The sequence below is a fragment of the Sporichthya brevicatena genome, from assembly GCF_039525035.1.
GTDB lineage: Bacteria > Actinomycetota > Actinomycetes > Sporichthyales > Sporichthyaceae > Sporichthya > Sporichthya brevicatena.
Genome location: NZ_BAAAHE010000049.1, coordinates 17,488 through 72,919 on the forward strand (window position 1 = coordinate 17,488; position 55,432 = coordinate 72,919).

General features: G+C 71.8%; 61 protein-coding genes, 2 tRNA genes and 1 riboswitch (1 of these 64 cut by a window edge). Of the genes, 27 read left to right on the forward strand and 36 right to left on the reverse strand.

Annotated elements, in window-relative coordinates:
* Positions 1-189: 189 nt before the first annotated feature.
* The 3 genes from ABD401_RS22520 to ABD401_RS22530 form a co-directional block, all read right to left on the reverse strand.
* A complete protein-coding gene (locus tag ABD401_RS22520) occupies positions 190-1,113 on the reverse strand; it encodes a hypothetical protein (RefSeq protein WP_344609000.1) in 924 nt (307 codons plus the stop codon).
* Positions 1,114-2,453: 1,340 nt separating this feature from the next.
* Complete coding sequence (locus ABD401_RS22525) at positions 2,454-3,089, reverse strand: PH domain-containing protein (protein WP_344609002.1); 636 nt, start codon at positions 3,087-3,089, stop codon at positions 2,454-2,456.
* Positions 3,090-3,100: 11 nt separating this feature from the next.
* The gene (locus ABD401_RS22530) at positions 3,101-3,277 is read right to left on the reverse strand and encodes a hypothetical protein (protein WP_344609004.1); all 177 of its coding nucleotides are present in this window, start codon (positions 3,275-3,277) and stop codon (positions 3,101-3,103) included.
* Positions 3,278-3,433: 156 nt separating this feature from the next.
* Here ABD401_RS22530 and ABD401_RS22535 point away from each other — a divergent pair, with 156 nt between their 5' ends.
* Together ABD401_RS22535 and ABD401_RS22540 are read left to right on the forward strand one after the other, a co-directional pair.
* Positions 3,434-4,561 carry an NAD(P) transhydrogenase subunit alpha gene (locus tag ABD401_RS22535; protein WP_344609006.1) on the forward strand — a complete coding sequence of 376 codons (1,128 nt, stop codon included), beginning with the start codon at positions 3,434-3,436 and terminating at the stop codon, positions 4,559-4,561.
* Positions 4,558-5,133, forward strand: a complete 576-nt coding sequence (locus ABD401_RS22540; protein ID WP_344609008.1) for an NAD(P)(+) transhydrogenase (Re/Si-specific) subunit beta — start codon at positions 4,558-4,560, stop codon at positions 5,131-5,133. The genes ABD401_RS22535 and ABD401_RS22540 overlap by 4 nt, the downstream gene beginning before the upstream one ends.
* Here ABD401_RS22540 and upp read toward each other — a convergent pair.
* Positions 5,026-5,667, reverse strand: a complete 642-nt coding sequence (upp, locus tag ABD401_RS22545) for a uracil phosphoribosyltransferase (protein ID WP_344609222.1) — start codon at positions 5,665-5,667, stop codon at positions 5,026-5,028. The genes ABD401_RS22540 and upp overlap by 108 nt on opposite strands.
* A 127-nt stretch (positions 5,668-5,794) precedes the next feature.
* Between upp and ABD401_RS22550 the strand changes: the two genes are divergently transcribed.
* From ABD401_RS22550 to ABD401_RS22570, 5 genes are all read left to right on the forward strand, one after another.
* The gene (locus tag ABD401_RS22550) at positions 5,795-6,283 is read left to right on the forward strand and encodes a tRNA adenosine deaminase-associated protein (RefSeq protein WP_344609010.1); all 489 of its coding nucleotides are present in this window, start codon (positions 5,795-5,797) and stop codon (positions 6,281-6,283) included.
* Positions 6,284-6,304: 21 nt separating this feature from the next.
* On the forward strand, positions 6,305-6,841 hold the full coding sequence (locus ABD401_RS22555; protein WP_344609012.1) for a tRNA adenosine deaminase-associated protein: 537 nt from the start codon (positions 6,305-6,307) through the stop codon (positions 6,839-6,841).
* A 29-nt stretch (positions 6,842-6,870) separates the two neighbouring features.
* Positions 6,871-7,353 carry a tRNA adenosine(34) deaminase TadA gene (tadA, locus tag ABD401_RS22560; protein ID WP_344609014.1) on the forward strand — a complete coding sequence of 161 codons (483 nt, stop codon included), beginning with the start codon at positions 6,871-6,873 and terminating at the stop codon, positions 7,351-7,353.
* A complete protein-coding gene (locus tag ABD401_RS22565) occupies positions 7,350-7,706 on the forward strand; it encodes a hypothetical protein (protein WP_344609016.1) in 357 nt (118 codons plus the stop codon). Before tadA ends, ABD401_RS22565 begins: the two co-directional genes overlap by 4 nt.
* Before the next feature lie 25 nt (positions 7,707-7,731).
* Positions 7,732-7,819 (forward strand) — tRNA-Ser (locus ABD401_RS22570).
* A gap of 91 nt (positions 7,820-7,910) precedes the next feature.
* Here ABD401_RS22570 and ABD401_RS22575 read toward each other — a convergent pair.
* The 3 genes from ABD401_RS22575 to mobF form a co-directional block, all read right to left on the reverse strand.
* Positions 7,911-9,113, reverse strand: coding sequence for a tyrosine-type recombinase/integrase (locus tag ABD401_RS22575; protein ID WP_344609018.1), 1,203 nt, complete (start codon positions 9,111-9,113; stop codon positions 7,911-7,913).
* A 99-nt stretch (positions 9,114-9,212) separates the two neighbouring features.
* Complete coding sequence (locus tag ABD401_RS22580; RefSeq protein ID WP_344609020.1) at positions 9,213-9,446, reverse strand: helix-turn-helix domain-containing protein; 234 nt, start codon at positions 9,444-9,446, stop codon at positions 9,213-9,215.
* Between the two features lie 315 nt (positions 9,447-9,761).
* Entirely contained in the window at positions 9,762-13,292 is a 3,531-nt protein-coding gene (gene mobF, locus ABD401_RS22585; protein ID WP_344609022.1) for a MobF family relaxase, read from the reverse strand.
* Between the two features lie 572 nt (positions 13,293-13,864).
* Between mobF and ABD401_RS22590 the strand changes: the two genes are divergently transcribed.
* Both ABD401_RS22590 and ABD401_RS22595 read left to right on the forward strand, forming a co-directional pair.
* Complete coding sequence (locus ABD401_RS22590) at positions 13,865-14,446, forward strand: hypothetical protein (protein WP_344609024.1); 582 nt, start codon at positions 13,865-13,867, stop codon at positions 14,444-14,446.
* Positions 14,447-14,549: 103 nt separating this feature from the next.
* A complete protein-coding gene (locus ABD401_RS22595) occupies positions 14,550-15,446 on the forward strand; it encodes a hypothetical protein (protein WP_344609026.1) in 897 nt (298 codons plus the stop codon).
* Between the two features lie 581 nt (positions 15,447-16,027).
* Here ABD401_RS22595 and ABD401_RS22600 read toward each other — a convergent pair.
* From ABD401_RS22600 to ABD401_RS22625, 6 genes are all read right to left on the reverse strand, one after another.
* Positions 16,028-16,468, reverse strand: coding sequence for a helix-turn-helix domain-containing protein (locus ABD401_RS22600; RefSeq protein WP_344609028.1), 441 nt, complete (start codon positions 16,466-16,468; stop codon positions 16,028-16,030).
* A complete protein-coding gene (locus ABD401_RS22605; RefSeq protein WP_344609030.1) occupies positions 16,465-16,899 on the reverse strand; it encodes a DUF6932 family protein in 435 nt (144 codons plus the stop codon). The genes ABD401_RS22600 and ABD401_RS22605 overlap by 4 nt, the downstream gene beginning before the upstream one ends.
* A 638-nt stretch (positions 16,900-17,537) precedes the next feature.
* The gene (locus ABD401_RS22610) at positions 17,538-17,879 is read right to left on the reverse strand and encodes a type II toxin-antitoxin system RelE/ParE family toxin (protein ID WP_344609032.1); all 342 of its coding nucleotides are present in this window, start codon (positions 17,877-17,879) and stop codon (positions 17,538-17,540) included.
* A complete protein-coding gene (locus ABD401_RS22615; protein WP_344609034.1) occupies positions 17,876-18,121 on the reverse strand; it encodes an addiction module protein in 246 nt (81 codons plus the stop codon). The genes ABD401_RS22610 and ABD401_RS22615 overlap by 4 nt, the downstream gene beginning before the upstream one ends.
* Before the next feature lie 114 nt (positions 18,122-18,235).
* Positions 18,236-19,021: a methylenetetrahydrofolate reductase gene (locus ABD401_RS22620; protein WP_344609036.1), complete on the reverse strand. Its 786-nt coding sequence runs from the start codon at positions 19,019-19,021 to the stop codon at positions 18,236-18,238.
* A gap of 39 nt (positions 19,022-19,060) precedes the next feature.
* Positions 19,061-19,708, reverse strand: coding sequence for a TetR/AcrR family transcriptional regulator (locus ABD401_RS22625; protein WP_344609038.1), 648 nt, complete (start codon positions 19,706-19,708; stop codon positions 19,061-19,063).
* 71 nt (positions 19,709-19,779) lie between these two features.
* Between ABD401_RS22625 and ABD401_RS22630 the strand changes: the two genes are divergently transcribed.
* Complete coding sequence (locus ABD401_RS22630; RefSeq protein ID WP_344609040.1) at positions 19,780-21,384, forward strand: phytoene desaturase family protein; 1,605 nt, start codon at positions 19,780-19,782, stop codon at positions 21,382-21,384.
* Between the two features lie 101 nt (positions 21,385-21,485).
* A complete protein-coding gene (locus tag ABD401_RS22635) occupies positions 21,486-21,791 on the forward strand; it encodes a hypothetical protein (protein WP_344609042.1) in 306 nt (101 codons plus the stop codon).
* Between the two features lie 75 nt (positions 21,792-21,866).
* Here ABD401_RS22635 and ABD401_RS22640 read toward each other — a convergent pair whose 3' ends face one another.
* Positions 21,867-22,208 carry a DnaJ C-terminal domain-containing protein gene (locus ABD401_RS22640; RefSeq protein ID WP_344609044.1) on the reverse strand — a complete coding sequence of 114 codons (342 nt, stop codon included), beginning with the start codon at positions 22,206-22,208 and terminating at the stop codon, positions 21,867-21,869.
* Between the two features lie 281 nt (positions 22,209-22,489).
* On the opposite strand from ABD401_RS22640, the gene ABD401_RS22645 reads away from it, so the two are divergent.
* From ABD401_RS22645 to ABD401_RS22655, 3 genes are read left to right on the forward strand one after another with little or no spacing between them, the layout of a single operon-like run.
* The gene (locus ABD401_RS22645; RefSeq protein ID WP_344609046.1) at positions 22,490-23,437 is read left to right on the forward strand and encodes a branched-chain amino acid ABC transporter permease; all 948 of its coding nucleotides are present in this window, start codon (positions 22,490-22,492) and stop codon (positions 23,435-23,437) included.
* Positions 23,434-25,407: a branched-chain amino acid ABC transporter ATP-binding protein/permease gene (locus ABD401_RS22650; RefSeq protein ID WP_344609048.1), complete on the forward strand. Its 1,974-nt coding sequence runs from the start codon at positions 23,434-23,436 to the stop codon at positions 25,405-25,407. Before ABD401_RS22645 ends, ABD401_RS22650 begins: the two co-directional genes overlap by 4 nt.
* A complete protein-coding gene (locus ABD401_RS22655) occupies positions 25,400-26,071 on the forward strand; it encodes an ABC transporter ATP-binding protein (RefSeq protein WP_344609050.1) in 672 nt (223 codons plus the stop codon). The genes ABD401_RS22650 and ABD401_RS22655 overlap by 8 nt, the downstream gene beginning before the upstream one ends.
* Positions 26,072-26,093: 22 nt before the next feature.
* Here the strand turns inward: ABD401_RS22655 and ABD401_RS22660 are convergent, their stop codons facing one another.
* From ABD401_RS22660 to ABD401_RS22675, 4 genes are all read right to left on the reverse strand, one after another.
* Positions 26,094-26,948 (reverse strand): protein kinase family protein, encoded by an 855-nt coding sequence (locus ABD401_RS22660; RefSeq protein WP_344609052.1) that lies wholly within the window; start codon positions 26,946-26,948, stop codon positions 26,094-26,096.
* The gene (locus ABD401_RS22665) at positions 26,938-27,540 is read right to left on the reverse strand and encodes a hypothetical protein (protein ID WP_344609054.1); all 603 of its coding nucleotides are present in this window, start codon (positions 27,538-27,540) and stop codon (positions 26,938-26,940) included. The genes ABD401_RS22660 and ABD401_RS22665 overlap by 11 nt, the downstream gene beginning before the upstream one ends.
* 197 nt (positions 27,541-27,737) lie before the next feature.
* Positions 27,738-28,829, reverse strand: a complete 1,092-nt coding sequence (locus ABD401_RS22670) for a serine/threonine-protein kinase (protein ID WP_344609056.1) — start codon at positions 28,827-28,829, stop codon at positions 27,738-27,740.
* Positions 28,826-29,377: a hypothetical protein gene (locus ABD401_RS22675; RefSeq protein ID WP_344609058.1), complete on the reverse strand. Its 552-nt coding sequence runs from the start codon at positions 29,375-29,377 to the stop codon at positions 28,826-28,828. The genes ABD401_RS22670 and ABD401_RS22675 overlap by 4 nt, the downstream gene beginning before the upstream one ends.
* 170 nt (positions 29,378-29,547) lie before the next feature.
* Here ABD401_RS22675 and ABD401_RS22680 point away from each other — a divergent pair, with 170 nt between their 5' ends.
* The 3 genes from ABD401_RS22680 to ABD401_RS22690 are packed head-to-tail and all read left to right on the forward strand — an operon-like array spanning position 29,548 to position 33,147.
* A complete protein-coding gene (locus ABD401_RS22680; protein WP_344609060.1) occupies positions 29,548-29,820 on the forward strand; it encodes a DUF2277 domain-containing protein in 273 nt (90 codons plus the stop codon).
* Positions 29,817-31,916, forward strand: a complete 2,100-nt coding sequence (locus tag ABD401_RS22685; RefSeq protein ID WP_344609062.1) for a RecQ family ATP-dependent DNA helicase — start codon at positions 29,817-29,819, stop codon at positions 31,914-31,916. The genes ABD401_RS22680 and ABD401_RS22685 overlap by 4 nt, the downstream gene beginning before the upstream one ends.
* Positions 31,917-31,962: 46 nt before the next feature.
* The gene (locus ABD401_RS22690) at positions 31,963-33,147 is read left to right on the forward strand and encodes a GNAT family N-acetyltransferase (protein WP_344609064.1); all 1,185 of its coding nucleotides are present in this window, start codon (positions 31,963-31,965) and stop codon (positions 33,145-33,147) included.
* Positions 33,148-33,187: 40 nt separating this feature from the next.
* Here ABD401_RS22690 and ABD401_RS22695 read toward each other — a convergent pair whose 3' ends face one another.
* Positions 33,188-34,282 carry a hypothetical protein gene (locus ABD401_RS22695; RefSeq protein ID WP_344609066.1) on the reverse strand — a complete coding sequence of 365 codons (1,095 nt, stop codon included), beginning with the start codon at positions 34,280-34,282 and terminating at the stop codon, positions 33,188-33,190.
* Between the two features lie 95 nt (positions 34,283-34,377).
* Positions 34,378-35,730, reverse strand: a complete 1,353-nt coding sequence (locus ABD401_RS22700; protein WP_344609068.1) for an FAD-binding oxidoreductase — start codon at positions 35,728-35,730, stop codon at positions 34,378-34,380.
* A 149-nt stretch (positions 35,731-35,879) separates the two neighbouring features.
* Between ABD401_RS22700 and ABD401_RS22705 the strand changes: the two genes are divergently transcribed.
* Both ABD401_RS22705 and ABD401_RS22710 read left to right on the forward strand, forming a co-directional pair.
* Positions 35,880-36,791 carry a hypothetical protein gene (locus ABD401_RS22705; protein ID WP_344609070.1) on the forward strand — a complete coding sequence of 304 codons (912 nt, stop codon included), beginning with the start codon at positions 35,880-35,882 and terminating at the stop codon, positions 36,789-36,791.
* Positions 36,792-36,905: 114 nt separating this feature from the next.
* Positions 36,906-37,046 carry a hypothetical protein gene (locus ABD401_RS22710; RefSeq protein WP_344609072.1) on the forward strand — a complete coding sequence of 47 codons (141 nt, stop codon included), beginning with the start codon at positions 36,906-36,908 and terminating at the stop codon, positions 37,044-37,046.
* A gap of 41 nt (positions 37,047-37,087) precedes the next feature.
* On the opposite strand, the gene ABD401_RS22715 is transcribed toward ABD401_RS22710, so the two are convergent.
* On the reverse strand, positions 37,088-37,981 hold the full coding sequence (locus ABD401_RS22715) for an alpha/beta hydrolase (RefSeq protein ID WP_344609074.1): 894 nt from the start codon (positions 37,979-37,981) through the stop codon (positions 37,088-37,090).
* A 27-nt stretch (positions 37,982-38,008) separates the two neighbouring features.
* Positions 38,009-38,124: riboswitch (cobalamin riboswitch) on the forward strand.
* A gap of 32 nt (positions 38,125-38,156) precedes the next feature.
* On the opposite strand from ABD401_RS22715, the gene ABD401_RS22720 reads away from it, so the two are divergent.
* Together ABD401_RS22720 and ABD401_RS22725 are read left to right on the forward strand one after the other, a co-directional pair.
* Positions 38,157-38,378: a CbtB domain-containing protein gene (locus tag ABD401_RS22720; protein WP_425566235.1), complete on the forward strand. Its 222-nt coding sequence runs from the start codon at positions 38,157-38,159 to the stop codon at positions 38,376-38,378.
* A gap of 31 nt (positions 38,379-38,409) precedes the next feature.
* Complete coding sequence (locus ABD401_RS22725) at positions 38,410-39,279, forward strand: CbtA family protein (protein ID WP_344609076.1); 870 nt, start codon at positions 38,410-38,412, stop codon at positions 39,277-39,279.
* Here ABD401_RS22725 and ABD401_RS22730 read toward each other — a convergent pair.
* Positions 39,231-40,016, reverse strand: coding sequence for a (2Fe-2S)-binding protein (locus ABD401_RS22730; RefSeq protein ID WP_344609078.1), 786 nt, complete (start codon positions 40,014-40,016; stop codon positions 39,231-39,233). The two genes, ABD401_RS22725 and ABD401_RS22730, sit on opposite strands and share 49 nt — an antisense overlap.
* Positions 40,006-40,512, reverse strand: a complete 507-nt coding sequence (locus ABD401_RS22735) for a mycothiol transferase (RefSeq protein ID WP_344609080.1) — start codon at positions 40,510-40,512, stop codon at positions 40,006-40,008. The genes ABD401_RS22730 and ABD401_RS22735 overlap by 11 nt, the downstream gene beginning before the upstream one ends.
* An 82-nt stretch (positions 40,513-40,594) precedes the next feature.
* Here ABD401_RS22735 and ABD401_RS22740 point away from each other — a divergent pair, with 82 nt between their 5' ends.
* Both ABD401_RS22740 and ABD401_RS22745 read left to right on the forward strand, forming a co-directional pair.
* Positions 40,595-41,179: a TetR/AcrR family transcriptional regulator gene (locus ABD401_RS22740; RefSeq protein WP_344609082.1), complete on the forward strand. Its 585-nt coding sequence runs from the start codon at positions 40,595-40,597 to the stop codon at positions 41,177-41,179.
* On the forward strand, positions 41,176-41,604 hold the full coding sequence (locus ABD401_RS22745) for a MarR family winged helix-turn-helix transcriptional regulator (protein ID WP_344609084.1): 429 nt from the start codon (positions 41,176-41,178) through the stop codon (positions 41,602-41,604). The genes ABD401_RS22740 and ABD401_RS22745 overlap by 4 nt, the downstream gene beginning before the upstream one ends.
* Here the strand turns inward: ABD401_RS22745 and ABD401_RS22750 are convergent.
* Positions 41,587-42,285, reverse strand: coding sequence for a TetR/AcrR family transcriptional regulator (locus ABD401_RS22750; protein ID WP_344609086.1), 699 nt, complete (start codon positions 42,283-42,285; stop codon positions 41,587-41,589). The genes ABD401_RS22745 and ABD401_RS22750 overlap by 18 nt on opposite strands.
* A 90-nt stretch (positions 42,286-42,375) precedes the next feature.
* Here ABD401_RS22750 and ABD401_RS22755 point away from each other — a divergent pair, with 90 nt between their 5' ends.
* From ABD401_RS22755 to ABD401_RS22765, 3 genes are all read left to right on the forward strand, one after another.
* The gene (locus tag ABD401_RS22755) at positions 42,376-43,293 is read left to right on the forward strand and encodes an AurF N-oxygenase family protein (RefSeq protein ID WP_344609088.1); all 918 of its coding nucleotides are present in this window, start codon (positions 42,376-42,378) and stop codon (positions 43,291-43,293) included.
* A 27-nt stretch (positions 43,294-43,320) separates the two neighbouring features.
* Entirely contained in the window at positions 43,321-43,752 is a 432-nt protein-coding gene (locus ABD401_RS22760; RefSeq protein ID WP_344609090.1) for a hypothetical protein, read from the forward strand.
* A gap of 185 nt (positions 43,753-43,937) precedes the next feature.
* The gene (locus ABD401_RS22765; protein WP_344609092.1) at positions 43,938-44,510 is read left to right on the forward strand and encodes a hypothetical protein; all 573 of its coding nucleotides are present in this window, start codon (positions 43,938-43,940) and stop codon (positions 44,508-44,510) included.
* On the opposite strand, the gene ABD401_RS22770 is transcribed toward ABD401_RS22765, so the two are convergent.
* Entirely contained in the window at positions 44,486-45,418 is a 933-nt protein-coding gene (locus ABD401_RS22770; RefSeq protein ID WP_344609093.1) for a hypothetical protein, read from the reverse strand. The genes ABD401_RS22765 and ABD401_RS22770 overlap by 25 nt on opposite strands.
* A gap of 47 nt (positions 45,419-45,465) precedes the next feature.
* Positions 45,466-46,059 (reverse strand): hypothetical protein, encoded by a 594-nt coding sequence (locus ABD401_RS22775; RefSeq protein ID WP_344609095.1) that lies wholly within the window; start codon positions 46,057-46,059, stop codon positions 45,466-45,468.
* 182 nt (positions 46,060-46,241) lie between these two features.
* On the opposite strand from ABD401_RS22775, the gene ABD401_RS22780 reads away from it, so the two are divergent.
* Entirely contained in the window at positions 46,242-46,796 is a 555-nt protein-coding gene (locus ABD401_RS22780; protein ID WP_344609097.1) for a pyridoxamine 5'-phosphate oxidase family protein, read from the forward strand.
* An 11-nt stretch (positions 46,797-46,807) separates the two neighbouring features.
* Here ABD401_RS22780 and ABD401_RS22785 read toward each other — a convergent pair.
* From ABD401_RS22785 to ABD401_RS22830, 10 genes are all read right to left on the reverse strand, one after another.
* Positions 46,808-46,896: transfer RNA gene (locus ABD401_RS22785), tRNA-Ser, on the reverse strand.
* 89 nt (positions 46,897-46,985) lie between these two features.
* A complete protein-coding gene (locus ABD401_RS22790; protein ID WP_344609099.1) occupies positions 46,986-47,681 on the reverse strand; it encodes an ABC transporter ATP-binding protein in 696 nt (231 codons plus the stop codon).
* Positions 47,674-48,477 carry an ABC transporter ATP-binding protein gene (locus tag ABD401_RS22795; RefSeq protein ID WP_344609101.1) on the reverse strand — a complete coding sequence of 268 codons (804 nt, stop codon included), beginning with the start codon at positions 48,475-48,477 and terminating at the stop codon, positions 47,674-47,676. The genes ABD401_RS22790 and ABD401_RS22795 overlap by 8 nt, the downstream gene beginning before the upstream one ends.
* Complete coding sequence (locus ABD401_RS22800) at positions 48,474-50,000, reverse strand: ABC transporter substrate-binding protein (protein WP_344609103.1); 1,527 nt, start codon at positions 49,998-50,000, stop codon at positions 48,474-48,476. Before ABD401_RS22800 ends, ABD401_RS22795 begins: the two co-directional genes overlap by 4 nt.
* Before the next feature lie 65 nt (positions 50,001-50,065).
* Complete coding sequence (locus ABD401_RS22805; RefSeq protein WP_344609105.1) at positions 50,066-52,072, reverse strand: branched-chain amino acid ABC transporter permease; 2,007 nt, start codon at positions 52,070-52,072, stop codon at positions 50,066-50,068.
* On the reverse strand, positions 52,069-52,536 hold the full coding sequence (locus ABD401_RS22810) for a hypothetical protein (RefSeq protein ID WP_344609107.1): 468 nt from the start codon (positions 52,534-52,536) through the stop codon (positions 52,069-52,071). The genes ABD401_RS22805 and ABD401_RS22810 overlap by 4 nt, the downstream gene beginning before the upstream one ends.
* Positions 52,536-52,889: a DUF2207 domain-containing protein gene (locus tag ABD401_RS22815; RefSeq protein ID WP_344609109.1), complete on the reverse strand. Its 354-nt coding sequence runs from the start codon at positions 52,887-52,889 to the stop codon at positions 52,536-52,538. Before ABD401_RS22815 ends, ABD401_RS22810 begins: the two co-directional genes overlap by 1 nt.
* 5 nt (positions 52,890-52,894) lie before the next feature.
* A complete protein-coding gene (locus tag ABD401_RS22820) occupies positions 52,895-54,247 on the reverse strand; it encodes a hypothetical protein (RefSeq protein WP_344609111.1) in 1,353 nt (450 codons plus the stop codon).
* A gap of 10 nt (positions 54,248-54,257) precedes the next feature.
* On the reverse strand, positions 54,258-54,428 hold the full coding sequence (locus ABD401_RS22825; RefSeq protein ID WP_344609113.1) for a hypothetical protein: 171 nt from the start codon (positions 54,426-54,428) through the stop codon (positions 54,258-54,260).
* On the reverse strand, positions 54,425-55,432 hold the 3' portion of the coding sequence (locus tag ABD401_RS22830; RefSeq protein ID WP_344609115.1) for a Rieske 2Fe-2S domain-containing protein. The gene runs 177 nt beyond the window's last position; the window shows 1,008 of its 1,185 coding nt (coding positions 178-1,185); its start codon lies off the right edge, out of view; the stop codon is at positions 54,425-54,427. The genes ABD401_RS22825 and ABD401_RS22830 overlap by 4 nt, the downstream gene beginning before the upstream one ends.

A 55,432-nucleotide genomic window follows, 5' to 3' on the forward strand; every position in this document is an offset into this window, starting at 1 on the left:
GTCCGGGCCCTTAACGACCCGGAGCCCGGATCGGGCGTTTCCGCCGTCTCCGGGCCCGGGCCCAGGGTCACCGCTTCCGGTGCCTCACATCAGATCCACCTCTGCCAGGTCTTCCCGGACAGGCCGGGGGGGTGCCCGCCCGGGAAGAGTGTTCCCGGCGTGAGCGGATCTGAGCTTGTTCCGTCGGTGTCAGCTCTCCGAGCCGACGCGGCGACGCAGGGCGACGCCACCGGCCACGAGGGCCATGCCGAACGGGATGAGCGCGAGGCCGGCCGCACCGGTGTGCGGGAGGGTCGCGCCGCGGACGGCGGAGGGACGGTCCGTGCTCACGCCGAGAACGTCACCGTCGCCGTTGGTGTTGGTCGCCTCGACCTCGCAGGTCGCGTCCGCGTCGCCGAGGACGGCCAGGCCGCAGACGGTGACCGGAACGTTGGCGTCCAGGCCGTTCAGCAGGTTCAGGCCGGAGACCAGACCGCTGTTCCCGTCCGAGCTGCTGTCGCCGCTCGAGCCGAGCAGGTCGCTGTCGTCGTCGTCGCTGTCGCCGCTGCCGGAGTTCGCCGCACGGACGTCGGCCTCGCAGTCGGCGTTGCCGAGGACGCCCAGGCCGCAGACCGTCACGGGGACGTTCAGCTGCGCGTTGTTCAGCGCGTTCGCGCCGGCAACCAGGCCCTCGTTGTCGTCGGCCGAGGAGGTGCCCCCGCCGCCGCCGCTGTTCGAGGAGCGAACCTCGCAGTCACCCTCGCCACGGGCGAGCAGGGCGCCCACGCCGCAGACGGTGACCGGCACGTTGGCCTGGAGGTTGTTGCCGACGTTGGCGCCCGAGACCAGGCCGCTGTTGTCGTCGGCGGAGGACTTGCCGCTGGAGCCGGAGCCCGAGCCACTGCCCTCGTTCGTGGTCTTCACGGTGTTCTTGCCCTCGCCGACGCCGAGGACGCCCGCGCCACCGACGGTGACCGGAACGTTCAGCTGAACGTCGTTGAGCAGGTTGAGGCCGGAGACCAGGCCGTTGTTGCCGTCCGCCTTGGAATCGGCGTGGACGGTGGGGGCGCCAAGCACGAGGGCGGCACCCGCGGAAAGGAGCACGGCTCCCTTGACCTTCTTCGAGGCTCGCATTGAAGCCCCTCCTTCGAGTTCACGTTGGGTCGTTATCAGGGTCAGGTGTGGTGCGGTATTGCTCTTCCGGCCCTGCCCCGTGTGCAGGACCGACCGGCCTGGTGGCCGTTCGGACGGTCAGCCCAGGGGGCTACCGTCCTGCCGGCTCGGCGCCGACCGCGGCTCCTGCCGCGCTGACGCGGGGCGACACTCCCGTTGTCAGAACGCCGATCGGGGCAGGTGCCGTCGTCGTCGGGGTCCTGGCGGACCCGTTCAATGACGACACCGGGGGCTCAACCGACGGGGTCGTCGGCTGGAGAAGACCGCCCATCACACCTCGGGCGGGTTCACCGACCTTCCCGGCCGCCGCGTGAGCGGCCCGGACAGCCGATGAGACCGAGTAGCCGGCCACCGCGATGGCGCCCGGAACAACCCGTCCCTCGATTCCATACATGGACATACATTCGCATTCAGGGGTGGGAGCGTTACTGAGGTTGGTTCGGATTTGCACCAACCCGTACCGTTCCCGCCGCCCGGCACGCCCGGACAACCCGTGAACACCGATCTGTGCTCTCCTCCGCCAGGAGTTGAGGTCCTGTGGACCCGCGCCCCTGGCCCGATCGCTGCCGAAACCCCCTGCAGCGACGATCCCTACCGCGCCCCCCGCGGCCTCCCACCGAGCCACCGGAGTCTGGCGGCCGGCCGGAGTAGGACGAGTCGAGCGATTCCCCGCCGCAACCGAGGTTGCGCCGGAGACGACCGCTCGGGTCGGCCCGCACGCGTGCGAGCGCGAAGCGAGGCGCATCTGCCTGCTCTTCGCGTCCATCGTGCGTTCCTCCCCAGTTCCTTCCGCTCGGGTGAGCGGAGGGGTGCCTCCCCGCCCCGTCAGCCCCTTGTGTCGATAGGGATAAAAGGGATTAACGGTGCAAGTGAGGCGATCGGTCTGTTGGAGAGTAGCTGCGCCCAAAAGGGCCTTCCACCCAGCCAACGGAGATGACCGTTCAAAGTCTCCGGAAACGACCAGAGTCCGTTCGGCCATCAGCGATTACGACAAGTAATCAGAACCCCACCCTCAGTCGATCGGACGACCCCTCCCTAGGCCGTTCGACCGGGCATTACTGATCGTGCACCTTCCCCCCCGAATGGCGCAGGGAAACGCGAAAAACTGTGACGTGCCCGTTCCGTCCCAGTACGGGCGTGCCTGTTGTGGTAACTGTGAGTCAAGTGACTCATGTGACCAGGACCACGCGGCGGTGACGGTCGGGGAGCACCGAATCCGAGGGAGATTACGGTGCGTTAGGCAAAGAAGGTTCGGCTTCGTCCGATGCGCCCGGACCGGGCGGGGCCCTCCGGGGCCGCCGTCAGCGCGCTTCGGCGTCCGGGTCCTCGTCCTCGGGGCCGAAGCCGGCCCACGAGACGCGGTAGGCGCCGGGGCCCGCACCGGAGCCGTCGTCCTCGTCGGCCGGGGCGACGGCGATCAGGTCCGGGGTGAACAACATCGCGCAGATCTCCCGGTACAGCCAGTCGGGCTGGGAGATGAACGGCACCCGGGACAGGGCCTGGTCCTTACCGGCGGACTCCATGATGAAGGCGCCGTAGCCGAGCAGCCGGCCGGGCACCGAGCGCTCGTAGCGCATGTCGGTGACCTTGCCCATCGGCATCATGTCGACCTGCCGCAGGATGATGCCGTGGACGAGCATCACCCGCTTGTTGGTGATGACGAACCGGTAGAACCACCAGTCGAGCAGCGCCCAGGCCAGGTAGAAGCAGGTGCCGGACCAGGCCAGCCAGATCAGGTCCCGGGCGCCCGCGGCCGAGGTCGGCAGGGCGATGTCGAGGAACAGCGCCGCGGCGAACCCCCCGAAGAAGACCGCCAGGGGCGTCGCCATCGCCGCGTAGTGGCGGCGCTGCACGATGACCACCCGCTCCGCGGGCAGCAGGTACTTGCCGACGAGGTACGTCCCGGGCGTCCGGGGCGGGGCGACGGTGGCCGTCATGGCGGACGCCGTCAGCTGCTGCCGAGGTTCTCGGTGAACGTGAAGAAGCTGTCGACGAACGAGGTCGTGCCGCCCGAGATCCCGTCCCAGGCGTTCCCGACGGCCTCGGCGGACCGCGCGGGCTGCTGTGTCAGCGCCACCAGGATGAAGACCAGCAGCGCGAACGCGACGACTGGATGCTTACGCAACGCCGACACGTCTTTCCCCCAGCGATCGATGGACGCGGATGATCTTGGTCCGAGCGTACACGGGGCACACTACGACAAGACCTCACATGTCACAATGACCACACGAGTAACACGGTCTGTCCGCGTGGCGCACCGTCGGGGAGCTAGCGTCGGCACGTGTCCAGCCCCTCGTCGGTTGCTGTGGTGGCCGAGTCCCGCCCGGGTGAGCGACGGGTGGCCCTGGTCCCGGAATTGGCCGGCCGGCTGCGAGCGCGGGGCTTCAGGGTCGCGGTCGCAGCCGGGGCCGGCCTGGCAAGATCATCTCCCGACCTCGCGTACACAAACGCCGCCGTTCGGGTGACGCCGGACCCCGTCCCGGGTGCCGACGTTCTGCTCTCGGTGAGGCCGCCACGGCCGGACGACGTCCGCCGGCTCGCCCCCGGCGCGCTCACCATCTCCTTCCTTCCCGTGCGCGAGGAGCGCGCGCTGGTCGAGCTGCTGCGCGACCGCGGCATCACTGCGCTCTCGCTGGACCTGCTGCCGCGTACCTCCGCGGCCCAGCCGATGGACGCGCTCACCTCCCAGGCCCTGGTCACCGGGTATCGGGGAGTCCTGGTGGCCGCCGAGCGACTGCCCCGCTTCTTCCCCGGCTTCGTCACCGCGGCCGGGACGCTGCCCCCGGCGCGGGTGCTCGTCCTCGGCGCCGGGGTGGCGGGCCTCCAGGCGATCGCGACCGCCCGCCGGCTCGGGGCGGAGGTCGCGGCCTACGACGTGCGGGCCTCGGCGCCGGCGGAGGTGGGCAGCCTCGGGGCGGAGTTCCTCGACCTCGGGCTGCCGCCGCTGACCGGCGCCGCCGGGTACGCCCGGGTGATGGACCCCGACCGGGCCGCCCGGCAGGCCGACCTCCTCACCCCGCACGTCGCCGCCGCCGACGCCGTGATCACGACCGCGGCGGTCCCCGGCCACCCCGCCCCCGTCCTCGTCACCCGGGCGATGGTCGCGGCGATGCGGCCCGGTTCGGTCGTCGTCGACCTCGCGGCCGAGTCCGGCGGGAACGTCGAGGGCGTCCGGCCCGGGGTGGAGCAGGTCGTCGGTGACGGCGTCCTCCTCTGGGGCGGGGCGGACGTGCCGAGTCAGCTGCCGGAGGCCGCGAGCCGTCTCTACGCCGCGAACGTCGTCGCCCTGCTCGAGCACCTCGGGCCCGAGGGCGTGCGCTCCCCCGACCTCACCGACGAGATCCTCGCCGCCTGCTGCGTCACCCACGCCGGCGTGATCCGGGGCCCGGCCGCGGAGCTGCTGGCGTGAGTACGGATGCCGCCGTCGACGCTGTCGCGGCCGCGCTCGCCCGCGCCCGCCGAGTCGTCCTCGTCCCCGGCTACGGGCTCGCGGTCGCACAGGCGCAGCACGCCCTCGCGCACCTCGCGGGGACGCTGCGCCGGCGCGGGACGGCGGTCGAGATCGCGCTGCACCCGGTCGCGGGTCGGATGCCGGGACAGCTCAACGTCCTCCTCGACGCCGCCGGAGTTCCGTGGTCGGACCTGCGGGACCTCGACGGAGTCGAGCTCGCCCGCGCCGACTTCGACGGAGTCGACGTCGCCCTGCTCGTCGGTGCCAACGACGTGGTGAACCCGGACCTCGGCATGCCGGTGTTCCCGGTGGGACGGGCGCGCCGGGTCGTCGCGCTGCTGCGCTCGGCCGGGCCCGGGTTCGCCGGGGTCGCGAATCCGGTCCTGGCGCGCGCGAACGTGCTGCTCGGCGACGCGCTCGAACTACTCCGCGAGACCGAACAGGCGGTCGCCCGCGTCGCCCAGCCCGGGGACGATGTAGCCGACGTCGTTGAGCCGTTCGTCGAGGCCGGCGACCACGACCGAGACTGACTTCACGTCAGATCCGAGCGCCTCCTCGACGTGCGCCAGGCCCTCAGGGGCGGCCAGCAGGCACAGGGCGCACACCGACTCGGCCCCGCGCTCCAGGAGGTACTGCGCCGCCATGACGAGCGTGCCGCCGGTCGCCAGCATCGGGTCCAGCACATAGCACTGCCGGCCGGACAGGTCGGTGGGCAACCGCTCGGCGTAGGTGCTCGCCAGGAGCGTCCGCTCGTCGCGGACCAGGCCGAGGAACCCGACCTCGGCGGTCGGGAGGAGCCGCATCATCCCGTCGAGCATGCCGAGCCCGGCCCGCAGGATCGGCACCACGAGCGGCTTCGGCGCCGCCAGGCGAACCCCGGCCGCGGGCGCGAGCGGTGTCTGCACCGTGACCGGTTCGACCCGCACGTCCCGGGTCGCCTCGTACGCCAGCAGGGTCACGAGTTCGTCGCACAGCAGCCGGAACGTGGGGGCCGGGGTCGCGGCGTCGCGGAGCGCCGTGAGCTTGTGCGCGACCAGCGGGTGGTCCACCACGTGGGCGCGCAGGGCGCCCGCCGAGCCCGGGGAATCCGACATGGCCGCAGGCTCTCACGGCGGCCGGAGGTTTGCGCCCCTGCCCGGCGGGGCTCGGATCTGTCAGGATCAGGATCACCCGTCGGGTCAGGAGTCGGTTATGCCGAGCGAAGCGACTGATTTCGCGGTGGTCGTCTATCGCGAGGACGACCGCTGGCAGGCCACCGCGTTGCCTGCCTCGGCCGGCCAGGACCTCGACTCGCTCGTCGAGGCGACGCAGCGTCAGGCGGCCGACGGGGACGCGATCGGGTTCGTCTCGATCGAGGACGACTTCTTCGTCGCGGTGCGGGTCCAGGGCCCGGACGTCTCCCTGTTGTTGTCGGACGTCACAGCGGCCGGTGAGTCGCCGGTCGCCGGCGAGGTCCTCGAGGCGCTCGACCTTCCGTTGCCCGGACCCGACGAGGACGAACGGGTGCAGCCGGCCGGGAATCTCCAGATCTTCGCCGATCTGGGGCTGTCGGCCATGGAGCTCGGCGCGTTGTGCGACGACCTCGACCTGTATCCGGATGAGATGCTCGACAGCATCGCCGCGCGACTCGGCTTCGCGGAGCCGTACCGTCGTGCACTGAATGCCGCGCTGGCCGATTGACGCTTGCTGGGGAGCGAGAACGTGGGGTACTTCGCCGCCGTGCTGACCCGTACCGAGGACGGGTGGGACGCCAACGAGATCGATCTCGACGAGATCGATGACCTGACCGACCTCGCCGACGCGATGCGTGAGTCGTCGGGGGACGCCGATCCGGAGTCGACCTCGCTGCTCTTCTTCGAGCAGGAGGACGCCTGGTTCGCGGTCGTCCGCGTCGACGGGGAGGAGGACCCGCGGGTCTTCGTCTCCGACAGCGACGCCGTCGGCCACTCGGCCTACGCCGAGATGCTGCTCGAGGCCGCGGGGGGCAGCGGGACCGCGCTCGCGGTCGAAGAGCTCGACGTCGAGCCCGAGGAGAGCGCCGACGACGACGACGCGGACGACGAGCCCGAGGACCTCGACGCCGGTCCGGTCGGCGACACCGAGCTGCTCACCGACCTCGGCACCGACGGCGAGACGCTGCTCTCCCTCTGCGCGAAGGAAGGCATGCTCCCGTCGGAGATCCTGACCGCGTTGGCGGAGGCGGCCGGGGCCGGCGAGGCACTGGAGTCCGTGCGCTGAACGTGGTGCGGGCCGCCTGGGAGCCCGCGATGCGCGACGCGCTCGCGGAGGCCCGTGCGGCGGTGGCGACCGGCGACATCCCCGTCGGTGCCGTCGTGCTCGACGCCGACGGCACCGTGATCGGGCGCGGCCGGAACCGGCGCGAGGCCGACGGCGACCCGACCGCCCACGCGGAGGTCCTCGCCCTGCGCGAGGCCGCGGCGGCCCGGGGCGAGTGGCGCCTCGACGGCTGCACCCTCGTCGTCACGCTCGAGCCGTGCACGATGTGCGCCGGCGCGATCGGACTGTCGCGGGTGACGCGCGTCGTCTACGGCGCGACCGACGCGAAGGCCGGGGCCGTGGAGTCGCTCTGGGACGTCCTGCGCGACCGCCGGCTCAACCACCGGCCCGAGGTCGTCACCGGCGTCCTCGACGCCGAGTGCGCCGCCGTGCTGTCGGAGTTCTTCGCCGGACAACGCTTGTCGGGGCCGGGCACCGGTCGAAAGACTGCCGACATGAAGGACGTCTCGTGAGCGGCTGGGGACCACCGCCGGCGGAAGAGTCACCCGCCCCACGGAAGAAGCGGCCCTGGACCGCGGTCCTGCTGGCCGGGATCGGCGGGGTGCTGCTCTCCGTCGCGGCCGCCATCGTGGCCGCCACCGTGCTCGCGCTGCTGGTCTGGCAGCTGCTGGCGAACATCGTCATGGTGATCTTCGTCCAGGAGCTCGAGTGGTACGGCCCGAGCGTCTACACGGCCGGCGGGAACCTGTGGTGGTACATGCTCGGGATCGGCGCCGTGGGGGCGGCAACGTTCTTCGCGGGCATGACGATGCTCGACCGCGCGGGCACTCCCCTGCGCCGTCCCGGACGACGTCGTCCGGCCTGACCCACCGCTTGATATCGTCTCCGGCGGTGGCGTGTCCGAGCGGCCGAAGGAGCACGCCTCGAAAGCGTGTGATGTGCAAGCATCCGTGGGTTCAAATCCCACCGCCACCGCCAACCCCGGCGACGTTTCCGCAGGTGAGAGCCTTGTGGGACGTCGCCGGAGTCGTTAAATCGGCGTTCTGGTCACGAAAGTGGTCACAGAAACTCAGGGCATCTGCGGCAACGCAGGGGCCGCAGCGGGCACGATGAGGGCCGCCACCCGGGCCGCCGCAGCGGCCTGCATGTCGAGATCGACATGCGAGTAGGTGTCGAGGGTGATCGACACGTTGGCATGCCCCAGCCGCTCCTGGACGATGCGCGGGTGCACGCCCGCCTTGAGGGCCAGGGTCGCGTGAGTATGCCTGAGGTCATGAAGGCGAATGCGCGGAAGGCCGGCAGCACGGGCTGCTTTGCCGAACTGGTAGCTGATCGTCTTGGGGTGGATCGGCGTGCCGTCCGCCGCGCACACCACCAGATCCTGGTCGTCGTAGCCCGCGCCGAATCGCAATCGCTCCTCCAGCTGGCGGGTGCGGTGCACGCGGACGGCGGCGACGGTGGCCGGGTCCAGCGCCACCGTTCGACGGCCCTTCGCGGTCTTGGGGGTGCCCCAGGCCATGCCCGGCGATCCTCTGCGCTGCACGTCGGTGGTGATGAGCGTGCGGACTACGCGCAGCGTGCCCGCGTCCAGGTCGAGATCGCTCCACCGCAAGCCGAGGACCTCCCCGCGTCGCATGCCCGTGGTGGCCAGTAGCCACCAGCACACCCGCAGGGGGTCCTCATCCACCGAGTCGAGGAAGGTGCGGAGCTGGGCGGCGGTCCAGGTCGGGAGATCGTTGCGGCGGACGGTGCGCGGCGGGTCGGCCGCGTCGGCGGGATTGCGGACGACCGCCTGCCAGCGCACGGCGTCGCGGAAGGCTCGGTGCAGGATCGCCGCGACGTAGGCGACCGAGCGCGGGCTGAGTGCCCGGTGCTCGTCGTCCCCGGAGAGCAGCGCGCCGTAGAGGGCGTTGAGCTGGGTCGGGTCGACCTCCTGGAGCGGGACCCGGCCAATCGGGCGGCCGGCGATGTGCAGCCGCACGTTGCGGCGATAGGACTCGAACGTCCCTGGCTTCACCGTGTGCTCGACCGTCGGCAGCCAGGTCTGCTGCAGGAACTCGGCCAGCGTTTGGCGGTTCGGGGAGACATAGGTCCGCTGTTCGAGCGAGCCCAGGATGCGGGTGAGCTCGGCCTGCGCGGCCTTCTGCGTCGCGAAGCCCCGCCGGCGGGTCTGTTTGCGCTCGGCACCGGCACCGATGTCGACGACGAGGTACCAGGTTCCGTTGGCCGACTGGCGGACGCTGCCGCGCCGGCCGACGCCAGACGTCGGCATGGATATCTCCCTCCGCTGGATGACGGGCCACGGTCGCGGTCTGCCTGCAGGGCCCGTGCTTGCGGTGATGAGGCAGGGTACGACTGGTTGCCGACGGGATCAGCCGGGCGAGTGGTCGTCGGGGTCGACGCGGCCGGCGGCGACGAAGGCGTCGAGATCGCCGGCGTCGAAGCGGACGTAGCGGCCGACCTTGTAGAAGCGGATGCGGCGTTCGGCGATGAGTCGGCGGACGAAACGCACAGGCGTGCCGAGCCGTTCAGCGGCCTGGGGGACGCTGAGCAGGCCCCCGGGGATCGGGTCCTGCTCGGGTCGGGGGTGCGGGATGGCGGGCATGGTTGGTCCTCTGCAGTCGGGGTCAGTACCGGCCTTGGCCGGGATGCTTCAGATAGGCAGGGTGCCGAGTAGCGATTGCCCGGATGCTTGCCCGCGAGCGCGGGTGGGTTGTCAGGATCCTTGCCATCGGTGGTCCTCCGGTTGTCCGGACCCTTGCCCACACGGCAGCCTGATTGTCCGTCACTCTCCTTTGGCGCCCGTGGCGATCCGAGCAGCTCCGTGCCCGTCCACGGTCACCGATTCTCGGCCTGGCCGGTAGTTGCCGACCTGTTATCCAGGGAGCTGGATAACCCCGTCAGCTCACCGCCGATCCCGCTACCTGCCGACGCCGGGGCCGTCGCCGCGGGTGGGGCCGTGGTCCCAGCCAAGTCCGCGGTCGCGGTGGCGGCGGGCGGAGGCGTCCTGGAGTTCGCTGGCCCGTCGGGTTCGGGTGCCGGGTTCGCGGCGCGTGGTTTCCCGAAGTGCTTCGCGCATGGCTTCGCGCCATTCCTCGCTCGGGGCTGCGGTGAGGGAGCCGTCGGGTCGGTCGCGGCTGGCTCGGCGGGCGGCGATGGCGCGGGCCTGGTTGTCGATGTTGCGTTGACGGGTATCGGCCTCGACCCGGCGGGATAGGACGCTGATTTCGCGGTCCAGGGTGCCCCAGTCCGACCAGGTCTGGTTCACCGCGGCCCGGCCGGTGGTGATGGTCTCGGTCAGGGTGCGCTGGCGGCCGCGGCGCCAGGCCGGGGTGCGGGCCAGTTCGTCCCGGGCCTCGTCCAGGACGTGGCGCTGCCGCTGCTGCGCGCGGGCGAGTTCCTCGCGCTGGGTCTGCTTGTGGGCGAGCAGGTCGGCGCGGGCGGCGTGCTCGGCCGAGGTCACCGGCTGCTCGGCGCGGCGGTCGGCCTCGGCGAACCGGGCGTACTGCTCGCGCAGGGCCAGCTCGCGGGCCCGATCCCGGACAACGCTGGCGGCGTCCTGCCCGCCGGTGCGGGCCAGCGCGGTGGCCAGCACCTCGTGCGCCCGCTGCTCGAGGCGGGCCTCCCGCGCGCCGACGGCGACCGGCGACAGACCACGACCCGGCCCGTGACCAGGGACGTGACCGGGCCCGTGGTGTTCGGGGTCCGTGGTGGGGTCGGGGGTGATGTAGGCGTGGTTGGCCTGCCGGCCGCGGGTCAGCGCGACGTAGAGGTGTTCGCGGTCGATCCCGGGCCTCACCAGCACCAGGCCGACGTCGACGGTGGCGCCCTGGGCGGCGGTGATGGTGGTGGCCCACCCGTACTCGGCGTGCGCGGCCACATAGGCGGCCGGGAGGAACGCCCGCCCACCCCGGTCGAGGTGCTCGACTAGCAACCCCGCGTCGTCGGTGTGCAGGACACGCCAGCGGTCGCCGTTGCGGACATGCCCCCGGGCCTGGGGTCGGTCGTGGTCGTGGTCGCCGGTGACGGGCAGGGTGCGGTCGTTGCGGCGGGTCCGCAGCACGTCGCCGGTCTGCCAGTCCCGCTCCCCGATCCGCACCGCGGGGCCGTGGACTTCCCCACCGGCTTGGGCCGTGGCCCGGGCCAGCGCGTTCAGGGCGTCGACGTCGGCGCGGGTGCGGGCCATCATCAACACCTCCCGCGCCGGGGTCGTGGACGTGTCCGGCGAGGAATGTCCACCTGCGTGCTCGTCGGTCGGATCCCCTGTTTGTGCGCCCGGTTGTCCGGCGAGCGCTCCCGTCCCGACGGGTTGGTCGGATGCTTGCTCGACTGCTTGCTCGGCGCCGCGCTCGGCTGGCGGTCGCGTCCCGCGTTCGCGGACCCAGTGGTCGTGCACAGCGGTGAGGGCGGTGTCGGCGTCCGGGCAGGGGTGAAGCCGCTGTTGATCCCGGTACGTCCTCAGTGCGGTGGGGTCCCCGGCGCGGAGGGCGAGGGAGGCGGTGGCTTCCCACTTGTGGTGGAAGCGGTGCACGGTGCCGAGTTCGTGCCCGTGGCCCGCGCGGGCGAGGGCGGCGAGCATCCCGCCGGGGCCGTTGATCACCCCGATCTGGGCCGGGTCACCCACCAGCACGACCTTGGCCGCCCCGACCGCCGCGGCGGAGATGAGTTCGTCCAGGTCGACGGTGCTGGCCATCGAGGCCTCGTCCAGGATCACCACGCTCGTAGGGTTGAGCACAGTGCGCTCCCGCAGGTCCCCGGTCAGGATCGCCCGCCGCTGGTGGTTGACCCGCCACTTCGCCAGCGTGTCCGCGACCCCGCCGGTGGCCGCGGCCAGTTCCGCGGCAGCCCGGGCGGAGGGGGCGAGCCCGATCACCCGGTACCCGGCGGCCGCCCAGGCCCGCGCCGCCGCCCCTAGCGTGGCGGTCTTGCCCGCCCCGGCCGGGGCGGTCAGCACCGACAGGAAATCCCCACCGACGGTCAGGGCCTGCACGGCCGCCCGCTGCCCAGCGTCCAATCCAGCACCGGGGCCGGCAGGGTGCCCAGCATGGGACGCTGTGCCGGCGGCGGCGGTGGTGAGCGCCGCGGCGACGGCCGCGTCGTGGACGCGGCCGTACCCGCCCGCGCGGCCGCGGCGGGCCAGGTCCAGGATCCGTTCCTCGGATGCGAGCACGTCCGCGCCGGCCCACCGCGCATCCGAGGCCCGCGGCGTCACCCCCTGCGACCGGCGACCGACCGGCACGGCCGCGTCCAAACCGAGGGCCTGATCGGTCAGGGTCTCGACCGCGGACAGCACCGCGTCGGCGCCGCGGGCATCGACCGGGAGACGGGCCGCGACCTGGGCGACGACATCGGCGCGGGAGAACGTGGACCGCGCCCCGGCGGCCGCCGCGACCGCGTCGACGGTCACCGCGTCCATCACGGCGCCCATCACGGCGTGAGCGGCCTGCGCTGCAGCATCCCCAGGGGCCAGGGGCTGGGTGGCCGGGTGGGCCACGGCGGCCGCGCGGACCTGGGCGAGGACCTCGGGCGGGCGGTGCCCGGCGCGTTCGGCCTCGGCGGCCCAGGTCTCGTGCAGCGTGCCCGGGTCGGGGTGGGTCTTGCCCGGCCGGGTCTTGAGCACCGCGGTCTTGGTCACCGCCACCCGCTCGCCAGCAGTCAACGAGCGGCCGAGGGATTTCTCGTACTGGGCGATCTTGGCCGCCGCCTCGGGTTCGATTTGCGCGGTCCGTTTCGACCACAATTTCAACAAGCCCGCGGGGATCCCGCTGATTTCGGCTTGGCCGTGCGCGTTCGGTGCATCGAAAACAACCCCGAGGCGGGAATGCAATTCACTGCGCAGCGCGGCCTGATAAACCGTGCCGGCCGACTTCTTGTGGTGATACAGCTCCGTCGCGTCCAGGGTGCGCCACCGCCCATCGGCGCAGAACACCTTGTTCACCACCAGCGCGTGGGTGTGCAGCTGTGGATCCCCGCACCGGCTTGTGCGGTGCTCGAACAACGCCGCCGCCAGGCCCGCGGTGGCGACCTGCTTCACCCCGTCCACCCCGCGGCGGGAGAACGAGGCGTGGGTGTCCAGGTAGGACAACGCCGCATCCACGGCCGCCCGGTGCGCGGCCCGCACCTCCCCCGCCATCGCGCGATCTCCGAGTGCCCACAGGGAACTGACGCTCTTCGGGGCCGAGAACGTCAAATCGAACCCGGTCACCGCATCGTGGCGCCACGCCCGCCCGAGCCGCTGCCCGGTGACCGAATGAAGAGCCCGGGCGAACAGAGCCTCCAGCTGCGCCTCGCTCACCCGGGCGCCCGGCTCCAGGCCCAACGCGGCCACGCCGCGGCCCGACCAGCGACCCGGGGCCTCCCCGGCCCCGATGTAGTAGTCCGTGGCCGCGCACGCCACCCCGGCCGTGTAGTACCCCCACGACGACGTCCCGATCTTCGCCGAACTCAACACCCGAATAACCCCACCCAGACTGCCCACGTTGCGGACAACCGTACATTCCAAGAATGCACATGTCTGACGATTTTTGGGCGGGCGTGATTGGACGGCCGAGAGAGGGAAAGGCACGGATAATCATGGCTGGTAGCGGGGAATAGCAGCGAATCAAGAGTGACGAAGAATCGTCGAGAAGACAACTGGCGATTGGGCGTGCCGCATGCGTGCGAGCACTGAGTTGCCCGGGGTGGGCGGCGGGAGGGGGCCAGATCACTCGACCGAACACAGCCGCCTACGCTCGGCGTGCGGGCTCTCGAACTTGACCGGACAGGTGGCGTCGGTGAGCCCTCATCGGCGGCGGTGACCAGCCCCCACCTCAAGTAGGAAGACCTGTATGGGGTCGCGGGTCCATGTGCCCGACATGCTTCCGCACCTCGCCGATCATCCGTTGTGCGGCCTTATCCACTGTTCGACCGAACCGCGAATCAGTCGTTCGTTAGGCAACCGAACCGAGCAAACCCTCGTCTCACAGGCAAGCGGCTCATGCCGCTCCGCCCAAGCAGTTGCGGACATCAGACGGGGGATCAGTTGTGAGGAGAAACGTCCGACTTGGCGCTGGAGCGCTGGCCTTTGCCGGCCTGTTCGCGGCGCTCTACGGGGCTCCGGCTGCCGCGCAGGTCGAGAAGACGCTCACGGTCGCGGACGAGAGCCGGAACGAACCTCGCCCGGCAGCCAACCCGAACCTGGGCACCACCGGAAAATGGATGAAGGCCGACGGTTCAGGGACCGAGGAGCCGGCTGCGCTCTTCGGCAGCGCCTGCACGCCCTACACCGGGATCGACCAGCCCCACCCCTCGGCCACCGGCTGGGCCGTCTCCGCCCACGGATGGTGGAACAAGGGGAACTGCACCAAGCCGACCGCAAAGGTCCGCGCCTGCCTGTACGAGTGGTACGTCGCGAACGGCAACGGGTACTGGCACCAGAAGGCCTGCAACACCTCGACGCTGAAGACCTACACCCCCTACGGCCAACGCACCACCGTCCGACGCGACTGCGAAGACAGCGCCACGACGGGTTGGCGCAACGAGGTCGACGTCGACGTCATCGACGAGGGCGACACCGCCGAGAAGTGGTACTTCGAGAACAACGTGCCGTGCCGGGTGTACTCCTGATCCGACCCGCGCGCAGATCTCACCCGGCCGCGAGCTACACCGAGGCCGGGTGAGAATGGTGCGGCCGTAGACCCCGTACCAGCTCCGCCCTGGAGGGCGCCGAGTGACCGAACAGGCTCCCCACCCAGCTGCGCTGCCCGGGTCCGATCACCCCACCGGCGCGATGGTCGCTGCGATCTACGGCGACCTGACGCCGCACCCGTGGCTGCCCGCCGACCTTGACACCGACGATGCGCTGACCGCGCGCATGATCGACCACTCGATGGCCATGGGATGGCTCGATGGCCGCGGCCCGGTGCCCGTCACCGCGGGCCAGGCGAATCACGCGCTGGGCGGGGCACCCGGCCTATGGGTGCTGAACGACGCCGGACGCGAACACCCCCACGGGTCCACCACCCCGCCGCTGGTCGCCTGGTTCCACGCGAACATCCGCCCCGTCCACCCCGACCGGCCGCTGCCGACCGAGCCTTTCCTCCGGTGCGCTGGTGACGCGCTGAACCGGATAGGACACCTGAACGTACAGGCCGTGCAGATACTGCTGCCGATCCAGATGCTCAACACCTCACCGCGACTGGATCCCGTGAACCAGCCCTCACTGCTGACCAGCGGACGGTTCCACGGAGGTGACCCCACCGCCGCCACCGACGTGGTCCTCAGCCTGGACAGCGGGCAAGAGCCGTGGGCGGCAACGATGGCGGCTGGACTCTGCGAACAGGCCGGCATCGGTGACCCCCCGATCCTCGTGCTCCACGAGCACCTGCCCACTGACACCGCGCGGATCGCTCCGCCGTTCGGCGACTGGCTCTGGAAGGGCCCCCCGCTGCATCGGGTAACTGCCCGCGGGACCCTCGCCGAATGGTCCTTGGACACGGTCGGGTGGTTGGGCGCCCACCTCGCCGACCAGAGCGCACGCAACGGCGGCACATGCCCTGCCCTATTCACCATCCGCCGCGACGATCCTGCATTCGACGCCGCCGTACCCGCGCCACCAGGGAACTAGTTGGTGCCGCTTCCCGGCCTCGACGTCGTCCGCGCCCGACGGTGGTGCATCGACCCGGCGGGCTGACGACACGTCACCCGACGCCGAGCGCCGATGACACGGGCCTCGCGGGAGGCCGGATCCCTGCGGGCGGCCGGTGCATGCGCTGCCGACACGCCGCACGACCCCAAGGTTGGGTGTGATCACCTGAGCTGGCCCCAGGGTCGTCAGACGCAAGCAGCGACGTCCCCGACCTCACCCACCCCGCCCGGCCCAGCACCCTGCCCACGCCAGCGCGCGGCCTGCTCATGCCCACCCCAGCTGTCGGCGCACCCCGTGCGCGGCCTACCCGAACCAGTCGGCCCACAAGACCGGGCGCTGCGACGGCGCGCTCAGCGTGACCGATCCGGCACGGCGCCGGATCAACCGGACGACCACTCCCGTCCCGCCCGAACAGGTAGAAACACCCACCCGACCAGACGATCAAGAGTCCGATTCGTCCGATCCCGACAGACCCGGTAACGGGGATCAATCCCGGCACGGATCGGCCTCGGCGACCTTCCCGCCGCGGCAGACCAGCCGTCGCCGGAGCAGGCCCCGGCTCAGGCGGCGCTGTTCGTACCCAGGACCGCGCGCTCGGTGACCGTCACGCCCAACGCGTCGGCCACGTCGCAGATGCGTGCCAGGCTCGCTGACCGGTAGCCGGTGGACTCGTAGCGCTGGACCTGCTGCTCGGCGACACCTAGTGCATCGGCGAGCTGGCGCTGGGTCCATCCCCGGGCGATGCGCGCCTTGACCAGCAGGGTAGCCACCTCGGCCAGGGAACCGGCCTCGAAGGTCGTGACCTGCCCCGAGCGGAGCAGGTCGTACTCGGCAAGCTCGGCGCGCAGGTCGTCGGCCTGGGCCCGGACGGCGTCCAGTTCGAGCTGAGCCAGCTTCGCCGCATGCCCGGTCGCGCTCTTGGTCTCCAGGTTCGCCGCGGCCTCCTCGAACGTGGCCAGGTGCGCCTTGGTCGCGCGGTACTGCACCTCGTTGGTGATCACGGCGTCTCTCCGATCCTCAGCACGACGATCCCCTTCCGGCCGGTGTCCCGGTCGTTGCGGAAGAACTCCGCGAAGCTCAACCCAGAGCCGGTTTCGACGACGTTCGGGAACAGCTCGCCACCGAAGCGCTGCTTTTGCGAGACGCGGCCGCCGGACAGGTCCAGCAGCAGCGGGTCCAGCACCTCCAGGTCGACGCCGTCGGTGTCCCAGCAGGCATCGAAGTCCGCCGGCTCGTCCTTCGCGGTGACGAAGCTGCCGTTGAGCCACACCCGCTTGCACCCGGCGGCGACCAACAGATCGATCGCCTCGGCGAGCCCATCCAGCAGGCGCCGTCGGCGCTCGTTCCACCCGAAGCGCTCCACGATCTCCTGCCAGTCGGCCTCGTACTCGCCGTCCGGGAGCCGGCCCACGGGATCGAACGGCGGCAGCACAGCACAACAATATCATTGTGTTGTGCCCATCGATCTTGGGTATCACGAGCGGCCAAACCGCCGCCGTCAGCCCGGCCCTGCGACCGCCTTGGTCACGGGAGTGGTCACGCGAGTGGTCACAGAAACTACGGGCAACGTCGGTTTCCAGCGGTCCGCTTCGGAGGGGCCTCGACCAGCAAATGGCGTTTGAGCTGCGTAAACACAGAGCTGTAAGCCAAAGGGGGACAACAGCGGACACCCGGCTGTCAGAGTTCAAATCCCACCGCCACCGCCAGCTCACCAGCACGAACGCCGGGCGACCCCGTGAGGGGAGCCCGGCGTTCTGGTGTCCGGTCTCAGCTGCGGTCTCATCTGCCCGCAATCACGTCGCGGCGCTCGGCCGCCGGACAAACGCAACCCTGCGGCGATTCGGCCTCGACCATGCCGTCCGCTACCGAGGTCACAGGCCGGCCGTGCGCCGCCTGTCGTCGCGTGAAGCGGCCATCCGCTGGGCGTACATCGTCCTGTTCGTGGTGAGCTCACCCGCTACGTGCTCGCGGCCATGCCCCACATTGCCTGCGACGCCCAAGATCGCCTTCCGTCCGTACCCCGTCAGAGCCTGGATCCGCCGTCGCGGAGCGTTCCAGCCCGGGGCGGATCTACTCGGAGGCGTTCGGTTCGTCACCCCAGCCGGTGCGGTCGGTCCAGTAGCGCGGCTTGCGCCGCGTGTGCGCGACCGCGAGAACGCGGATCACGTCATCGATCACCAGATAGGCCACCCGATACGGGAAGCGGCGCACCGCGGCCTGGCGCACCGGCAGGTCGACCGGGAAGCCGGAGATCAACGGGGCCGCATCGGGCCACTGGTCGATGTCGCAGACAGCGGCCTCGACCGCCGCAAGGAACGCCGACCCGAGACCGGGATGCTGATCGTCGTACCAGTGCGCCGCGTCGGTAAGTTCGGCAGCGGCCTCCGACTCGAAGAGGACCCTGCGCTTCACCGCTCGGCAAGACGCGTGGCCAGGCCGTCGCGGACGTCCTGCCAGGGAGTGCCGGCCGAGTCGCCGTCCACGACCCGGCGCGCACGGGCTGCCAGTTCCGAGGCCCAGTCGTCATCGACGACCTGAGGGTCGTCGCCCGCCTCGCCGTCCAGGCTCGCCAACAACACCGCCGCGACTCCGGCCCGCTCAGAGGGGGGCAGGGCCAAGGCGTGCTGGAGGAGGTCGTGCGGCTCGCTGGTCACATCTGTGAGTGTAGGCCGCGCCGCCGACGAAGGCCCAGGATCGCCGTCGCGACCGGTCTGGTCTCATCTCCGGTCTCATTCGTGGACGTCCCGTGGACGTCCACCGCGGCTCCGTCAGAGCGCGGCTTCGAGGCGGGCGCCGACCTCGCGGTAGCGGCTGACCGGGATCAGGTGGACGCCGGCGTAGGCGCCGCTGTCGCGGAGGGCGAGGACCTGCTCGCACGCGGCCTCCACGCCGGCGGCCGGGTCCCGGCGGACGCGCTCGACGAGCTCGGCCGGGATGTGGATGTCGGGGATGGACGCCCGGAGCCGCTCGGCCATGGTCGTGCTCGCGAGCACCATCACCCCGGCGTAGACCGGCAGGTCGACGGGGTTCTCCTCGCGCCAGCGCACCAGCGCCTCGGTGGAGTAGCTGACCTGGACGAAGGCGAAGTCGGCTTGCTGCTTCCAGCGCGGGAACCGGCGCCCGAGCCCGGCGGTGACGCCGAGGCGGAACGGGCCGACCCCGTCGAAGGCGGGGCGGTCGGTGGTCGCGCGGGCCTCCTCCAGCATCGCGCCCACCGTGAGCTCGCTGGTCCGGTCGCCGGCCGTCGGCTTGTCACCGTGGACGAACAGGAACTGGTCGACCCCGTACGCGGCCGCGGTGAGCAGGTCCCGGCGGAAGCCGAGCAGGTTGCGGTCACGGGCGTTCACGCACGCCACCGACCGGCCCCCCATCGCCTCGACCTCGTGCGCCACGGCGATGCTCGAGACGGTCGCCCGGCCGATGTGGTTGTCCGGGATCAGGAACGCGTCCGCGATCGGCGCGAGCACCCCGATCTGGTGGCGGACGTGCTTGAGGTCCGGCCGGGTGGGCGGCTCGACCTCGCAGATGACGCGGAAGTCAGACTCGTCAGGCACGGCAGGAACCTAGCCGCCCCGGGGCAACGAGGGTCGGCGTCAGGCGTCGAGTTCGAGCGCGGGCATCGGGCGGTGGGCGATCTCGGTCGCCTCGGCGGCGGGGACGCCGAAGGCGCGGAGCATCATCTCGGCGCCCGCGGAGTCGGCGTCGGGACCGAAGCGGCCGGCGAGGACGCCCTTGATCGCGGCGAAGCCCGCGGCGGAGACCGAGGTCAGCGCGAGTTCGAGGTCCCCGATGGCGAAGCGGCCAGTCTCCATCCCGCGCTCCAGGGTCTTGCGCGCGTAGGGGAGCAGGGACTCCTCGAACTTGGTGTCGGCGCCCTCGAGTTTGGTCATCACCGCGGCGAGCTCGGGCTGCTCGGCGGCGAAGCGGACGAAGCGGCGGTAGGCGAACGCTGCGGTCTCGGCGGCGTCGTCGAACTCCAGCGCCTTGGTGCCGATCATCGCGGACACGCTGGCCATCACCTCGAGCAGGACGGCCTCGACGAGGGCTTCCTTGGACTCGAAGTGGCTGTAGAAAGTGCCGAACCCGATGTCGGCGCGTTCGGTGACGTCACCGATCCGCAGGTTGGCCTCGCCGCCCTCGGCGAGCACCTGGCGCGCCGCCGCGAGCAGCCGCTCCCGCGCCTCGGTCTTGCGGCGCTCACGGCGCCCCTCTTTCGGCGCCTTCGGTTCCGCTTTCTCCACGTCCGAACGATGCCACAGGCGAATGAACTTTCAAACTTGATTTGCGAATCAGGTAGGCGGAGGATGTGTGCATGACCACACCGCTGCAGTCCTCCCAGCAGTACGACGTCGTCATCGTCGGCGCGGGCCACAACGGCCTCACCGCCGGCTGCTACCTGGCCAAGGCCGGGAAGCGGGTGCTGATCGTCGAGGCCTCGCCGCAGTTCGGCGGGATGACGGCCACGAACGCCACGCTCCCGGAGGCGCCGAACCACCTGTTCAACGAGGGCGCGATCCAGCTCACCGGCATCTTCCGGCTCTCCGGGGTCGCGGAGGAGCTGGAGCTGTACAAGTACGGGCTGCGCGAGATCCCGGTCGACCCGGCGCACATCCAGCTCGCCCCCGACGGCAGCTCGCTCGCGATCTGGAAGGACGCGAGCAGGACCGCCGACGAGCTGCGGTACTTCTCCCCGAAGGACGCGCGGGCGTGGCTGGAGATGTCGAACGCCATGTACTACGCGATGGGTCCGGTCATCGAGTACATGAAGGTCCACCCGACGCGGCCGCTGAGCAAGGAGCTGCTGAAGGAGACGGCGAAGGCGGTCCCGCACCTGCGCAAGATGTGGGGTCTCAAGCACATCGTCGGGGCGTCCCACTTCGAGTTCCTCGACGAGACCTTCGAGTCCCCGCTGCCCAAGGGCGCCCTGTCGGCGATGGCGGCTTTCTCGCAACTCAAGCTCGACATGACCGCCTGGGCGATGATCTACCTCGGCATCGTGCAGCGCGTCGCCAACGCGATGCCGATCGGCGGCACGGCCGCCCTGCCGAAGGCACTGCACGCCTGCTTCGTCGCGCACGGCGGCGAGGTCCGCCTCTCCGCGCCGGTCGCCGAGCTCAAGGTCGAGGGCGACCGCGTCGCCGCGGTGGTGCTGGAGTCCGGCGAGACGATCCGCGCCCGCGAGGGTGTGATGACGACGTGCAACCCGATCATCACCCTGACCAAGCTGCTCCCGCCGGGCACGTTCGGCTCCAAGCTCGAGGCCCGGGCCAAGGACATCCCGATCCGCAAGACCCACGCCACCTCGCTGAAGATCAACGTCGCGACCAGCGGCAAGATCACGATGGAGAAGCACCGGCAGTGGCGTAAGGACAAGCTCGACCCGACCGGGATCCTCGTCGCCTGGGCGACCCTCGAGGAGCAGAGCGCCGCCTGGGACGCCACCGTCCGCGGCGAGTGGTACTCGCCGATGCCGGTCCACTGCTCGATCGTCCCGAGCCGGGTCGACCCGACCCAGGCCCCCGAGGGGGGCGACACGTTCTGGCTGTGGTCGGGCATCCCGCCGGTGAACCCGGTCGTGCCGTGGGAGCAGGTCCGCCACGAGGTCGGCCAGGCCGTCATCAAGGACGCGTCGCAGTACTACGTCGGCCTCGACACCTACGAGATCGGCCGCACCGTGCTGTGCGGCCCCGACCTGGAGGCGCGCTTCAACGCCCCGGCCGGGAACGTCTACCACGTCGACCCGCTCATCACGCGGTTCGGACCGATGCGCCCGGCCCCCGGGTTCGGCCGGTACCGGACGCCGCTCAAGGGCCTCTACCTCTCCGGCGCGGGCACGCACCCGACCGGTGGTGTCTGCTCGCTGCCGGGCAAACTCGCCGCGCAGACGCTGCTCGGGGACCTGGCCAAGGGGAAGTGACCCGGGGCCGCCACCAGGCGGCACTCAGGAAGTAGTCAGGTGTGACCGGTTGCGGCCGGGGCAGTCCGGCGGGGACATCAACCGCCCTTTCGGAGGTACCTATGCCCCGGTCGCCACTCGCCCGCCGCACCGTCGCCGTCGCCGCCGCTGTCATCCTCGGCTCCGGCCTGCTCGCGGGGTGCGGAGACGATGACGACGACAACCCCGGCGTCGGCCAGCAGATCAGCGACACGGCCGACGACCTCAAGAACGACGCCGAGGACAAGGCCGGTGACGCGAAGGACAAGGCCGGCGACGCCAAGGACGACGCCAAGGACAAGGCCGGCGACGCCAAGGACAAGGCCGGCGACGCCAAGGACGACGCCAAGGACAAGGCCGGCGACGTGCAGGACGACGTGCAGAACTAGCGCCGAGCGGTCGCGAGACACGAAACGGCCCCCGCCGGTGGCGGGGGCCGTTGTTGTGTCGCGTGACGGGAGTGGTCAGTACACCTCGACGACGACCGTGAGGTCGCCGAATCCGTCCGGCGCCGGAGCGCTCACCCGCGGAACCCGGAACCGGCGGCCGCTCGTCGTCCCCGGGGGAACCCGGAGTCGAACGACCGTGCCCGGTGCGGGCACCTTGATCAGAGCCCCGTGCGCGGCCTCGGTGGCCGAGATCGGCACCACGAGGACCAGTTCGGATCCCTGCCGTTCGAACCGCGGTGTCGGTGCGGTCTTCGGCACGGTCTTCAGCGCCGGCGCCGAGCCACCCGGGCGGGAGGCGGGCACGACGGGGCGAGGCTGGGACCAGTACTCCCGTTCTAGCCACGTCATCGCTGTCATGCTCATACTCCTTCCCCCTCCGACCTCTCCGTACTCCAGCGTGACTCTCGAAGCGCACGGATGTGTTGCGTCGGAGTGAAATTCGTAAGACGGCCGGGCGGCGGATTGCTCCCTCGCCCGGATCTCCCCACCACGCCAACGAGTCGGCGCCGCCGATGGTGCCCGGCGACCAGCCCACTCCGAGCCCGGAGCGGTGTCAAGGCGTGGCCCCCGACGGAGCCGGAACGTCCCGGACATACGGGTAGATTCCCCGAGGCAGCTCGAGGAAGGTCCCGATCCGCGTGCAGCTGGATCTCGTCCCGGAGATCGTCGTCCTCGGCCTGACCGTGGCGGCGCTCTACGGCATGCTTCCGGTCGCGATCGTGCTGACCTACCGGATCAGCCGGACGATCGCGTTCGTCCACGGCGGCATCGCGATCTTCGGCGCGCTGACCTACGCCTACCTGGCGCGCGGCCCGGCCGGCACCACCGCGGAGGACTTCGGCCGCAACGATCCGATCGTCGCGACCAAGCTCGCGCTGCTGCTCACGATCGTCGGCGGGGCGGTCGTCGGCGTCGCGTTCGGGGCGCTGGTCATGTCCCGCTGGATGGCGGAGCTGCCCGGTATGACGTTGACGGTCGTCTCGATCGCGGGGCTGCTGGTCATCGGCAATCTGTCCGGCTACTACATCCGCCCGGGCGGGCTCTCGAGCACGCCGAGCCCGTTCGGGGACGGCGGGACGCGGGTCGGCGACGTCGTCGTCACGAACCACCGCTTGGCGGCGTTCGTCCTGCTGTGCGTGCTGGTCGCCGGGCTCGCCCTGTTCCTGTCCCGGACCTACACCGGGCTGGCCATCCGCGCGATCGCCGACGACGTGGAGGCGAGCGTCTGGTGCGGCGCCAAGCTCCGGCTGATCGGCACCGGGGTCTACGGCGTCTCGGGCGCGGTCGCCGCTCTCGCCGGCGCCATGTACGCCGCGGCCGTCGCCGAACCCGTCGACGGACTGCTCCTGCTGATGGTGCGCGGGATGCTCATCGCCGTCGTCGGCGGACTGCGGAGCCTGCCGCTGGCGCTCGCCGGGGCGGTCGTCTACGGCATCCTCGAGACGGCCCTGGTCGTCGGATTCTTCGGCGAGGTCACCGCGGGGACCCGCGAGATCACGCTGTCGTGCACGCTGCTGGCGCTGATCGTGATCGCGGCCCGGTTCCGGCGCGAGACGTTCTTCCTGCTCGAACGGCGGCAGGCGTGACGAGCGTGGCCCCGGACATCTTCGAGGGGCTGGAGACCAAGTCCCGCCCGGTCGTGCGGGCGATGAGCAGTCCGGCCTCGCTGGTCCTCACCGGGCTGCTCGTCGCGTGGGGTCTGTGGATGGCGGACTACCGGGTCTTCGGGCTGACCGCCGCGATCCCGGTGGCGATCCTGGGCCTCGGCCTGCTCGTGCTGCAGGGCTGGGCGCGGGAGATCTCGCTCGCCTCGGCCGGGGTGTTCGCCTCGGCGATGTACTACGCCAACTGGCTCGACCGCGACGACCAGGGCAAGGGTCTGCCGTGGATCGTCGCGGCCCTGATCGCGGTCGCGATCGCCACCGCGTTCATGGCGGGCCTCGCGCTCGTCTCGGGGCGGCTGCCGACGATCTACCTCGTCATCCTCACTCTCGGCCTGCAGGTGACGATCGAGAAGACGATCTACCCGATCGGCTACCTGTCCGGCGGGGTCTCCGGCGGCAACGGCGGGGCGCCGCTGGTGAACCCGAGACCGGAGCCGCTCGGCCTCGACCTCGTCGACGACCGGATCTTCTACTTCTTCGCGCTCGCCTGGCTGGCGGTCGTTCTCGTGCTGCTCATCCGGCTGCGGCGCAGCCCGGCCGGGCTCGCCTTCCTGGTCGTCGGGTCGAACCGGCAGTCCGCGGCGGCGCTCGGCATCCCGCCCGTGCGGTTCCGGGTGCTGGCGTTCACCCTCGCCGGCTTCCTCGCCGGGGTCGGCGGCGTCCTCGGGTCGATGTTCTACGTGACGCCGCCGTTGTTCCTCGGCTGGGACGTCGAGACCTCGCTGCTGCTGCTCTGCATCCCGGTGCTCGCGGGCGTCGACTCGATGGCGGCCGTGATCGTCGTCGCCGCGTACCTGTACGTGATGCCGATCGAGCTCGAGCGCTGGGACATCGAGCAGAGCTTCATCGCCTCGGTCGCGCTCGGGTTCGGCGCGCTGTTCGGGGCACGCGGCGTCGGCGGGCGGATGCAGGACCTGGAACGCCGGCGGCGATACGGCAAGCGCCGGCAGCGGACCCGGCGCAAGCGTCTGGCGACCGCGGTGCTGCGGGAGTCCGCCGGGCTCGCGGACGAGAACGCCGGCGTCCTGAGCCCCGCCGAGCGCAGCGCGTGCCTCGAGGTGCTGGAGCGCTGGCTGCCGCCGCGGCCCGAGAGCGGGACCGCGCTGCGCACCACCGACGTCCGCCTGGCATTCGGGCCGATCCGCGCACTGACCGGGGCGAGCATCGAAGTGCCGGTCGGGCAGATGGTCGGGCTGATCGGTCCCAACGGCGCCGGCAAGACGACGCTGTTCGACGTCGTCTCCGGATTCACCGCGCCGGACTCCGGCACCGTCGAGCTGTTCGGTCGCGATGTCACCCGCACGAGTGCGTGGGACCGCTCGCGGCTCGGCATGACCCGGACGTTCCAGAACACGCGCGTCATCCCGGAGCTCACCGCCGGGGACAACATCTGCGGCGGGGCGTGGGCGGCGGTGCGGGCGCGGACCGCGTCGTTCGTCGCGGGTCGCCCGTCGGCGTGGGCCGCGCTGCGCGAGGCCGAGGAGGCCGGGTACGCGGCAGCGCGACTGCTCGACGTCCACACCTACTGGGACGAGCGGGTCGGGACGCTGGAGTTCTCCGCCCGGCGCCGGGTCGAGATCGCCCGCGCCCTGGTCGCCGGCCCCCGCCTGCTCCTGCTCGACGAGCCCGCGGCCGGGCTCGACCCCGCGTCGTCGTCGGCGATGTTCTCGCTGATCCGTCGGCTGCACAGCGATCTCGGGCTCTCGGTCCTGATCGTCGAGCACTACGTCAAGGCCGTGCTCGACAGTTGCGACTCCGTCCACGTCCTCGCCGAGGGACGCGTACTCGCGACGGGCACGCCGGCCGAGATCGCGGCGAACACCGAGGTGCAGCAGCGGTACCTCGGCACGCGCCTGGACTACCTCGACGGCCTGGAGCCCGCCCGTGACTGACGCGATCCTCGCCGTGGAGGACCTGGTCGCCGGCTACGGCGGTCAGGCCGTGCTGCACAAGGTGACGCTCGAGGTCCGGCCCGGCGAGGTCGTCTCCCTGCTCGGCGCGAACGGTGCCGGGAAGTCGACGCTGCTCAAGACGATCGTCGGCACCGTCCCGGTGATCGGTGGCTACATCCGCCTCGACGGTGTCGGTATCTCGACGTGGTCACCGCACCGTCGCGTCGCCGCCGGCATCGGGCTCTCGCCCGAGGGCCGGCGCATCTTCGCCAATCTCACGACCGAGGAGAACCTGCTGATGGGCGCGGCCTCCCTGCCGCGGGCCCGCAAGCGCGACGGCCTCGGCCGCGCGTTCGCCCTGTTCCCCGTCCTCGCCGAGCGCCTGAACCAGAAGGCCGGCACGCTGTCCGGCGGCGAGCAGCAGATGGTCGCGATCGCCCGGGCGATGATGTCCGCCCCGAAGCTCCTGCTGGTCGAGGAACCCTCGCAGGGACTCGCCCCCGTCGTCGTCGACTCGGTCTACGCCACCCTGCGCGAGATCGCCGACGACGGCGTCGCCGTCCTCGTCGCCGAGCAGTTCCAGCAGGTCCATGAGGACGCCAGCGACCGGATCCTCGTCATCGACAAGGGCACGATCGTCCCCGACCGCCACCGGTCCCGCTGATCACCCGGACGCTGACACCCCGTCAGCCGCCGAGGGTGTCGATGACGCCGTCGAGGTCGGAGAGCTGCTGGTCGAGCGAGGTCGCCGCGGGCGGCGGGATCTCGGTCCCCGGGTCGTCGCTGCCCCCGGTCGTCGCCACCACGGCACCGACCACGACACCGACCGCGAGCAGCGCCCCCACGACGGCGAGGACGACCTTCGCACTCGGCCGACGCCGGTAGCGGTCCTCGGGCGCCGGCGGCAGCTCGGTGGCCACCGGGATCGGCTGCGTCTGCGCCGCCGGGGCCGGGAGCGGGAACAGCGGTGGCGCCTCGGCGACCGCGCCGGCCTCGACCGGCGGGAACGGCGGTGCCGGAGCCGGGACCGGAGCAGCGGTCGGAGCCGACGGGGTCGGAGCGGGTGGGGTCGGAGCGGGTGGGATCGGAGCGGGTGGGGTCGGGGTGTCGTCGACGGTCCGGGCCCGCGGGACGGGGGCGCCGCCGAGCAGGGCGAGGGCCTCGCTCGCGGAGCCGGGGCGCAGGACGGGCTCGTCGGCGGTGAGCATGCCGATCAGGACCATCACCGGCGCGGAGGCGTCCGGGCCCGCGGCGGCGGCGAGCACCTGCCCGCAGGCGAGCAGGTCAGCACTGACGTCGTCGCTGCTCGGAACCGCGTCCGGGGCGGCGCCGCGCTGGGTGCCGATCTTCGAGCTGTGGAGCCGACCCTCGCCGTCGAGGCGGACGGTGTCCGGACGCAGGTCCCGGTGCACCGTCCCCTTCGCGTGGAGCTGGGCGAGCATGTCCAGCAGGTCGCGGGCGAGCTGCGCCAGCTCGTCGCGGCCGAGCGGCCCGGACTGCAGGCGGTCGGCGAGCGTCCCGCCGAGGTGGTCAGTGCGCACCGGAGCCTCCCGAACGCTTGTCGCGGTTCCGGTCCTTCTTCTTCTCGGCCTTCTGCTTCTCGGCCTTCTGCTTCTCGGCCTGCTTGCGCTCGGCCTCGGCCTTCTCGCGCTCGGCCTTCTCCTGAGCCTCACGCTCGGCGAGCCGCTTCTCGATGTACTCGGCGAGGCGTTCGCGGAGCATCTCGCTGAAGCGGGCACCGGTCTCGCCCTGCAGGATCTGCTCCGGGCTGAGCGCCGGTGTGACCGGGGCGGCCACCGGAGCCGGTTCGGGCGTGGGCTCCGGCGTCGCGGTCGGTGTGGGCTCCGGCGTCGGGAGAACGACGTCGGCCATCACCTTCGTCGCGATGGCGTCGGCGTGCGCGAGCAGACCCGCGGCCTCGCTGTCGGTCAGCTCCCCGGCGTCGAGCAGGCGCTCAACCTCGGCGCGGAACGACTCCACCGCCGCGATCGCTGCGTCACGGTCGGAGCTGTCCGCGGCCGCACGCACCTGGGCGACCCGCTCGTGCAGCAGCTCCTGCGACGCCGCACCCAGCGTGGTCGACGCCCCGTCACACCCGGCCAACGCGAGCACGGCGAGGCCGGCCACCACCATCCGACCGCACGCAGGCAGCCGTCGTCCTTGTCGCGCAAGCATGCGCGTCCCCCTCCGTCGCCTACAACGCCCCCCGGCGCCGCCCGGATCCGGGCGTTCTGACGGTGTCTCTGCATCCACGAAAGCACGGGGAGTGGCCGTTCGTCCCGAGACTTGCGGCATTCGAGTACATCGTGAAGGTCACTCAGAATCACCTCTCAGCGACGGACCGCTTCGATCGCCGCATCGAGTCCGTCGAACTGCTGCGACAGCGATCCCTGCGGCGGAACCGGGACATCGCGGGGCGCTTCCGACTTGCCGGACGTGAGCACGACACCGGCCGTGACCAGCACGACCGCGGCCGCCACGCCGGCGATCAGCATTCGCGGCGGGGTGTGCGCGGAGGTCCGCACCGGCGGCGCCGAGCGGACCGGCAGGGTCGGGGCCGGCACCGGCGGCGCCGGCCGCGCCTGGGCCGGGATGCTCGGCCGCGCCGCGACGATCGGTGACGTCGGTTCCCCGCCGGCGAGCAGGGCGAGCGCCTCGACGGCCGAGGACGGGCGGCGCGCGGGATCGTCCTGCGTGAGCCGGGCGATCAGCGCGTGCACCGGCGGCGAGACGTCGTCGCCCGCGCTCTCGGCGAGCAGCACCCCGCACGAGTACAGGTCGCTGCGGACGTCCGCCGGATCGCCGGCGAGCACCTCGGGCGCGAGGTAGCGCTGCGTGCCGACCAGCTCGCCGGTGCCCGTGACACGCGTCCCGTCCGCGAGCTGTGCGACGCCGAAGTCGGTGAGGCGGACGCGGCCGTCGGTGCCGAGCAGGACGTTGGCCGGTTTCAGGTCGCGGTGCAGCACCCCGGCGTCGTGCAGGTGGGTCAGCGTGCCGAGCAAGTCCCGCGCGAGCGCCGTGAGGTCCCAACGATCGAGGCCGCCGGTGGAGATGCGGTCGGCCAGCGTGCCGCCGGGGACGTACTCCATCGCCAGGTACGGCCGCTCGTCGCCGTCCTCCACGGAGGCGTCGAGCACGGAAGCATTGAGGATCCGCACCACGCCCGGATGGTCGAGCGAGGCGGCGAGCTTGGCCTCCCGCGCGAACCGCGCGACGAAGGCGGGGTCGAGCGCGAGGGAGTCCGAGAGGATCTTCAGCGCGACCTCACGCCCGGTGACCGTGTCGTCGGCGACCCACACCGACGCCATCCCGCCCGTGCCGAGCAGGCGCAGCAGCAGGTAGCGGCCGTCACGGCCGAAGCGTTGACCGGCGACGACGTGCACCCAGCCGGTGCGGGTCAGCGGTTCGGCGCCGGCGGTCATGCGCGCCCCCGCTCGTCACGGCCGCGATCCCGGTCCCGGTCCCGGCGGTGCTCGCGCGCCTGGTCCTTCAGCCGCTGGGCGATCCGCCCGCGCAGCAGCGTCCAGAACGAGGACAGCTCGTCCCGGTCCGGAGTCCGGGCGACGGTCTGTTTCCGTGGCTTCGGCTGCGCCTTCGTGACCACGTGGGGTCTCGGAGTCGGCGCGGGCGTCGGCGGCCGCACCTCCGACGAGATCTGCACCGCGACGGCGTCGGCGTGCCCGAGCAACGCCACCGCCTGGTCGGGGGTGAGCTGCCCGCGCTCGAGCAGGCTCGCGACATCGGCGCGGAACTGCGCCAGCGCGGTGCGCGCCGCGTCGGGGTTGTCGAGCACGGCCGCCGCGCGCATCGCGGCGACGCGTCCGTGCAGATCGGTGGCATCGGCGGCGGCCAGCCCGGTGGTGCCACCGGAGCAGCCGGCGAGCCCCAGCGGCACGGCCAACGCCAGACCGGCCGCGACCCGGCGCCACGAGCGCGCGGACCACCTCGAACGTGCGGACACTACGGACACGGACTTCCCCCCAACCGAGCGCATGCGCCCCCTTTCGCGCCCCCCGGCGCCGTCCTCCCCAGGACGTTCCGACGGTGTACCCGCTCGGTCGGGAGCCGAATCATCGGATTTGTCCACCGCCGAAAAGCTCGCCGGGCGCAGTGTCGGTCGGCGCGCCTAGGGTGGGCCGCATGTGCCGCAACATCCGGACCCTGCACAACTTCGCGCCACCCGCGACGCCGGAGGAGATCGCCGCCGCCGCCCTGCAGTACGTGCGCAAGATCAGCGGGACGACCAAGCCCTCGGCCGCCAACGCCGCCGCGTTCGAGCGCGCGGTCGCTGCGGTGACCGCCGCCTCGGCCCAGTTGCTCGACGAACTCGTCACCTCCGCGCCGCCGAAGGACCGCGAGGTCGAGGCCGCCAAGGCCAGGGCGCGCGCCGCGGTGCGGTACGGCAACGCGTGAGTCCCTCCGCCGGCGAAGCGGCGCTGACGCAGGTCCTCACCTCCCTCGCCGGGCCCGCCGCCCGGCCGCGCGCGGACCAGATCGAGGCCGTCGACGCGCTGCTCACCGGGCGCCGCGTGCTGCTGGTGCAGGCGACCGGCTGGGGCAAGTCCGCCGTGTACTGGGCGGCCGCGTCCGCCCTGCGCGCCGCCGGCCGCGGGCCGACGCTCGTCATCTCGCCACTGCTCGCGCTGATGCGGGATCAGGTCGCCGCCGCCGAGCGGGCCGGGCTGCGCGCGGCCACCGTCAACTCCGCCAACGTCGACGACTGGCAGGCGATCTTCGACGACCTCGCCGCCGATCGCGTCGACGTCCTGCTCGTCTCGCCGGAGCGCCTGGCCAACCCGAAGTTCGCCGACCGCGCGCTGCCGCTGCTCGCCGGCGCGGGGCTGCTCGTCATCGACGAGGCGCACTGCATCTCGGACTGGGGCTTCGACTTCCGGCCCGACTACCAGCGCCTCACGCGGCTGCTCGCGCGCCTGACCGAAGGCGCTCCGGTGCTCGCGACGACCGCCACCGCCAACGGCCGCGTGACCGAGGACGTCGCCGCCCAGCTCGGCCCCACGACACTCGTGCTGCGCGGCCCGCTCGCCCGCGCCACCCTCAAGCTCTCGGTGGTCCCCGGCCTCGGCGGCGTGCAGCGCTTCGCGTGGGTCGCCGACGCGCTCGCCACGCTCCCCGGGTCGGGAATCGTCTACGGCCTGACCGTCGACGCCACCACCTCGCTCGCGGAGTTCCTGCGCAGCCAGGGCCACAACGTCGCCGCGTACACCGGCGCGACGCCGCCGGAGGAACGCGCCCGCATCGAGGCCGCGTTGCGCGCCAACGAGCTCAAGGCCGTGGTGGCCACCTCCGCCCTCGGCATGGGGTACGACAAGCCCGACCTCGGCTTCTGCGTCCACGTCGGGTCGCCGGACTCCCCCGTCGCGTACTACCAGCAGGTCGGCCGGGCCGGCCGCGCGCTGCCGCCGGAGCTCGCCGCCCTGGGCGCGGTCGGCGTGCTGCTGCCCGCGGCGGAGTCGGACCCGCGGATCTGGGACTACTTCGCGACCGCGACCATCCCCGACCCGCAGGCCGCCCGGCAGGTGCTCGGGCTGCTCGACGCGCTCGCCGAGGCGCAGGGACCCGACGCGACGATGTCCGTGCCGGCGATCGAGGCCGAGACCGGCCTGCGCCGTGGCCGCCTCGAGGCTCTGCTGAAGACGCTGCACGTCGACGGCGCCGTCGAGCGCAAGGGCTCCGGCTGGTGCTCGACCGGCACGGGCTGGACCTACGACGCCGCGAAGTACGACCGCATCGTCGAGGCCCGGCGCGCGGAGGCCGACCTGATGCGGACCTACGCCGCCGGCCACCGGTGCCTGATGGAGGTGCTGACCGAGGCCCTCGACGACCCGGCCGCGGGGCCGTGCGGGCGCTGCTCGGTCTGCACCGGCGAGCTCCCGGCCCCGGGCGCGGGGCCCTCACCCGCGGCGCTGGCCGCCGCGACCCGGCACCTGCGGGGGCGGCACCACGTCCTCGAGCCGCGCAAGATCTGGCCCTCCGGCGTCGCGCGCAAGGGCCGCCTCGCCGGGGTGGAGCCCGGCCGCGCGGTCGCGTTCGCCGACGACCCGGCGTGGCTGGAGCTGATCGCGGAGCTCGCCGGCCCGGACGCCGACCCGTCCGAGGAGCTGCGGACGGCGCTCGTCGACGTCCTCAAGGCGTGGGCGAAGGACTGGGCCGAGCGGCCCGTCGCCGTCGTCCCGGTACCGAGCCGGCGCCGGCCCCGTCGGGTCGCGGGGATGGCGGCGCACATCGCCGCGGTCGGGCGGCTCCCGCTGCTCGACGTCCTGACGGTCAGCGGTCCCGCGCCGGAGGCGGACGTCGCCTCGGCGGCCCGGGTCTCCGGCCTGCTCGCCGGGCTCGCGGTCTCCCCCGACGCACCCGCGCTGCCGGACGGACCCGTCCTGCTCGTCGACGACGTCAGCCGCACCGGCTGGACCCTCACCGTCGCGGCCGCGCTCCTGCGCGACGCCGGGGCGGGCCCGGTCCTTCCGTTGGTCGGTCACCGGCTGCCCTGACCCGCGGCCGGGCCCGACGGAGCCGAAAAGGCGGAAGGATGACGGCATGGCCCTCGAGATCCGCGCACTCGGCGAGCACGACGACGCCGCGGCTTGGCAGCTCTCCCGACTGGCCTTCGGCGGGCCCGTGGAGCGACCGGCGGCCCGGCGGCCCACCCCGGCCGCGGGCGCACACGCGCTCGGTGCCGTCGACGGCGGGCGGCTGATCGGCAAGGCCGTCGGGCTCGAGCACGCGTACTTCTACGGCGCCCACGCCGTGCCGGCGGTCGGCATCGCCGGGGTGGCGATCGCCCCGGAGTACCGCGGCGGCGGCGTGCTGCGCGAACTCCTCGGCCCGGTGCTGGCGCAGGCCCGCGAACGCGGCGCGGCGGTGTCGGCGCTGTTCCCCACGACCGCGGTCCCCTACCGGCGGCTGGGGTGGGAGCTCACCGGCGTCCTGCGCTGGACGGCGGTGCCGACCGCGGCGCTGGCGGCCGAACGCCGACCCGCGAATGTGACGGTGCGTCCGGCGGAGGAGTCCGACGTCCCGGCGATCCTCGGCGCCTACTGCGCATGGGCCGCGGACGGCGCGGGCATGCTCGCGCGCACCGGGCCGCTGTTCGACCACACCCCGGCCGCCGTCCTCGCCGGCCACGACGGGTTCACGGTCGCCGAGGGCCCGGCCGGCGTCGAGGGCTACGCGAGCTGGGACCGCCAGGGCGGGTACGACGAGCACGGCGTCCTCTCGGTGGCCGACCTCGTCGCGCACACCCCGCGCGCCCTGACCGCACTGCTCGCGATGCTCGGGACCTGGCGCAGCGTCGCGCCGACCCTGCACCTGCGGCTGCGCGCCGACGACCCCGCGTGGCTCGTGACCGGTCTCGCCGGCGCCCGCACGCACTCCGAGCAGCCGTGGATGCTGCGCCTGGTCGACGCCCGCGCCGCGTTCCAGGCCCGCGGCTGGCCCCACGCCCTCGCCGGGTCGGTCGACCTGGACCTCGCCGACGACCTCTGCCCGTGGAACGCCGGGCCGCACCGCCTCACGCTCGAGGGCGGGCGCGGGACGCTCACCCCCGGCGGTGACGGCACCGTGCACCTCGGGCCGGGTGGGCTCGCCGCGATCTACGCCGGCGCCCGGACCCCGGCCGTCCTGCGCCGCGCGAATCTGCTCTCCGGCGGCGACGAACGCACCGACGCGTTCCTCACCGCCGCGACCGCGGGCCCCGCGCCGTCGCTGCTCGACTACTTCTGAGCCACGTCTGAGCTACTTCTGAACTACGTCGCAGGCGCTGTCAGTACATGAGCAGGCGCGGGACCACGACGCTCTCGAGGTGGTCCCAGCCGGCGATGCCGACGTGGCCGGTCTCCCAGTCGGCGAGCGGGACGTCGAGCACCGCGCCGGCCGCCGGGTCGTAGACCACGACGGCGTCGTCGCGGGCGGAGAACGCGAGCACGACGTGCCGGTCGACGTGCCGGCCGACGTACACCGGGACCGGGACGCCGGCGGTCACCCCGCGCAGGACGGCGTCGAGGCAACGGCGCAGGTGCACCGGGTCGCTGCCGTCGACCGGGACCCAGCCGTAATGAGCCCCCGTCAGATTCGGGAAGCGGTTCAGGAAGGCGGCCAGGGCCCAGGGCGGGGACCCGAGGGCGCGCGGCCACGGCACCGGACCGAGCGCCTTGCGCGTCAGCGCCTCGTGCACCGCGTGCTGCTGGCTGCGGAACCGCTGCTCGAACGGCAGGCCGTCGCCCGAGCGCTCCGGCTGCAGGTGTTCACCGCTGGTGAGCCACAGTGCGTAGGCCGGGTCGAGCAGCACCCGGGTGAGGATCGCGCAGGTCGGTCCGCACGTGGTCGGGCTGAGCTGGCGCAGCCGCAGCGGGGCGCCGTCGTCGTCGACGAACGTGGCCGGCCCCGCCAGGCCGGTGAGCACGCCGAGGTGCCGGTGCAGCCACTTCGCGTCCTTGGCGTGGGACGCCACGGCGGCGGCGAGCTGCTCGACCGCGCGCGGTCCCTGACCGGTCGCGAGCATCGCGACCAGGTAGGTGCTCAGCGCGAGCGAGGCGCCGCTCAGAGCCTTGGTGACGGTCTCGCGGCCCTCGACCCCGGCCGTGGTGAGCCGGTCGGCGGCGAGCACGAGGCGGTACGGCGTGAGGATCGGACTCCCGTCGGCGCGGCGCACCTCCTCGACGGCGGCGAGCCCGGCGGGCCCGAGCAGGCCGGCGAGGTGCTCCCGGGCCCGGCCCAGCGCGACGTCGGAGACGACGGGTGCGGGCGGGGCCTCCGGGTCCAGCACCCCGAGGGCGGCGTCGAGCGGCCCGGCCCCGGCCGCGGGTCCGCGCCGCAGGCCGGACTTCACGCGGTGCACCACGGTCCACAGCTCCGGCATCTCGACAGCCTGTCATTTCGCTGAGAGAGGTCCAAACGCCCGCCCGCAGACCGGCCCCTGGACCGGCCCTCGGACCGGCCCCTCAGCCTGGCCCTTCAGTTCGGCAGCAGGACGCCGGGATTGAGCGTCCCGGTCGGATCGAACGCCGACTTCACCGCGCGCCACACGGCGATCTCCTCGGCCGAGCGCACCAGCGGCAGCCACCGCTGCTTCGCGCGGCCGATGCCGTGCTCGGCGCTGATCGACCCGCCGGCCGCGGCGACCAGGCGCAGCACGGCGTCGTCCGCGTCCTCGTCGGCCGGGTCGAGACCCGTGACGTTCAGGTGCAGGTTGCCCTCGCCGACGTGGCCGAAGATCCACGCCCGGGCGTCCGGGCGGAGGCGCGCGAGCTCGGCGGTCACCTCCGCGACGAAGCCGGCGAGGGCCGGCAGCGGGAGCGCGACGTCGAGCTTGTGCGGGATCCCGACCCGGCCGATCGACTCGGTGTGCAGCTCCCGGTAGGCCCACAGCCGCCGGGCGTCCGCGGCGTCGACCCCGGCGGCCACGTCGGCGACGCCGGGGACGTTCTCGACCAGCTCCCCGAGCAGGCTCCCCGCGTCGGCGGCCGCGGTCACCTCGACGAGCAGCAGCACCGGCGGGTTCGACGCGAACGGCGGCGACATCCCGTGCTGCTCGCAGACCAGCGCGACGCCGGGGGCGAACATCAGCTCGAGCACCTCGACGGCGGGCTCGCGGCGCAGGGTCGCCGCGGCGGCGACGGCCGCGGGCAGGTCGGCGAAGCCGAGCAGTGCGGTGGCCCGGTCGGCGGGGTCGGGGAGCAGCCGCAACCGGGCCGCGGTCACGACCGCGAGCGTCCCCTCGCTGCCGCAGATCCACCGGGGGAGGTCGTAGCCGCTGTTGTCCCGGGTCAGGCCACCGCGACGGGAGATCACGGCGCCGGTCGTCAACACCGCCTCGACGTCGATCAGCTGGGCGCGAGTGTCGCCGAGCCGGACGGCGCGCAGCCCGGCGGCGTTGGTCGCGATCGTGCCGCCGATCGTCGCGGTGTCCCGGCTCGCGAGGTCGACGCCGTAGCGCAGCCCGGCGGCCCGGGCAGCGACCTGGACGGCCCCGACCGTGGCGCCCGCTCCGGCGACGACCGACCCGGCGACGTCGTCGACCTCGACGGTGTCCAGGCGCCGCAGGTCGAGCACCACCGCACCGCGGGGAACGGCGCCCCCGACCAGCCCGGTGTTACCGCCCTGTGGCACCACGCTCACCCCGGCGTCGACGCAAATGTGCAACACGGCTCGAATTTCCGCGGCATTGTGCGGCGCGACAACAAAAGGTGCGGAACCGGTCCATCGCCCCGTCCAATCCGTGACGTGTGACGACAAATACCCCGCTTGCACATGAGAGGGACCAACCGCCGCTTTCAGGGCATCCGCGAGATCGTCCACGTTCGGCACCTACCGCTACCTCCGAGATCCAAAAGGGATACCCGACACCAATTTCCCCCCTTACGGAGGACTCCCTGGGGAAGGGAATCGGCGTTAGGTTGGGCTTTCCAGTTCGCATTCGGGAGCGAACCGGAGTTCAGGGACGAAGGGTGCACGTGATGCTCGCAGGTCTGCGCACGGTGTGTGCCACCTCAGCGGTCGCCTTGGTGGCGGCGGTCGCTCCCATGGGCACCGCCACCGCCGTCGAGTCGGCCCCCGCGGCCGCGACGAAGGCCGTCGACAAGAAGTCCAGTCCGCCGATGGTCACCTTTACGATCTCGGAGGACCGCACCGTCATCGAGGGTGCGCTCACCCAGCCGGCGGGGCCGCTTCGCCTGCGCGTCCTGGCCGAGGACGAGGACCACCTGCTCTCCCTCTTCCAGTTCAAGCCCGGCTACACCGTCAAGCAGATGCGCGCCGACACCCGTGCCCTGGGCCGGATGTACCGCGAGGGCGGCGAGGACAACGCCAAGGCCGTCAAGCGGATGCAGCGCAACACGATCACCTACGGCGGCGCCAACGCCAGCATGGGTTCGATGGCGACCGCGATCGTCAACCTCAAGCCCGGCAACTACTACATCAGCGACAACGTCGGCCCGCCCGGAGGCCACCTCTACAAGCTGAAGATCGTCCCCGGCAACAACCCGGCGCCGCTGCCCAAGGGCGTCCCGGTCATCAAGATGACCGGCGACAACGAGTACAAGGGCGCGAGCCGCCTGCCGGCGACCGGCACCGTCGAGATCGTCAACGCCATGCGCAAGGGCCACGAGTGGCTGCAGGCGGCGTTCCTCGAGGTCCAGCCCGGCACGACCGAGGAGCAGGTCGCGAACCTGTTCCGCGGCACCGGCGACGGCGGGTTCGTCCTCTCCGGCTACGCGGGCGGCGACACGCTCTCCCCCGGCAACCGCCAGTTCCTGAAGTACTCGGTGGAGCCCGGGACCTACGCGCTGATCTGCTTCTTCCCGGACCCGAACAACCCCGGGTCGACCTACGTCGCTGACGGCATGGTCCGCATCATCACGATGGACTGACCAGCACCCCGAACCCTCCGACACCACTCGACGAAGGGCGCGGCGAAAGCCGCGGCCTTCGTTGTCGGAAGGGATCCGTCCCGGCCCGGACCCGCGGCGTACCGTAAGAGCGCAATGACCGATCCCGACCGCCCCGTGATCCCCGACCGCAGCGAGGACGACTCCGACCGCGGTTGGGGCGACGACCGTCCCGGCGAGGGCGACGCCCACGAGGAGTGGCTGCGCCGCCAGCGCCCGCCCCACCACGGGGACTGAGGGCCCGCGCGGCCGGGCGATGACGCCGTTCGGGTGAACGCCTAGGTGCGCAGGATCGCCTCGACCAGATCGACGAGGGCGTCGTCGCCCGCCCCGAGCAGGCCCGCGAGCGCGTGGAAGTCGTGCCAGAGCCCGGGGTAGTCCCGGTGGTCGACGGTCACCCCGGCGGCGCGGGCCCGCTCGACGAGCTCCAGGCCGTCCGGCCGCAGGATGTCGTCGCCGGCGGTGTGCACCACGAGCGGCGGCAGCCCGGCGAGGTCGCCGTGGAGCGGAGACGCACGCCAGTCGTCGCTGGCGCCGCCGACGTAGTCGCGCGCGAAGCCGAGCACCGCGGCGCGGCTGAGCAGCGGGTCCGGGTCGTCGCCCGACCGCCAGGACGCCCCGGCGGTGAGGTCCACCCACGGACAGATCAGCGCGGCGCAGCGCGGCCGCTCCCCCTCGTCCCGCAGGCGCATCGCCAGGGCGAGGGCCATGCCCGCCCCGGCCGAGTCGCCGCCGAGGATGATCCGTTCCGCCGGCGTCCCGCCCGTGCGCAGTGCGCGGTAGGCGGCGACCCCGTCGTCGAAGGCGGCCGGGAAGGGGTGCTCGGGCGCGAGGCGATAGTCCAGGCCGAGCACCGGCAGGCCGGTGCCGACCGCGAGCCGGACGAACCCCGGGCGGTGCGAGCTCGGCGACCCGACGACGTACCCGCCACCGTGGAAGTAGAGGACTGCTCCCTGCTCGCGGGGCTTGGGGTCACCCGGCGGGTCGACGCGCAGCGCGGGCACGCCGCCGATGCGACCCCAGCTCGCCCGCGTCCCCCCGGGGCGCGGCATCGAGCCGGCGACGAGGTCGAGCGCGGCCCGGCGCACCGGTCTGGGCAGCCGGGGGGCGACGCTGAGCTCACGGACGAGAGGCAGTGTGGCCCGGACCACCGGGGCAGGGAGACGGAGCACGCCTCGACCCTAGGCAACCCGAGCGGTAGGGTCGAGACGCGCGAGGGCCCGGGGAAGCCGGTGAAAGTCCGGCACGGTCGCGCCACTGTGTGCTCCGAGCGATCGGGGCGAGTCAGGACACCGGCCCTCACGATGCCGCCCCAGCAGTGGGACGCACGATCCCCAAGGAGCCGACGTGAGCAGCACGACCCCGACCGCCCGCACCCACGAGACCGCGACGCCGCTGGTCCTCCCGACCTCGGCCGCGATGACGTGGCTGCTCGGGACGACGGTCGTCGCGATGATCGTCTACTACTTCATCGGCGTGGAGCAGGGCGCGACCGCCGTGTTCAGCGGGGCGCAGGTCCACGAGCTCATCCACGACGCGCGTCACTTCCTCGGCTTCCCCTGCCACTGACCCTTCGGGTCCTACCTGAGGGGAACCACCCGTGGAGAAGAAGCTCATCTTCAGCGGGCTGCTCGCCGGTGCCGTCGGTGGCTTGGCGTCGTGGATCTTCGCGCTGATCTTCGCCGAGCCGCTGATCGACCGTGCGATCGCCTACGAGGACGGACTGGCCGCCGCGCAGGAGGCGCTCGATCGCGCCGCCGGCTTCGAGGTCGTCGCCGATGACGGCGGCGACATCGTCAGCCGGGGCATCCAGTCCAGCCTCGGCCTCGGTATCGGGCTCGTGGCCTTCGGCCTCGCGCTCGGTGCGCTGTACGCGGTCACCTACACCGTCTGCCTCGGCCGCACCGGCCGGATCCGGGCCCGGCAGCTCGCGCTGCTCGTGGCCGCGGCCGGCTTCGTGACGGTCTCGCTGATCCCGTTCATCCGGTACCCGGCCAACCCGCCGGCCGCCAGCAACGACGACACGATCGACGACCGCGCCGGCCTGTTCCTGCTGACGCTCGTCATCGGTGTGCTCGCCGCGGTGATCGCCACCGCGGTCGGGCAGCGCCTGCAGCCGCGGTTCGGGACCTGGAACGCCGCGCTGCTCGCCGGCGCCGGGTTCGTCGCCGTCATCGCGGTCGCGCTCCTGCTGCTCCCGCCGCTGGGGCACCTCGACGCGAACGAGCTGGCGAACGGCGGGGAGCGGGCGACCGAGACTCCGCGCGCCCTGCGCGACCCCGACGGCAACATCGTGTTCCCGGGCTTCCCGGCCGACGTGCTCGCGGAGTTCCGCGTCTACGCGATCGCCGCCCAGGCCCTGCTCTGGGGCGTCATCGGCGTCGTGTTCGCCCCGCTCGCCGACCGGCTGCTCCGCTCCGGTCAGCGTCCCGAGGTCGCTCCGCCGCCGCGGGAGTCCGTCGGGGTCTGACGCCCCAGCAGAACACAATCGCCGCAGTACCCGCCGCCGGGAACCTGGTAGTACAGGCAGCAGGTACTGCGGCGAAATGCTGTTCCGGCGAAGGTGCCGACGCCGTCCAGCGGCTCCTGCGCGACGAGCCGGGTGCCGACGGCGAGCGCGACCGCGGCGTGCGCGGGTGCCGCCGCGCCGAGCATCTTGACCGCGCCGGCCGCCGCGGACGCCACGTTGCCCCACAGCAGCCGCTGCGACACCCCACCCGTCGCCGCGATCGCGGTGGTCAGTGCCGCGACCGGTCCGGTCGACAGCTGGGTGGACAGCGCGTCGGCGACCGCGGCCGGGTCGTCGTGCGCGACCGCGGTGCCCGTGGGTTCGGGCAGCGTGAGCGGCACCGGGCCCAGGACGTCGCGCCACCACAGACCGCCCAGGTCCGGGACGATCCCGCCCAGCAGCGCCGTCCCGAGGACCGGGGAGATCAGCCGCGACGCCAGCCCGAGGTGGGCGAGCGACGCGGCCGCGCGCGGCGGCACCTCCTCGAGCGGCAGACCACCACGCTCGGCGATGCCGGTGCGGATCGCGGCGATCCGCGCGCGGGTGACGTCAGCGTCGTCGGTCAGGTCGGAGAACGGCCGCCAGATCGGGGCGCCGTCCGCGGACGTCGCCGGCGGGGGGTCGGTGTCGAGGGCGAAGAACGGTCCGAGCGCCGACGCGGCGGCGAGGGCGTCGAGGACCTGCACGTCAGTGGCCAAGCAGACCCCGCACGTAGGCCGCCTGCCCGGCGTGCTGGAGACAGTCGTCGGCGACGCTGACCAGCCGCACCCCGAGCGTGACCGGCGGGTCGTAGGAGGTGTCGACGACGCGGTCGAGGTCGGCGGCGCTCAACGTCCCGAGGTACTCGGCGGTGCGGGCGTCGACGGCCTCGAGGTAGGGCAGGAGGTCGCTCGCGCTCTGCGGTCGGACCGCCGCGACCTGCTCGGTGGTGTGGCCGTAACCGATGTCGTCGGGATCGGCGCTCAGGCCCAACCGGCCGGCGTGATCTCCGCCGGTCCACACCTGCGAGTTTCCCGAGACCTCGCCGACCTGATGGTCCAGCACTCGAGTGAGATGCCACACGAGCCAGCCGATGTGATTGGCCGTCGGGGCGGGGCGCGCGTTCAGCGCATCAGCATCCAAACCGTCGATCGCACCCTTCGCCAGCGGGGCGATTCGACCGTACAACTCGCGCAACAAGTCGGAGATCTCCATGCCCTGCACCTTCCCCACTTCTCGTGTGGCATCGTCCACAGGCCGTTGATCAGTCGTCAGATCTTGTTGTTACGATGCCCTCGTGGCTAAATCTGACGCTCCGAAAGTCAAGCTCCGCACCGTCGACAAGCGCGTCGCCGGGCGTCGAGCGACCGAGACCCGGGACCGCATCCTCGAGGCACTGAGCACCCTGCTCGGTTCGATGTCGTACCGCAACGTGCGGGTCACCGACGTCGTGCGCGAGGTCGGCACGTCGCCCGCGACGTTCTACCAGTACTTCGCCGACGTCGAGACCGCCGTGCTGGCGCTCGCTCAGGACACCGCGAAGGAGTCCACCGGTCTGAAGACCGCGGGCGCCGGCGCTCGCACCGCGGGTGCTGCGGTGGACCAGGTGATCGCCGCCGTGGCCGCGTTCGTGAAGCAGAACGGCGCGCTGCTGCGGGTCATCGACACGGCGGCCGCCGAGGGCGACAAGCGCTTCGTGAAGGTTCGCCAGACCGTGGTGGGCAACGCCGCCGCCGGTCTCGCCGTCGTGGGCGGCAAGACCAAGGAGGTGGCGAGCAACGCCGAGGTCCTCGCCGCGCTGCTGCTGGCCGGGCCGTCCGACGCTGCTGCCGCGCGCCGCCTCGTGCACTGGGGCCTCACCGGGCGCAAGCCGACGGGTTGATCCCGACCGACCGACCGCTGGGGTACTGGGTCAAGCACCTCGACAACCTGCTCGAGACCTCGCTCGACCGCGTACTGGCCCGCAGCGGCATACGACGGCGGCACTGGCAGGTGCTCAACGTCCTGCGTGAGGGGCCCCGGGACCGGGCGCAGATCGCCGAGGCGATGTTGGCGTTCTGGCTCCCGGCCTCCGTCACGCAGACCGATGTCGTCGACGATCTCGTCCGGCGTGGCTGGGCCGAGATCGACGGCGACCTCTACGCCCTCACCTCCGACGGTGAGGAGGCGCACTCGCGGGTGTCCCTCGACGTCGCCACGCTGCGCGCGCAGGTGACGCAGGGTTTCTCCGCGGACGAGTACGCGGCGGTCGTCAACGCGCTCGCGAGGATGGCCGAGAACCTCGAAGGTTCAGAGCAGGGGCGGTAGCGGCAGGTCGGGGTCGAGTTCGACCCCGACACTCGCCAGCGCGGTGGAGATCATCGCCCAGGTCCACGCGGACAGGTGCTCGACGATCACGTCGGCGGCCTCGGCCCCGTCGGCGCTGCCCTCCGGGCCGCCCTGCTCGGTCCAGCGCTCGCTGACCGACTCGACCATGCCGACCACTGCATAGGCGATGGTCTCGGTCGTCTGATTCTCGACGCCCACCAGCGACAGATAGGCGCCGAACAGCCGCGTGAGGTGGTCGGCGACCGCGCGGCGCACCCCGGCGTAGCCGTCGAGCGCGCCGTCGTCGTCGTCCGGCCGCGCGTGCCGGCGCAGGTAGGCGTACAGATTGCGGTTCTCCGCGAGCCATCCGACGTGCGCGGCGATCGCGCCGCGGATCATCTGCCGCGCCGAGCCCTCGGGGCGCCAGAGCGGTTCCAGCTCGGCGACGATCATGCCCGCGACGCGGGCGGAGATCGCCCGCTCGAGGTCCGCGCGGTCGGTGAAGTGCCGATAGACCCGCGTGCGGGCGACGCCGGCCTCGGCCGCGAAGTCCTCCAGGGACGCGTTCGGGCCCTGCTGCGCGATCACGCGCAGCGCGGAGTCGACGAACTCCGCCTGACGGCGTTCACGCTGCCCCGCCCACCGAGCGGCCTGGCCGGACAGGGGTTCGGGGCTCGTCACGGCCAACAGCCTAGCCAATGACTGGTACATGGCGTACCGTGTAGCGGGTAAGAGTGGTACGGGATGTACCACCTTTGATGGGAGGGCCTCATGACCCCGCCGCTCAACCCGCTGTCCGGCACCGAGCTCGAGACGCGCCGGGAGCACGTCGCCGGCCGGCTGCTCGAGTCCTCCGCGCGGCACTCGTTCGACCCGATCACCGAGGTCGACTGGGACGCGCCGCTCGTCGAGGGCCTGCCGTTCATGCCGTTCGAGCGGATGTCGCTGTACGGCACCGAGCTGTGGGAGGGCCTGACCCACGCCCAGCGCGTCGAGCTCTCGAAGCACGAGTTCGCCTCGGGCATGCAGGTCGGGCTCTGGTTCGAGCTGATCCTCATGCAGCTGCTCGCCCGGTACGCCTACGACCTGGACCCGCGCAGCTCTCACGCGCAGTACGCCCTCACCGAGCTCGGCGACGAGACCCGGCACTCGATCATGTTCGCCCGGGCCGCGGACAAGCTCGGCGTCCCGCACTACAAGCCGGCCCGCCTCACGCACGAGCTGTCGCGCCTCGCGAAGGCGACGATGGGCGGTCCGTCCATGTTCGGCGCCGTGCTGGTCGCCGAGGAGACGACCGACCGCATGCAGCGCGTGATGATGGACGACGAGAACATCCAGCCGCTGTTGCGTCAGGTCAACCGGATCCACGTGATCGAGGAGGCCCGGCACGTGCGGTTCGCCCGCGACGAGGTCGTGCACCGCATGGCGGGGATGAACGTCGTGAGCCGTGAGTTCCACCGGCACGTCTGCGCGGTCATCTCCTTCATGATCATCGACTCGATGATCGACCCCCGCGTCTACACCTCCGTCGGCATCTCGCCGCGGGAGGGCCGGGCCGCTGCGCTGGCCAACCCGCACTACCAGGACACGCGGCGCTGGATGGCGGAGAAGATCACCGCCTTCCTCCGCGAGAACGGGCTGATCGGCGGCCCGTCGACGGCGATCTGGAAGCGCGCGTACCTGATCTGACCGGCGGCGCGTGCAAGACTGCGCGCCGTGGAGACGCTGGCCCCGGTACGACTGCAACGGCTGGCCAGCTTCCTGCCGTGGGCGTTGGTGTCACTGATCCTGCTGTGGGGCGGTCAGCTCGGCTCCGACACGTCGGACAAGGTGATCGGGTTCGGCGGTGCCGCGATCCTCGCGGTGGTGTCCTACCGCGCCGCGCGGATGCGGCTGATGCTCGGCGACGAGGTCGTGATCGTCGGCTGGTTCCGCACGCGCCGGGTGCCGTGGTCCGAGGTCGAGCGGTTCGTCGTCACCGAGCGCGGGCTGGCGATGCGGATGCGCGGCGGTCTGGAGGAGCAGATCCCCGCGTTCCCGATGGGCGGGTGGTTGTTCCGGTCGATGCGGGACTCGATGCGGGCGGACCTCGAGCGGGTCTGTGCCCAGGCGGAGCAGGCCCGCCGCGGCCGGCGGGGCCGTAGGTAAGGCGCACCCCGGGACTGTGTGATCTCCACGCGGCCGCCGGAATGGGGCCGGTCAAGTCCTGATCTGTCCGGGTTTCTGACGGTCTGACCAGCGGTAACGTCGGCCGGGCAGTTCCTGCCGACCCTTGTCGGATCGCCTGACAGGCCGTCCGAACCCGTCTTACCCTCGGCTCGGGGGGAGTTGTCATGCGTTCTTCGTGGCTTGCCGCGGCCTCGGTCGCGCTGTTGGCATGCCTGGGCGCGTGTTCGTCCGACGGGGACTCCACGTCCGTCGAGGCCGCGTCCGTCGCCGCCACGCCGACGCCCGAGCCGACCCCGGTGGACCCCTTCGCATGGACCGACGTCGAGTACGAGGACTACCTCGAAGCGGCGAAGGAACTGGGCCTGCGTCCCGACGTCCTCGTGCCCCAGGCCGGCTTCAGTTCCGGGCTCGGCGCGCTCTGCCGCAGCTCCGCCGAGGAACTCGCGGCCATGCGCTCCGCCCACGCCGAGTACACGCAGGACACGGACCGGTACGCGACCGCGAAGTACCTCAGCGACGAGATCGGCCTCCGCCTCGGGCTCGCGTGCCCGCAGCGCATGGGTGACTGGACCGAGGCCTCGATGGAGCGCGACTCGGAGACGGACGCGGAGAACAGCACCGTCACCGACGAGGACCTCGCCCGGGCCGCCGAGGAGGAGGCCAACAACAGCGGGGACGAGCCGTACGCGCACGAGACGGAACTGACGACTCCTCAGGCCACCCACGCGCCGGAGTAGATGACCAGGTTCGTGATGCCGCCGATGGAGCCCAGCTCGCCCTGCGGATCGGACGGGTCGAACCAGGCGAGCTGGCTGCCGGTCGGGTCGCCCGTGCGCCGGACGAGCAGCCGGCTGCCGTCCGGGTTCCACGCGAGCGGTTGCGACAGTCCCAGCTGCAGCTGCTTGCCCGCGACCGGGTCGAGCAGGATCAACGCCGCGGACGGGTCGTCACCCTTCTTGCGTTCGACGTTGTTCATCGCGACGGCGATGTAGCGCGAGGTCGGACCCCACAGCAGCTCACCGATGTCGCCGGAGATCGCCATTTCGCGGGTGGCTCCGTCCGCCGCACGGATGACCACGGACTCCCGGCCGTTCTTGCGGGTGCGCACCAGCGCGACCTGGCCGTCGGGGCCGGGCGCGGAACTGATCAGGTTGTCCTCGGTCTGGAACAGCGTGGACTTCACCTGCAGCGTCTCGTCGAAGAGAAGCGTGCGGTTCACCCGCAGGTCCTCCTCCGGCACGAGCACGTCGTCGAACATCAACGTGTGGTTGTCGACGAAGGACGGGTTGTAGGCGAACGGCCGGCCCAGCCCGGGGATCTCGGTGAGATCGCCGGCGGGTGTGACGAGGGCGAGCTGGTCGACCGCGCCGTCGGCGGCGGCGACCACGACGCGGCCGTCCAGGGCGTCGACCGTGGAGATCTTCTTGTCGTGCGTGATCCGGACGGCGGTCAGCGGGTCGAGCGTGACCCCGTAGAGGTCGGCGGCGAGCGGGTCGTTCGACTCGCTGGCCACCACGACGAGGTCGAAGCTGCTCAGCGGCCGGGGGCCGTCGGCGGCGGCCGCCCCGTCGTCCCCGCACGCGGCCAGTCCCAGCAGCAGGGCGGCCGCGCACAGGGCGGCGACGAACGGACGAAGGGGGCGCATGCGGTCATCGTGACCGGACCTCGTTACGCCCGTGTGTCCGCCGTGGTTCAGTAGGCCGAGGCCTCCACCACACGGAACGTCGAGGCGGCCAGCGCGTCCGCGGTCGCCCCGGTGTGGTTGGCGAAGAGCCGAACGCTCGTCGCCTGACCCGGGGTCAGGGCCGTCGTGAACACCGCGTCGAGGGTCACGCGTCGGCCCGCCTCGTCGAGCGCCTCCACCGTGACGTTGTACGCCAGCGTCCGCTCCGAGGTGTTGGTCAGCGTGACCGGGAGCCCGCCCGCGGCGTACGTCCCGAGGCTGACGCCGAGGTCGCGGGCGAGGACGTGGGCCGTCGCGGCCCCGTTCGCCTTCGCCGCCCGGGTCGGTGCGCCGCTGTCACCGGCGAGGGAGACCGCGGCCAGCAGACCGGCCACCGCGAGCACCGCGGCGCCGGCGACGCCGAGGCTGAGCCGGAGTCGCGAGGGCCCGACCGGCGTCGGCGCGGCCGGAGCGGGCGCGAGCAGGCGCTGAGCGCTCGGCGGTGCGCCGATCAAGCGTTCCAACGTCTCGTCCCGGCTCGGCGTGGCCTGGCCGGGCACGCCCATCACCAGCGTGAGGTCCACGGACTCCAACGGATCGATCTGACGCTCGTACGGACTCACAATCCCCCCCGAGATCGTGCCCAGGACGCCGCAGCCACCCCCACGGCGCGTGCCGGACCGGGACGCTGCCACGCGGGGTGCGCGGGGGCCAGGGGCCGTGGTGCGTGTGGGTGAGCCCGTCTCCGCCCGTGGCGGGACAAATCCCGATGAAGCGCCGGCGCCGCCCGCCGTACAGTGACGCCGTGGGGGCCGTCTTCGAGGAGATCGACGAGACCCTCGCGGCCTGGATCGCCGAGCAGCCGATGTTCTTCGTGGCGACGGCACCGTTGGCCGGCGATGGCCTGGTCAACGTCTCGCCGCGCGGACACGACACGTTCTCCGTCCTCGGCCCGCACCGCGTCGGCTGGGTGGACTACACCGGCAGCGGGGTCGAGACCGTCGCGCACCTGCGTGAGAACGGGCGCATCTGCGTCATGTTCTGCGCGTTCGGGGCGAGCCCCCGGGTGGTGCGCCTGCACGGCCGCGGGTCGGTCCACCTGCCCGGGACGCCGGAGTTCGACGAGGTCGCCGCGCAGCACCCGTCCCACCCCGGCACCCGCGCCGTGGTCACCGTCGACGTCCGGCGGATCAGCGACGCCTGCGGCTTCGGGGTCCCGGTGATGGACCTCCTCGCCGAGCGCAGCACGCTCCGGGTCCTCGCCGACCGCGCCGCCCCCGGCCAGATGGCCGAGTACCGGGCGAGGTCCAACGCCCGCAGCATCGACGGGCTCCCCGGGATGCCCGACGTCGCTCCCTGACGACACCAGCGCGGAGGGCCAGGGATTCGAACCCTGGAGGACGATCACTCGCCCTAGCGGTTTTCAAGACCGCCGCACTAGGCCACTATGCGAGCCCTCCTACCCGCGCCTTCCTCTGCACAGGTAGGGCACGGTCCGGCCGAGGACAGGCCTCGGCCTCGGCCAGTCTCCCACGCGCAGCCGCGCGGATCAGTGCCGTGCGCCCACGTACTGCTCCGCGAGCAGGTCCGTGTCGAGCTCGGACGGCTCACCGGCGAAAGCGACACGTCCGCGGTTCATGAGAAAGACGTAGTCCGCCACCTGTAGAGCGCGGCTCACGTACTGCTCCACGAGCAGCAGACTCGCGCCTGAGGACGCGAGCAGGGCGAGGAAGTCGAAGATCTCGTCGACGACCTTCGGGGCGAGCCCCATGCTCACCTCGTCGAGCAGGACGAACCGGGGGTTCTGCACGTAGGCCCGGGCGAGCGCGAGCATCTGTTGCTCGCCGCCACTCATGGTGCGCGCAACCTGCTCCATCCGTTCCCCCAGGCGCGGAAACGCGCTCACCGCACGCTCGAGCGCCTCGTCCTCCCGGCCCGGGACCGATTGCAGCACGAGATTGTCGCGCACCGTCAGGGTCGGGAAGATGCCGCGGCCCTCCGGAACATGGCAGACACCCCGCGCGACAAGCTGGTGCGGCGACCGGCCGGTGACGTCCTGGTCGTCGATCGTCATCCGGCCCGCCGTCGGCTTCAACAACCCGCTGGCGACGCGGAGCAGCGTGGTCTTGCCGGCACCGTTGGGTCCGAGCAGCGCAACGACGCTGGACGGCGGGACCTGCAGGTCCACCCCCCGCAGGACCGGGGTGCCGGCGTAACCGGCGTCAATGCCCCGTAGCTCAAGCATCCGCGGCCTCCAGCTCTTCGAGGTCGCCCTGGGTCCCGAGATACGCAGACCGGACGAGTTCGGAGTTCGCGACTTCGCTCGGGGTTCCCTCGAAGATGGGCTTCCCGAAGTCGAGCACGTGGATGTAGTCGCACGTGCTCATGACGAGGCTCATGTCGTGCTCGACGATGAGAATGCCGACGTTCCGGTCGGCGACGAGCGTCGTCAGGATCGAGCCGAACTCCTCGGTCTCACCGCCGTCCAGGCCGGAGCTCGGTTCGTCCAGCAGCATGATGGGAAACTCACCGGCGATACAACGGGCGAGCTCGACCAGCCGACGCTGACCCGTGCTCAGATCCGCCGGCCGCTGGGCGGCGAAGGCGGTGATTCCGCACATCTCCATGGCCGAGTCCGCGAGCCGGCGCAGCTGTTCGGCCTGCGCCCGTCGGCCGAAGAAGTGGGCGAACGGGTTGCGTCCCGCCATCCCTGCTTCCTTGCCGAGCGACACGTTCTCCCGGACCGTCAGGGTGTCGAACAGCTCCATGCGCTGATAGGTGCGCCCGAGACCCTTGAGGGCACGCGCCTGCGGCGGGAGCTTGGTGATGTCCTCGCCGAACAGGTACACCCGCCCGGAGGTGGGCCGGACCACGCCGGTGCACGCGTTGAACGTCGTGGTCTTACCGGCACCGTTCGGCCCGATCAGGCCCGTGATGCGGCCGCGCGGAGCGGTCAGCGTCTGACCGTCCACGGCGGTCAGACCGCCGAAGCGGACCACCACCTTGTCGACCCGGAGACCGTCGACGTCCACGGTGCTCATGAGTTGCACACCGGCTTGTTCCCGGTCGGCGACGTGACCCCGTCCTTGCCGATGCGCAGCGCGGAGTAGCAGTTCACGAACGGGGCAACTTTGCCGCGGGTGAACGTCATCGGCGGGATCAGTCCACCGAGCGTCTCGTTCTTCAGGCTGTAGACGCCGTCGAGGATGATGGCGGTCGTGATCGTGCCCGACCTGATCGCGAGTGGCAGGTTCTCGATCGCGCGGGCGAAGTACAGGGCGTCCACCCAGCCGTACATCATGGGCTGGTCCTGGGCGACCTTGCCGGTGTACTTCTTGAAGGCCGCATGGAACTCGTCGAGTGCCGGGGTGCCGGTGCCGACGTAGGGCGCGTGCGGAGCACCGACGTAGAGCGATGCAGCACGAACATTGGGGTCGGCCACAACGCTCGGCGCGATCGTAATACTGACCGACACCAGCGGGGGGGCGTAGCCGATGTTCTTACAGTTACGGGCCGCCCGCTGCACCGACGAGGCGTCGACCGACAGGAACAACACCTCGACACCGGCCGCCTTCGCTCCCTGGCACGCCGAGGTAAAGTCGGTCTGGGTTAGCGAGACCGCTTGCTTGAAGGCCACCGTTCCCTTGGCGAAATCCGCCATCTCCTCGAAATGATCATTGATCGTGCCGCAGGCCGACGCCTCCACGCAGTACAGCAACCCGAACTTGCTGAGGCCGGTCGCCTTCGCCACCGTCGCCATGGGACCACCGAAAACGGGCACCCCACTCCCGCCGATCGGGAACACATTGGGGTCCGTGTACCACTCGGGCGCCACCTGGTCGCCGCCGATGATGGGGACACCAAGTCGCCGCGCTTCAGCGGCGGCGGCCGCCATCACGATCTCCTCATTGAGGCCAACCAGTGCGACGGCCTTCTTGTTCTTCACCAGGTCGTTGATGTTCGCCGCGGCCTTGGACGGGTCCGAGCCGTCGTCCTTCTGATGCAGGATCACCGGGTGGCAGGCGATGCCGCCTCGGTCATTGAGGTACTTGACACCGACCGCGAGCCCGACGCGGATGTTGCCCGTCGACTGGCCGACCAGTCCGCTGAACGCACCGGTCTGACCGATGACGATCGGCGACAGCGACTTCGTGCACTTCCCGCTCGTGGTGGTCGCCGCCCTGTTGGGGTCCTTCGCACCCGTACCGGGCTTCTGCCCGGTGGCCGTCCCGGTGCCGGTCGTCCCGGTCCCGGTCGCCGCAGCCGTTCCGGTTCCGGTCGCCGGCCCGGTCGCCGTCCCCGGCGTGGTGGCGTCCGTCGTCGTCGGCACGGCGCCACCGGCGCCACCCGTCCCGGTGGCCCCGAGGTCACCGACGGCACCGGTGCCGAGGTCCGAGGCACCGGTGCCGGTGCCGGTGACGCCCTCGATCGTCGCCCCCTGGGACGCGGCGTTCACGACCTCGGAGTCCGAGACGCGAATCCCGCACCCGGCGAGAAGGCCTACGGCGGCGGCGAACACGACCGCCTTCTTCAACCGGGGCGCGAGGAACTGATGGGACGTCATATAGAGCCTCCGACGTACTGCGGTGCTGCTGAAAAGGGATAGCGCGGTCGTTGGGTGGGCCGTTGCTACTTGCGCGACAGCTGTTTCCTGGAGCGCCGGCCCGGACTGGGGGCGCCACGGCTCGCCGGACCCGAGCTGTTCGACGACCGAGGGGTCCGGGTCGTCACCGGGCCGCGCACCACCGGTGCGCAGACCTCCGCTCGGCCGCGGAGCACGGGGTCTTCGAGTCGCTCCGCGGCCTCGGCCGCCTCGCGACGGAAGAAGTTGTCGAGCCCGCCGGCGGAGGTCGCCGCCGCGACGAGAGCCGCGACCCCGAACAGCAACTGCAGGGCGAGGTACGCGTCAGGATCGTCGACGTACCCGGGCACGACGTACAGCAGGATCGGCGCGACGACGGCGATCGTCAGTGTCCGACGGCCGGAGATCGCCATGACGGCCAACACGATCAACGACTGAACGTAGTTGAAGCTCTCCTGGTTCACCGCGCCGAAGTTCGCCGCGTACGTGGCACCGCTGATGCCGGCCAGGAAGGTCGACACGCAGAAGACCGCCGTCCGCGTGATGTTGACGCTGAGCCCGAGGGTGGTCAGGCCGTCGGGCGAGTCGGCCATCGCCCGGAGCAGACGGCCCATGCGCGACCGTTCGAGGAGCAGCACCACGCCGAGCGCGGCGACCCCGATGGCCAGCAACAGGTAGTAGTAGCCGGTGTTGGACTCCAGGGCATCGATCGGCGGGCGGGCGGTGTCGAGACTGCCGAAGCCGAACATCCACGACTTGTTGTAGCCGTACTGCGCCAGCAGGATCCCGAAGCCGAGCGTCGCCAGGCCGAGATACAGGCCGGACAGCCGGATCGCCGGGATCGCGATCAGCGCACCCGCCGGCACCGCCATCAGACCGCCGAGCAGGACGGCGAATCCCCACGGGACACCGTTCGCCACCAGGTGACCGAACCCGACCGCTCCGATCGCCGCGAACCCGACGTGGCACAGCGAGATCTGCCCGGAGGTCCGGACCAGCAGGGCGAGGGAGAGGAAGAGGACGAACTGCGCCATCGCCGTGTTCCACAGCGGCAGGCGCGACCCCACCAGGTGCGGGACGAGCAGGGCGCCCACGGCCAGGGCGACGTAACCGGCCGCTCGCGTGCGCCCGGAGAAGGGGCTCACCGGCGGCGGCTTCAGCTTGACGTGCTGCCCGATCTCGACGAGCGAGCCACGCGGCATCACCAGCAGCGCGATGAACAGCACGAGGAACGGCACGTTGATGTCGAGGCCCTGCAAGTTCGGGTGCGCGCTGATCTGCTTGCTCAGCACCTGCTGAAGCAGACCGACGAACAAGCCGCCGACGAGACAGAGGGGCAGGCTGCGGAAACGCGCGAGGGCCGCGGCGCCGAACGACTGGATGACCAGCAGCGACAGGATGTTGACGTCGAGCTGGTTCTGGGTCGAGGCGAAGAGCACCCCGGAGGTCGCGGCGAAGATGCTGCCGATGATCCAGGCGGTCCGCCGGACCCGGGTCGGCGAGGTGCCCGCGAGGTCCAGCAGTCGCGGATCGTCGACCACGCCGCGCATCGCGGTGCCGATGCGCGTCGCACGGAAGAACACGAAGAGACCGACGGCGGCGGCGATCGCGAGGGTGAGGTCGAGGATCGCGTCCCATCCGACGGAGACGCCGCCGATGGAGAACACCTCGTCGCGTGGCAGGAACGGCTCGAAGTCGCGCGACTGCTCCCCGAAGATGAGACCGGCGGTGGCGCGGATCGCGAGGAGGATCCCGACCGTGCCGACGATCTTGTACGAGATGTGGACCGGAGCCAGCGCGACGGCGACCCGTTCCAACAGGACGCCGGCGACGACCCCGAAGACCAGAACGGCGAGGACTGCCGCGACCGGCCACGGGAGCCCGGCCTCCTGACGCACGCCGTAGAACACGAACGCCGCGGCGGCGCAGACGGCGCCGTGACCGAAGTTGAACAGGCCACTGGTCTTGTACGTGAGGACGAGCCCCATCGCCGAGAGGCCGTAGATCGAGCCGACGGTCAGACCGATGATCAGGTAAGGGGTCCACTCGCTCATCGGTTGCACGCTCCGCACAGCCTGAGTCCCCGCGCGGCCGCGTCGGCCGCGCTCACGACGCTCACCTGCTTGCCGCGCACCAGCAGGCAGGTGTCCCGGTGGAGTCGAGTCATGCTCGCCGTCGCCACGAAGACGACGTCGCTGTCACGGGCGCCGCTGACGACACGCGCACGCCGACGGGGATCGAGCGTCTCGACGCGCAGCACCTGCGAGGTCTCGCTCGATCCCGCGTGGACGGTGCGGACGCCGATCAGCAGCCAGTAGGCCATGACGACGCCCATCACCAGGACGCAGGTGATCGCTCCGACCAGCCACGGGACCTGGTCCTGGTACGCGGGCTCACCGCTGAGGAAGTACCAGCACACGCCGAGGCCGATCAGCCCCAGCGCCGCGAGCGCACCGAGGGTGCGCGTCTGCCGCTGCTGCCAGGGTTGCTCGTCGTCCCAGCGGACCGTCTCCGCCATCAGTGCTGCTTCGACAGCTCGACGGCGGCGTCCACCGAGGTCGACACCGCAGGGGCGGCGATGAAGCCGTTCTCCAGGCGCGGACTCTCGAACTCCTCACGCAGCATCAGACGCAGGCCACGCAGCTCACGCCATTCGTCACGCAGGTCCGCCGAGATCCAGATCGCGGCGGCGGCGCCGACGAGGCACACGCCCAGCAGGCCGCCCGAGACGATGTAGGGCAGTTGCTTGGAGACGTACGGCGTGCTGGAGACACCGATCCACCCGATGAGCAGGGAGATCAGGCCGACGATGAGAGCGCCGATGGCCAGCGAGCGGTCCCACTGCGTCCGCGCCCAGGTCAGTAGTGCCATTGCACTCAAGCTCCCATCTTGCGGACCGCGGCCGCGGCGACCGCGACGGCGGAGATGGCGACGAACAATAGGTAGAACAGGCTCAGGTCGTACTGGAAGGCGCGGGTGACGGCCGCCGGCTCGGCGCTCACGCCTCCGCCGGCGAAGTTCACCGTCGGGATCGTCCCCGCCGGCGTCGTCGTCAGGCCGGCACCGGCCAGCGCGGCGAGGTCGGCCGTGGCGACGTCCGTGCTGGGCAACGTCGCACCCGCCGCATCCGTCGAACCCGACGTGGAGTCGACGGTGTCGATCGCCGCGTCGGCGTCGCCGCGGAACATGTCGACCGCCGCGATGGACCGACCGAAGACCACCGTCATCTCGGTGGGGCCGTTGTAGTACTGGTTCGCCGGCGGTGCCGCCATCGTGTAGGAGAACGCCACGGTGGGCGCCACGATGCCGGTGGCGAAGTTCTGCGCGCCCTGGAACGTCATCGTGATGCCCTGCGCTTTGAGCGCGTCGACCACGGGCTTGTGCGGCAGCGCGTACGTGGTCGACGCACCGTTCGGCCCCTCGGCCGGCATCGTGACGACGAACGTCCCGTTGACGAACCCGAGCTCGGGCTCGTGCAGCGTGGTGCCGCCCATCGGGAGGGGCATCGGCGGGAAGGTGAGCGGCGGCAGCTGCGGGGCGCCGGGGATCGGGACCGGGATCGGCGCCGACGTCGGCGTCGTCGGCGGGATCGGGATGGACAGACCCGGCACGGAGATCCGCGAGATCGACAGGTGGGACGTCCGGGTGAGCTCGCCGTTGGACGAGTCACCGATGACGGTCGCCTCGGAGCGCACGCCGGTGACCTGGAAGTAGTCGAGCACGGTCGCGCCGGTCATGGTCCGGGCGTCGGACCGCACGCTGTTGTCGGCCAGGCGCTCGACGGTCGCGGTCGCGTTCGACCCGTAGCCGTCGGTGCCGACGACGCCGCGACCCCGGGCCAGCGACGAACCGCTCTCGGCCCGCAGCGAGACACCCGGGAGGTCCTGGCTCTTCGGGGTGTCGCCGGCCTGCGTCGCCACGTACATCGGGTACTGCGGCGTGGGGAAGCCGGCGAGGGCACCGGCGGTACCGGGCAGGCCCGTCGCCGTGTCGCCCGGGTACGGGAAGGACGCGTAGGCGTCGGAGTCCCCGAGGCTCGCGAGGTGCGCGTGCCCGACCGGCCCGGCTCCCTGCGGGATGATCCCGAGGGGCACGGACTCGTTGGAGAACGTGATGTCGACGCCGTAGGCGTCGGCGAACGCGTCGAAGGTGACGTCGGACGCCGCGGCCTGCGTGGTCGCCAGCAGCGGCGCGACCACGAGCAGAGCCGCCGCACCCGATACGGCCACCTTGGTCCGCCTACGCACGGCGACCCAGATCCCGCGCCGGACGCAGCCGCGAGCGACGCCACGCGGTCCACGTGTTGATGCCTTCGCGATTGGCCAGTGCCCGCAGACTGGTGGGGCCGTAGCGACGGCGGGCGTACACCGGCACCGCCACCGCGAGAGCCACGAGCAAAGGTCGCTTCACGCGTCCTCCTCCATCACCTTCGGGGTCCCGTTCGAATCGGCCCGGTGAGTCGTGTCCGGGGCGTTCTCCCGACCACGGACCCGGATCCCCGCCCGCAGCCCGTTGCTGCGGATGTTGTCGCCTTCCAGCTGGTACTGACTCTCGATGCGGCTGTCCCACAACCGGCGGAAGCGGATGAGCCCGCGGTCTTCCTTCGAGTAGGGCGGGTTCTCGGGTTCGCGGCGGTGCATCATCAGGCCCGCGTCCTGGATCGCCGTGGACCAGTTGCCGAGGCCCGCGACGAAACCGGTGAGCTTCTCGATCGGCTTACCGACGACCGGGACCTTCACCTTCGGCACGAGAGTGATGTCCATGACGTAGTGCGTGTCCGCGTCGACCGGAAGCCAGCAGGCGATGATCGTGCCGAGGATCCGCGGCCGGCCGGCGAACCGCACGAGATGGATGCTCCCGCCCCAGCACGTCGACATGACGTTGTCCGAGACCGGCGTCAGCAGGTTCACGACCTCGCGGCGGACGAAGCGGCGGGCGATGTTCTCGGCACCGAGCCAGGGGCGCCGCTCGTGGATCGCGTTCTCCATCTCCATGGTGGTCGCGGTCTCGGCGTGGATGATCGTGTCGCCCCATGCGCCGGTGTCGTGCGCGATCGCGAAGTGCATGCCGTCGCAGAGGTTCTCGCCGAACCACTTTGCCGGGAACGGAAGGAACCACCGGTGATGGTGGAAGGTGACGTCGTCCGGCGTCGCGCCGATCTTGCTGAGGAACGACAGGAAGTCCGGGAAATCGATGTCCGGCTCACCCGCCCCGTTCCAGAGGAACAGCGCGCCGTGCTTCTCCACGACCCGGTAGCTCGGCAGGCAGGCGTTCTTGCGCGGCGCGTCCGGCCCGGGCTGGCTGTGGACCCGGCCCTCCGCGTCGAACTGCCACCCGTGGAAGCCGCAGCGCAGCGTGTTGTCGACCACGCTGCCCCCGTAGCCGAAGTGGGCACCGAGGTGCGGGCAGTGGCC

What these genes read in the sequence shown, in the direction of transcription:
- ABD401_RS22520 (WP_344609000.1), bottom strand. Translation starts at nt 1,113, where the DNA reads ATGCGAGCCTCGAAGAAGGTCAAGGGAGCCGTGCTCCTTTCCGCGGGT.
- ABD401_RS22525 (WP_344609002.1), bottom strand. Translation starts at nt 3,089, where the DNA reads ATGACGGCCACCGTCGCCCCGCCCCGGACGCCCGGGACGTACCTCGTC.
- ABD401_RS22550 (WP_344609010.1), top strand. Translation starts at nt 5,795, where the DNA reads ATGCCGAGCGAAGCGACTGATTTCGCGGTGGTCGTCTATCGCGAGGAC.
- tadA (WP_344609014.1), top strand. Translation starts at nt 6,871, where the DNA reads ATGCGCGACGCGCTCGCGGAGGCCCGTGCGGCGGTGGCGACCGGCGAC.
- ABD401_RS22575 (WP_344609018.1), bottom strand. Translation starts at nt 9,113, where the DNA reads ATGCCGACGTCTGGCGTCGGCCGGCGCGGCAGCGTCCGCCAGTCGGCC.
- ABD401_RS22580 (WP_344609020.1), bottom strand. Translation starts at nt 9,446, where the DNA reads ATGCCCGCCATCCCGCACCCCCGACCCGAGCAGGACCCGATCCCCGGG.
- ABD401_RS22630 (WP_344609040.1), top strand. Translation starts at nt 19,780, where the DNA reads ATGACCACACCGCTGCAGTCCTCCCAGCAGTACGACGTCGTCATCGTC.
- ABD401_RS22635 (WP_344609042.1), top strand. Translation starts at nt 21,486, where the DNA reads ATGCCCCGGTCGCCACTCGCCCGCCGCACCGTCGCCGTCGCCGCCGCT.
- ABD401_RS22640 (WP_344609044.1), bottom strand. Translation starts at nt 22,208, where the DNA reads ATGACAGCGATGACGTGGCTAGAACGGGAGTACTGGTCCCAGCCTCGC.
- ABD401_RS22665 (WP_344609054.1), bottom strand. Translation starts at nt 27,540, where the DNA reads ATGGTGGTGGCCGGCCTCGCCGTGCTCGCGTTGGCCGGGTGTGACGGG.
- ABD401_RS22670 (WP_344609056.1), bottom strand. Translation starts at nt 28,829, where the DNA reads ATGACCGCCGGCGCCGAACCGCTGACCCGCACCGGCTGGGTGCACGTC.
- ABD401_RS22680 (WP_344609060.1), top strand. Translation starts at nt 29,548, where the DNA reads ATGTGCCGCAACATCCGGACCCTGCACAACTTCGCGCCACCCGCGACG.
- ABD401_RS22690 (WP_344609064.1), top strand. Translation starts at nt 31,963, where the DNA reads ATGGCCCTCGAGATCCGCGCACTCGGCGAGCACGACGACGCCGCGGCT.
- ABD401_RS22695 (WP_344609066.1), bottom strand. Translation starts at nt 34,282, where the DNA reads ATGCCGGAGCTGTGGACCGTGGTGCACCGCGTGAAGTCCGGCCTGCGG.
- ABD401_RS22705 (WP_344609070.1), top strand. Translation starts at nt 35,880, where the DNA reads ATGCTCGCAGGTCTGCGCACGGTGTGTGCCACCTCAGCGGTCGCCTTG.
- ABD401_RS22710 (WP_344609072.1), top strand. Translation starts at nt 36,906, where the DNA reads ATGACCGATCCCGACCGCCCCGTGATCCCCGACCGCAGCGAGGACGAC.
- ABD401_RS22735 (WP_344609080.1), bottom strand. Translation starts at nt 40,512, where the DNA reads ATGGAGATCTCCGACTTGTTGCGCGAGTTGTACGGTCGAATCGCCCCG.
- ABD401_RS22755 (WP_344609088.1), top strand. Translation starts at nt 42,376, where the DNA reads ATGACCCCGCCGCTCAACCCGCTGTCCGGCACCGAGCTCGAGACGCGC.
- ABD401_RS22765 (WP_344609092.1), top strand. Translation starts at nt 43,938, where the DNA reads ATGCGTTCTTCGTGGCTTGCCGCGGCCTCGGTCGCGCTGTTGGCATGC.
- ABD401_RS22770 (WP_344609093.1), bottom strand. Translation starts at nt 45,418, where the DNA reads ATGCGCCCCCTTCGTCCGTTCGTCGCCGCCCTGTGCGCGGCCGCCCTG.
- ABD401_RS22790 (WP_344609099.1), bottom strand. Translation starts at nt 47,681, where the DNA reads ATGCTTGAGCTACGGGGCATTGACGCCGGTTACGCCGGCACCCCGGTC.
- ABD401_RS22795 (WP_344609101.1), bottom strand. Translation starts at nt 48,477, where the DNA reads ATGAGCACCGTGGACGTCGACGGTCTCCGGGTCGACAAGGTGGTGGTC.
- ABD401_RS22800 (WP_344609103.1), bottom strand. Translation starts at nt 50,000, where the DNA reads ATGACGTCCCATCAGTTCCTCGCGCCCCGGTTGAAGAAGGCGGTCGTG.
- ABD401_RS22805 (WP_344609105.1), bottom strand. Translation starts at nt 52,072, where the DNA reads ATGAGCGAGTGGACCCCTTACCTGATCATCGGTCTGACCGTCGGCTCG.
- ABD401_RS22810 (WP_344609107.1), bottom strand. Translation starts at nt 52,536, where the DNA reads ATGGCGGAGACGGTCCGCTGGGACGACGAGCAACCCTGGCAGCAGCGG.
- ABD401_RS22815 (WP_344609109.1), bottom strand. Translation starts at nt 52,889, where the DNA reads ATGGCACTACTGACCTGGGCGCGGACGCAGTGGGACCGCTCGCTGGCC.